The organism is Psychromonas sp. Urea-02u-13 (assembly GCF_002835995.1).
Taxonomy (GTDB): domain Bacteria; phylum Pseudomonadota; class Gammaproteobacteria; order Enterobacterales; family Psychromonadaceae; genus Psychromonas.
On the sequence record NZ_PJBZ01000071.1, the window covers coordinates 1 to 40,746 of the forward strand.

30 protein-coding genes are annotated in these 40,746 nt (G+C 37.6%); 6 read left to right on the forward strand and 24 right to left on the reverse strand.

Translation table 11 applies throughout. From position 1 onward, the window contains the following. Positions 1 to 248 precede the first annotated feature (248 nt). From CXF74_RS14125 to CXF74_RS21985, 4 genes are all read right to left on the reverse strand, one after another. Positions 249 to 1,619, reverse strand: coding sequence for an McrC family protein (locus CXF74_RS14125; protein WP_232772529.1), 1,371 nt, complete (start codon positions 1,617 to 1,619; stop codon positions 249 to 251). Further along, a complete protein-coding gene (locus CXF74_RS22570) occupies positions 1,603 to 3,732 on the reverse strand; it encodes an AAA family ATPase (RefSeq protein WP_101083179.1) in 2,130 nt (709 codons plus the stop codon). Before CXF74_RS22570 ends, CXF74_RS14125 begins: the two co-directional genes overlap by 17 nt. A gap of 251 nt (positions 3,733 to 3,983) precedes the next feature. Next, positions 3,984 to 6,101, reverse strand: a complete 2,118-nt coding sequence (locus tag CXF74_RS14135; RefSeq protein ID WP_101083180.1) for an McrB family protein — start codon at positions 6,099 to 6,101, stop codon at positions 3,984 to 3,986. A 216-nt stretch (positions 6,102 to 6,317) separates the two neighbouring features. Continuing rightward, positions 6,318 to 6,464, reverse strand: coding sequence for a hypothetical protein (locus tag CXF74_RS21985; protein WP_157822409.1), 147 nt, complete (start codon positions 6,462 to 6,464; stop codon positions 6,318 to 6,320). Positions 6,465 to 6,609: 145 nt separating this feature from the next. Here CXF74_RS21985 and CXF74_RS14140 point away from each other — a divergent pair, with 145 nt between their 5' ends. Continuing rightward, complete coding sequence (locus CXF74_RS14140) at positions 6,610 to 7,599, forward strand: helix-turn-helix transcriptional regulator (RefSeq protein ID WP_101083181.1); 990 nt, start codon at positions 6,610 to 6,612, stop codon at positions 7,597 to 7,599. A 1-nt stretch (position 7,600) separates the two neighbouring features. Here CXF74_RS14140 and CXF74_RS14145 read toward each other — a convergent pair whose 3' ends face one another. Both CXF74_RS14145 and CXF74_RS14150 read right to left on the reverse strand, forming a co-directional pair. Continuing rightward, positions 7,601 to 8,299, reverse strand: a complete 699-nt coding sequence (locus tag CXF74_RS14145; protein ID WP_101083182.1) for a tetratricopeptide repeat protein — start codon at positions 8,297 to 8,299, stop codon at positions 7,601 to 7,603. A 483-nt stretch (positions 8,300 to 8,782) separates the two neighbouring features. Beyond that, the gene (locus tag CXF74_RS14150) at positions 8,783 to 10,381 is read right to left on the reverse strand and encodes a DUF4145 domain-containing protein (RefSeq protein WP_101083183.1); all 1,599 of its coding nucleotides are present in this window, start codon (positions 10,379 to 10,381) and stop codon (positions 8,783 to 8,785) included. Positions 10,382 to 10,578: 197 nt separating this feature from the next. Here CXF74_RS14150 and CXF74_RS23120 point away from each other — a divergent pair, with 197 nt between their 5' ends. Beyond that, positions 10,579 to 10,710: a hypothetical protein gene (locus CXF74_RS23120; protein WP_442965954.1), complete on the forward strand. Its 132-nt coding sequence runs from the start codon at positions 10,579 to 10,581 to the stop codon at positions 10,708 to 10,710. A gap of 59 nt (positions 10,711 to 10,769) precedes the next feature. Here CXF74_RS23120 and CXF74_RS14155 read toward each other — a convergent pair whose 3' ends face one another. From CXF74_RS14155 to CXF74_RS14190, 8 genes are all read right to left on the reverse strand, one after another. Beyond that, positions 10,770 to 11,084, reverse strand: a complete 315-nt coding sequence (locus tag CXF74_RS14155) for a hypothetical protein (RefSeq protein ID WP_101083184.1) — start codon at positions 11,082 to 11,084, stop codon at positions 10,770 to 10,772. A gap of 4 nt (positions 11,085 to 11,088) precedes the next feature. Then, positions 11,089 to 12,261 (reverse strand): hypothetical protein, encoded by a 1,173-nt coding sequence (locus CXF74_RS14160; protein ID WP_101083185.1) that lies wholly within the window; start codon positions 12,259 to 12,261, stop codon positions 11,089 to 11,091. Between the two features lie 26 nt (positions 12,262 to 12,287). Then, complete coding sequence (locus CXF74_RS14165; protein ID WP_101083186.1) at positions 12,288 to 13,502, reverse strand: hypothetical protein; 1,215 nt, start codon at positions 13,500 to 13,502, stop codon at positions 12,288 to 12,290. Continuing rightward, a complete protein-coding gene (locus CXF74_RS14170) occupies positions 13,495 to 15,840 on the reverse strand; it encodes a dynamin family protein (RefSeq protein WP_101083187.1) in 2,346 nt (781 codons plus the stop codon). The genes CXF74_RS14165 and CXF74_RS14170 overlap by 8 nt, the downstream gene beginning before the upstream one ends. Further along, a complete protein-coding gene (locus CXF74_RS14175) occupies positions 15,840 to 18,206 on the reverse strand; it encodes a dynamin family protein (RefSeq protein WP_101083188.1) in 2,367 nt (788 codons plus the stop codon). Before CXF74_RS14175 ends, CXF74_RS14170 begins: the two co-directional genes overlap by 1 nt. After that, a complete protein-coding gene (locus CXF74_RS14180; RefSeq protein ID WP_157822411.1) occupies positions 18,196 to 20,565 on the reverse strand; it encodes a dynamin family protein in 2,370 nt (789 codons plus the stop codon). The genes CXF74_RS14175 and CXF74_RS14180 overlap by 11 nt, the downstream gene beginning before the upstream one ends. Before the next feature lie 159 nt (positions 20,566 to 20,724). After that, positions 20,725 to 21,573, reverse strand: coding sequence for a DUF726 domain-containing protein (locus CXF74_RS14185; RefSeq protein ID WP_101083190.1), 849 nt, complete (start codon positions 21,571 to 21,573; stop codon positions 20,725 to 20,727). A gap of 79 nt (positions 21,574 to 21,652) precedes the next feature. Then, positions 21,653 to 22,132 carry a TetR family transcriptional regulator gene (locus tag CXF74_RS14190; RefSeq protein ID WP_101083191.1) on the reverse strand — a complete coding sequence of 160 codons (480 nt, stop codon included), beginning with the start codon at positions 22,130 to 22,132 and terminating at the stop codon, positions 21,653 to 21,655. Between the two features lie 381 nt (positions 22,133 to 22,513). Between CXF74_RS14190 and CXF74_RS23125 the strand changes: the two genes are divergently transcribed. Next, entirely contained in the window at positions 22,514 to 22,795 is a 282-nt protein-coding gene (locus CXF74_RS23125; RefSeq protein ID WP_232772530.1) for a hypothetical protein, read from the forward strand. A 372-nt stretch (positions 22,796 to 23,167) separates the two neighbouring features. Here the strand turns inward: CXF74_RS23125 and CXF74_RS14200 are convergent, their stop codons facing one another. After that, positions 23,168 to 23,698, reverse strand: coding sequence for a GNAT family N-acetyltransferase (locus CXF74_RS14200; protein ID WP_101083192.1), 531 nt, complete (start codon positions 23,696 to 23,698; stop codon positions 23,168 to 23,170). Then, positions 23,695 to 23,964, reverse strand: a complete 270-nt coding sequence (locus tag CXF74_RS14205; protein WP_101083193.1) for a type II toxin-antitoxin system TacA family antitoxin — start codon at positions 23,962 to 23,964, stop codon at positions 23,695 to 23,697. Before CXF74_RS14205 ends, CXF74_RS14200 begins: the two co-directional genes overlap by 4 nt. Before the next feature lie 484 nt (positions 23,965 to 24,448). Between CXF74_RS14205 and CXF74_RS14210 the strand changes: the two genes are divergently transcribed. Beyond that, positions 24,449 to 24,916 (forward strand): CYTH domain-containing protein, encoded by a 468-nt coding sequence (locus CXF74_RS14210; RefSeq protein WP_101083194.1) that lies wholly within the window; start codon positions 24,449 to 24,451, stop codon positions 24,914 to 24,916. A gap of 657 nt (positions 24,917 to 25,573) precedes the next feature. Here CXF74_RS14210 and CXF74_RS14215 read toward each other — a convergent pair. From CXF74_RS14215 to leuC, 8 genes are all read right to left on the reverse strand, one after another. Beyond that, the gene (locus CXF74_RS14215; RefSeq protein WP_101083195.1) at positions 25,574 to 27,190 is read right to left on the reverse strand and encodes a GTPase family protein; all 1,617 of its coding nucleotides are present in this window, start codon (positions 27,188 to 27,190) and stop codon (positions 25,574 to 25,576) included. After that, a complete protein-coding gene (locus tag CXF74_RS14220; protein ID WP_101083196.1) occupies positions 27,177 to 28,274 on the reverse strand; it encodes a YcjF family protein in 1,098 nt (365 codons plus the stop codon). Before CXF74_RS14220 ends, CXF74_RS14215 begins: the two co-directional genes overlap by 14 nt. Positions 28,275 to 28,396: 122 nt before the next feature. After that, positions 28,397 to 29,497, reverse strand: coding sequence for a Fic family protein (locus CXF74_RS14225; RefSeq protein ID WP_101083197.1), 1,101 nt, complete (start codon positions 29,495 to 29,497; stop codon positions 28,397 to 28,399). Between the two features lie 424 nt (positions 29,498 to 29,921). Continuing rightward, positions 29,922 to 32,009 (reverse strand): MFS transporter, encoded by a 2,088-nt coding sequence (locus tag CXF74_RS14230; RefSeq protein ID WP_101083198.1) that lies wholly within the window; start codon positions 32,007 to 32,009, stop codon positions 29,922 to 29,924. A 1,272-nt stretch (positions 32,010 to 33,281) separates the two neighbouring features. Next, positions 33,282 to 33,713 carry a DUF3010 family protein gene (locus tag CXF74_RS14240; RefSeq protein ID WP_101083199.1) on the reverse strand — a complete coding sequence of 144 codons (432 nt, stop codon included), beginning with the start codon at positions 33,711 to 33,713 and terminating at the stop codon, positions 33,282 to 33,284. A 14-nt stretch (positions 33,714 to 33,727) separates the two neighbouring features. Beyond that, the gene (locus CXF74_RS14245) at positions 33,728 to 35,257 is read right to left on the reverse strand and encodes an alpha-isopropylmalate synthase regulatory domain-containing protein (protein ID WP_101083200.1); all 1,530 of its coding nucleotides are present in this window, start codon (positions 35,255 to 35,257) and stop codon (positions 33,728 to 33,730) included. A 270-nt stretch (positions 35,258 to 35,527) separates the two neighbouring features. Beyond that, the gene (gene leuD / locus CXF74_RS14250) at positions 35,528 to 36,148 is read right to left on the reverse strand and encodes a 3-isopropylmalate dehydratase small subunit (RefSeq protein WP_101083201.1); all 621 of its coding nucleotides are present in this window, start codon (positions 36,146 to 36,148) and stop codon (positions 35,528 to 35,530) included. 10 nt (positions 36,149 to 36,158) lie between these two features. Beyond that, positions 36,159 to 37,556: a 3-isopropylmalate dehydratase large subunit gene (gene leuC, locus CXF74_RS14255; RefSeq protein ID WP_101083202.1), complete on the reverse strand. Its 1,398-nt coding sequence runs from the start codon at positions 37,554 to 37,556 to the stop codon at positions 36,159 to 36,161. 330 nt (positions 37,557 to 37,886) lie between these two features. Between leuC and rnd the strand changes: the two genes are divergently transcribed. Next, complete coding sequence (gene rnd, locus CXF74_RS14260; protein WP_101083203.1) at positions 37,887 to 38,996, forward strand: ribonuclease D; 1,110 nt, start codon at positions 37,887 to 37,889, stop codon at positions 38,994 to 38,996. A gap of 79 nt (positions 38,997 to 39,075) precedes the next feature. Further along, positions 39,076 to 40,440, forward strand: coding sequence for an AmpG family muropeptide MFS transporter (locus CXF74_RS14265; protein WP_198552863.1), 1,365 nt, complete (start codon positions 39,076 to 39,078; stop codon positions 40,438 to 40,440). Positions 40,441 to 40,746: the final 306 nt, after the last annotated feature.

Genomic DNA, 40,746 nt, shown 5'->3' on the forward strand with positions numbered 1-40,746 from the left:
GATACATCTCTGCTAACTGTTCGGCATTGTTATTGTAGAAATTGGCGGACATAGTTACCTTGGCGTGATGACTTCAGAGCATTATATATACATTAAAATGATGCGAACAATACTATCACTTTATAGTTAGATTTGATTGTTAACAATCTGATTTTTAGACAAAGAACATATTTTAAACAAACCTAATTATGCCCAGGGTTCTCTTAAATATTCAGGGAATAATTAGGTTTTTAAGTGAGTTAAATTTATTAGAGAGCTTTACATTTTTTGTTATAGGCTAAATGTAGAGAGGGAGATTCATCAGGCCACTGAATACGTTCTTCATCCTTTACGCCTACGGATAAGTCTACCGGCACAATCCACAAATTCAGTTTCTCTTCGGCTTCTGGATTAAAGCAGAAACTCGATTGTATCGCTTGTGTGAAGTCTTCTGATTGCGGATAAAGTAAGAACATATCCCCTTTTCCTGATAAGTATTTATGGCCATAAGCAAACATCTGGTAGAAGTCAGATTGTGAAAGACCATATTTAGCCGTGCCATTATCTTTCGATTGTTCGAGTAGTTTCCACTTTGTATCTAACACTACTTTTGTTTCATTATCTTTTTCAATAATCAAATCGGGCTTTAATCTAAACCAATGCTGTTCAGCATGTTTTACAAGCGATTTAGACTGTACTTGCTCTTTTAGCTGGTAACCATTAGCAACCTGTTTGCGTAGGATGTTAGCAACATAAGATTCGAAGACCGCTTCCATTGGGAATAACAAAGATGGCGCATGATTTTTGCCCTTCATGCTTTGTGGTGAAAAACCCTCTAAAATCAACTGAGCCCAGTTAAGTGGTCGCTTATAGTAGTCCATCCCCCGGTCTAACTTCATGCGGGTAAAATCGAGTTTATAATCTTTACTGACGGGTACATCTGTAAAAACAAACTTTAGCTCTTGTAATAGCTTTTGATTATTAGCTGATCGGGTATATTTATTGATGCAAACAAGTGCGCTATGCAATAATCGATTCGCCGGTCTGTCCTGCAAAAACTCATCATATTCAACATAGAACTTATGTTTGTTAATGAAGTTATGACGAACTTGTTTACCTATATTCAACTTGCCTTTTAAGTAAGCTAGATTATCCTCTCGCGCAACATAATCACTGCGTAAACCTCGCTTTATCAAGGTATTTACCGTTTCTAAAAACTGTGTGATAAACACTTCTAATAATGGCATTTTCTGGCTAGCGATACTGGCAGCTTGTGTTTCTATATGGCGAAAACCTTTTAAGCTTTTCAACATCATTAACAGCGCGCTTCGGGCCTCCTGCTTGTTCTTATTGCTATCGCCCCCCTGCTTGCCTACTTTAGGTAACACTTCAATTTGAGTATTATCCGGGGTAAAAATCACCCCGGCGTAGTTTTGCACCTGTAATACTTCTAGCCCATTAAAGCGACACGGCTTCAATAAACGACTTTCCTCATCCATCTGTAAACTTAATTGCTTTAGATAGTGAAAAGCCACATCGCTGACAACTTTAATATTTTCAGCTGCATTTTGAGTTCCTTGCTTTTCATTCACAAGGTACTCAAATTCAAACAAGCTAATGGTATTATTCATTTTGGTCATCAGCTTTGGTCACATTTTTAGGAGCATAAATAGCTTGGTAAGCCTTTTTATTTGACCAAACAGGCGCCGTAAATTCAGCTAAAGCATATTGCTTTTCAGGTTGACCAAATTCCTCCGATTGATATTCTTTACCAAATAATTTGGTATAGGTAATCAACTCTTCTTTAACAAACTGTAAACTTGAATGTTTACTTTTTTGATTATCACCGAGCACCAAACTTATTTTATTCCAATCATCGTAAAAATACTCTTCAAGCAAAGGAATGATTTTATTTTGGAAAGCTGACTGTAGTTCAATAAATGCCTCATTTTCATTACCCGCTACCATGGCGTTATACGCAGGAAAGAAGAATGCATGACCTAAGGTATGTTCGCGATCATGAAGCACTTCAATGCGCTTATTTAACTTGGTGAGTAGCTCTGTTAGGTTAATGCCCTTTATCACACCACACTCATCATCAAACAAGGCAGGTTTTGGCATCATCTCTTTAAAGTCAAAACGGCGACGTAATGCAGTGTCCATCATTGCTAATGAACGGTCAGCGGTATTCATTGTGCCGATGATATGCAGGTTATTGGGCACAGAGAATGGTTTGCTAGAATTTGGCAATACTACTTCTATTGCTTCATCATTTCCGGCACGTTTAGAGGGCTCGATTAACGTGATCAATTCACCAAATATTTTAGAAATGTTACCGCGATTTATTTCATCGATAACAAGTACATAATTTACTAATTCAACATTGACTTCAGGCTTAGCAATACTTACGCCTGACTCAGCCAAATGCTTAACGACACTAGGCACTGATAAACGAGATAGCGGGGTACAGGTTTTTAAGTCAAAAGCAGTATCACCATTCAATGATTTAAAATCAACGTTAACCCCTTCTGCTAACCAAGTTACCTTTCGATGATGGCAATAATCATTTCGTGATGGTAAGCCTTTCTCTATGAATTCATAATCGCCAGCAACAACACCGATTGCCTCCACAGAGGTTTTGCTATTGATACATAAAACAAGATCACCTTCTGTCATTACATCAGAGAAGTACTCTAATGTTTTAAGATCGTTTTTCCCTAGCGTATTGTAATAATCGTTTTTATATTCCGCGCCGAGATCTCCAGTGTCACCCCAACCAATTGCGGCAATATTATTCTCTAAACAGAACGTTTTTGCAGGGTTAGTCTGTGCGCTCTCAATAGATAATTTCCATACTCGCCCGCTAGTATTAATATTTTTATCAACATCCAGTTCTGGAGAAGAAGCAGATTCACAAATTGATTTGAAAATGCCATCTTTCACTTTATATGAGATCTGGTTGTCTTCGTTGGTTTCAGCTTTTAAGCCTTCTACGAACTCTTCATAACCATAACTTTGGTGGAAAGTGACAAATCGAATGTGTCCTGATTTACTTAGCTTATTGTATTTAGCTGTTAACTCTTTTCGCTGCGTCGGGGTTGTCCCCGCTTTCGCGTCAATGTTTAACGATGCGTAAAACTGTGGCTCAGCGGCTTTCACTGCGGCTTCAATCGTATGGTAGGTTTTCCCTGTACCTGGAGGGCCGAACAGAATTTGATTTAGCGGTGCGATACTATTTAATTTAGTCACTTCACTACCTTCTATAACTTCACTTGCATTATCAGAAAAGAACTTTTCGATATTTAATAAATCTGTTTGGCAAAATGTTTCAAATTTATCTTTAATTATTCTTAATAATGTAGTTATTTCTGTTTCTAGGGTAGATGTATGATTTATTAATCTAGTGCCATAAAGAACGCTCCATTCACTAGATAGAGTCGCCTGCCTTTTATTAAATAAATCATTTTCAGCAGTTAAATTGTAAATACGTATTCTGGATGATTCTTCAGCAGGTCGAATATGTAGATTTACATCTAAATAGTTTTCTCTGTTATCAAATTGAAACACGAGTAATCTTTTAGATGGATCTCTTCCATCATCAGTTTGATTGATGAGGTCATCAAGCTTTGTTGATACAAAGCGAGTGGTGGTCACTCCATCACCAACACCAACAAGTTCGAGCCCCTCATTTTCACCTATCAATTTCTTGATGTATTCTTTAATTTCTCTTATCAATGTTTCTCTGTTTATCATTTATTTACTCTCTAATACTATTTAAAAAAAACACTCTGTACTTTATAAATTGCGTCTTAATATTTCTTCGTAATGAAGAATGAAACTTTAATTTCATTCTTCATTAATTTTGGAAGTTTTGAATAAAAGAATCAGCATGATGAAATTGTTGCTCAATTTGGTCATTTGTTAAAATCATCTAGTTTTCCTTTAATCAATAACTTTGCGCAACAATACTTCATTTTTATCTTTGCCTTTTATTAGTCATCCCCTTACTTATCAGCAGTAGCATAGATAGCTTGGTAAGCTTGATTATTTGACCAAACAGAATCACTAAATTCAGCTAAAGCATATTGCTTTTCAGGTTGACCAAATTCATCCGATTGATAGTCACCACCAAATAGGTCGTTATATTCAATTTTTTGCTCTTGAACAAACTTCAAATCAGACGGTTTTATTCTTTGGTTATCACCAAGCACCAAGCTTATTTTGTTCCAATCATCGTAAAAGTATTCTTCAAGCAGAGGGATAATTTTATTTTGAAAAGCAGACTGTAATTCAATAAATGCCTCATTTTCATTACCCGCTACCATGGCGTTATACGCAGGAAATAAGAATGCATGGCCTAAGGTATGTTCGCGATCATGAAGTACTTCAATACGCTTATTTAGCGTAGTCAGTAACTCTGTTAGGTTAATGCCCTTTATCACACCACACTCATCATCAAACAAGGCTGGTTTTGGCATCATCTCTTTAAAGTCAAAACGGCGACGTAAAGCAGTGTCCATCATTGCTAATGAACGGTCAGCGGTATTCATTGTGCCGATGATATGCAGGTTATTGGGCACAGAGAATGGCTTGCTAGAATTGGGCAATACTACTTCTATTGCTTCATCATTTCCGGCACGTTTAGAGGGCTCGATTAACGTGATCAATTCACCAAATATTTTAGAAATGTTACCGCGATTTATTTCATCGATAATGAGGACATATTTTTTAGGCTTACCTGTTTCATCTAAATCTGCATTTCTTGCATCTTCACAGATTTTTTTAAAAATTCCAGATTCAACGTCATAAGAGATTTCACCGTCTGTTGAATTAGCTTTTAATCCCTCAACAAACTCTTCGTAACCATAACTTTGGTGAAAAGTAACAAATTGAATCTGTTTTTCTGCAATAAGTTGCTGATATTTATCTGTTAATAATTGACGAAAAACACTACAGCACCCTCTGATTGTATTACCTTCATTTTGCACAGCTTCTTTAGTTACACCGTCAAACACTGCGTAACTTTCAGGCTCAGCAGCTTTGACTGCGGCTTCAATCGTATGGTAGGTTTTACCCGTCCCAGGAGGACCAAAAAGAATTTCGTTAAGTGGGGATTTTGAAGTAACTTTATATTTATTTTCAGGTGACGCTGGCATATTTTGTTCCGATGTTTTTTGTCTGTTTTTATCAAACCAATGTTCAAGAAGCTTGATTATTAGAGGTAAGTTTTCATCGTTGATATTTACCTTAAACCAGCTTCCCTCTTGTAAAAACGTCAAACCTTCTGACTTTGCTAACTCAGAAATATTCCCGTAAAAATCAATACGTTTCACAAGCACTGCAATTAAATTAAACTCGATTGTCATTGCATCTTTTATTATTTTAAAACCACCAAGATTTTGATTATCTGCCTTAAATAACATTTGGTTTGATTGATTTGAGCCACAACTTACACTGCTTATATCATTTGCCTCTAGCTTTAGCTGTTTCATTAAATTAAGAAACATTCTCTTTAACTTAATAAAAGACTCAAGGTTTTCTTTTGCCGTAAATATTTCATCTAATTTGGTCCAGAAATCGAGAGAAACTTTTTCAGGAATAGCTTCCTTAGCTAGAATATCAACCCAACACTTAGATAAAGTATTGAACTGAATATTGCAGATGCTATTTTTAAAGTCACTTATAAAGTCTTGGTTATCAATTTGATCAAATTTATAACGTAGTAAATCTTTTTCTTGGATTAACTCACTATGCTTACCAGCCAGATTATTAAGCTCTGAAAATATATTTATTGCGCCTCTTTTCAAGGAAACCCTGATACCCACTTCTCGAGTTAACTGGATCTCAAATAACCACACTTCATCAACGTATATCTTTAATTTTTTATCTTCAGAACCGATATACACATTTGAAAAGCGTATTACTAATTCTTCGATAATTGGTAATACCTGGTTTTTAATAACTTCTTTGGCAGTATTGTTTTTGAATAAATTCAGCTTGAAATTTTCAGTTAAAGCAGTGTTCTTCCATAACGAAACACCTAATTTTTCAATATCACTTAAGATATCTGTTGTTTGATATAGTTGATCAGAGCCTTCATCGAAACCGTTTATTTCTGTCATGTTATTCCTATAGATTAAAAGCAATTATTTACATGTCTAATTTAAAGCTTGTGACTTACCACATAGGGATCTGAAAGTGCCTAATACAAAACCAAGATAAGTTTCCCTGAATGCTATTGGGAGTAAATAGAAGTGTATCGCCACAAAAATACACTGAACTTTATAAGCCGTGAATTATACACAAAATCACAATAATCGCTTAACTTTCAAATGGACCTACTTAATCTCTTTCGTTTGACGCCAAGCCATCACAACATGCTCTTCTTTGATGCGTTTTTTAGCATCTCCAGAATCGCGAGCGAATACACGTACGCGACAGCTACGGCCTTTTTCTCCAGTAAAATCGACGATGTACTCTTTCATATTTATTCCTCATTATTCTTTAAAGGGTTAGCGCTTAATTAGAAAAAATAAGATACCAAACAAAGACGACAACCGGTGACGCAACATGATAAAGTACCGTGTAATTTATTAATTTTAATCACTCACATTCAATAACGAGATATAGATGCAAGTAGCTCAGCGCCATAAACATATTCTGCACTTCATACCTGAAGCGCCTAAATCTATTTCAGCCAAAGCGTTACGAGTGAAATACCAAGAAGATGCAGGGGATATAACCCTGAGAATGTTGCAGAGAGATTTGAATGAGTTATACGATACAGAAAGTAATATGATTAAAGAGAAAGTTGGGCAAGGTCTTTTTTGGTCATTTGAACCCGGCACTAAAACCTCACAATTAATGACACCTAGTTTGGCACTCGCCTTTAATATGTTTGCTGAATACGCACAGCATCTCTTGCCCTCCTCTGTTAATAAACAATTACAGGGGCAATTTAATCAAGCTCAGCGTGCTTTAACCGATCCAAAATTAGCATTATGGCAATCAAAAATAGCAACGGCACCACCAGGGTTTCAATTACATAAAGCAGAGATAGATGAAGCAATATTAAATACCATTGAGCAGGCCATTATCGACCAGGCACAATTAAAAATTGTATATCGAAACCGTCCCAAAAATTTTGTGCATCATGCAGCAAAAGAACGATTAATAAACCCGTTAGGTTTGGTGATCAGAGGTAATGTTTATTACCTGATTGCGCATACACCAGAAAACCAGGAAAGAGCTTTTGTGGTGCATAGAATGAGCAGTGCAGAAAGGAGTTATAACGAGGTGGTGTTTCCTACAGACTTTAATCTTCAAGCCTTTATGAAAAAGGGAGGCGGTGTATTTCCAACAGATGAATACGTTGATCTTGAACTAAAAGTGGACCGAAACCGCGGCCATCATTTATTAGAAACACCACTTTGTCCCAATCAAACTGTCAGTGAGTTTGATGAACAATACTTCATTATTAAAGCGAACTTACCTGTAAACCATGAATTGCATTGGTGGCTCATGTCGATGGCTGATTTTACTGAAGTTATCGCCCCGCAATCTGTAAAAAAGAAAGTCATCGAGCACCTAAAAGATGCGATGAGTATGTATCATTTATAATTTACTCGGCATTCATGTCGGCATTAGCGCTACAGTGATGAAAAGAGGCTTCTACCACCAGCCAAGTCACATCAAGCGTCTCATCGTATGGTTCGTTTAATATGGAATGCTCGATAGCTAAAGACTGATATAACAGCTGCACATAGTTAAATGCATTTTCGTATTGGTCCGAATTTTCATAAAATAGCGCCAACTTGTGTCTCGCATCTGCACGGCTTTGTTCTAACCGTTGAATTAAATGTTTGTCTGTCGATGCATCGTTCACTAATTCTGATTCAAGATTCTCATACATGTACGCAAGCACGAGGTTAGAAATAACATCACCTGCTTCAGCACTTTCTCGATAAAGCGTGAGTGCTAATTGCGCGTCATCGTTCACACTCTTAACTTTCTGGTACTCCGCTCCCTGTATGCCTCGAATATTTTCATCATACGCCTTGGCAGACTGATACATTACGTTAGCTACCTGCTTGTCAAATTGCATCAGCCCATTACCGTTTTGATAGATAACGGTCAGTCTTGCTAGTGCTTTCTTTTCTCCACATTGAGCCGCTTTCACATAAGCATCCATCGCATTAACAGGGTTCTGTTTAACACCACGGCCACCTTCATAAAGTAAACCAAGATGATACAAAGCTACACTATTGCCTTGCTCTGATTTCAGCTTACATTTAATAAATACATTTTCTAACCAATTCACGCGGTACCTCTTTTTACTGTTAAATATTAATCATTGGATGATGATTGCCACAACCACATTAATGCATCGTGTACCGTATTGGTAATCACCTAAATAGCATCACGATCCAATCATATTAATGATTGGATCGTTGATGCTGTTATACCCATGCTACTTCAACATGCAAAGTCAGCAAGGAAAATTGTGCCGAGATATCAGGCATAAGATTGAAGCCTAGTCATTCTAAGTCGAAATTTTATAACGCCATAGTTTGGTACAAGTTGCCTTGCCCTACAGGGCGTAAGCTCGAAAACCAACTCGGCGTTACAACAATCGAAAAGTGAATAACAATAAGGGATTAACGTCTTTTTTTAATCCCTTATTGTTAGAAGGTTCACGTAATTAACGTTCGATAGGTTACCTCACGTTGTACCTGGAGCTGGTTATCGAGCTTATGCCTGACAAAGCATCTTGAGGTAACATGGGTATAGAGGTAAATAAAAACTATCGTTTAGCTTTTCTTGCTTTCTTTTTAGCTTGTTTTAGTTTTTTTCTATCGGCTGTTTTTTTGCAAATGGTATGGCTCACTAAGCTATTGTCACGCAAAAAAGCTTTGCCTTTAGGTGACTTGATATACTGCTGTGCGTCAAAGCAACCATTTTTAGCAGACTCTCTTACCAATGCTTTTATTGAACGTGGCGACTCCACCTTTACTTTGTTCTCTGTATAAAGTTTTTTCAACAGCAACATCGAAAAATCAAACTGCATTTGCGGTTTCATTTCATCACTACAACAAATAAGTGCATTTGTTGATACCTCTAAAGCAAGGTCTTCATATTCACTATGAGCAGCTGCTAAATTGAAGAGTTTATGTTCATAACGCATAAACACAGGTAACTGCTGATGGCTTTCTGCCATGACTTTAAGGCCTAATTCAGGTTGTGGTGTTTTTCCCCAATAACCAAAATAATCACAATAACCTTTGAAGTATTTCGCACCTTCAGACTGATAAGATTGTGCGCTAATAAGGGCGCTCTTTGCTTGCTTCTTCAGTAACTCATTGTCTTTATCATTTTCCCAAGCCTCTAATTTATAAGCGAGATCAAGCGTAAATGATTGCTTCACTTTTGCATCAATACCCTTAGCAACCCAGTTTAGATATTGCTTAGGTTCTTTTTCATAATAATGAATTTGTAGGTATTGAATTGCTTTATGGTTTTCGAGTTCTGCCGCTTGAAGCGTAAATTTCAGGCTACGTTTATGTTGCGCATTGTCTCGCAGGTAGCTAGCGTATTGGTAGGCAGCTTCACCCTCTTTATCTATCTTTAAGGCTTCTTTAAAACAGTTTTCAACGGTTGTTTTTTCAGGTAATTGCAACAACTTATTTTTATAAACCTCTGCATACAATAACCAACTTTCAGCATGGCCTTGCTTATGCGCACGGTCTAACCAATAAGTTAAGTCATGTTGTATCAATTGCAATTGCGCTTTGTTTTCACTACCCGGCGTTTTCTTGGGTATCGTAGCGATATACATTTTGAGAACAAAGTGTTTTGCAAGAGATAGTGTCGCCTCTTTATTACCAGACAGCGACGCTAAAATGTCCTCTTGTAAGGCCAATTTAGTGGGTGCTTGCCATTCATTTTGCTCTGTATCACTCTGAAGATTAAGCTTATAAGCGAGGTATTGTGTTATCTCTAATAAGCTTTTCATTAAGTTATCTAATTTGTATTTAGTTAACGTGTATTCACAGCTCCATGAGCCATCATAAGCTTGCGTCATGTGAGCACTTCGATTACCTTCAACACGCAACGTGTTTAGTATATCTACAATGTAATCAGGCACTTTTTGGCTACTAGCGACCTGTTTGATTTTATTGACTAAATCGCCCGACACTGGCGGTCGTAACTTCAGTTTTTCTCCTACCTCATGGCACCATAGCTCCACAAAGAGTCGCGTTTTAAGCAAACAGCATGAATGGTCCATTGCATAATATTTTTCAATCTCTTGGCTCAAGCTGTAAAGCGCCGGAAAAGAGTGTTCAATAAATTGGTAGTTATGAGTAACCGTAGTGGTCGTTGGTAAGTAAGCGAGTTCGCCCATGATAATCTCCTCAGTGATGTGAGGTAGCTATTATCCACAGGAAGGCGTCAAGCTATGACGTGTTGGTTTTACTTTTTAGAATATTTGTACGGCAGGTGCGAAATAAGGTTTTATGCATGAGGGATAGTACAGACGGTTATTGTAAAAATACTATTTACGAAATGCTTAAGCCAGCTAATAACAGCGTCACTTTACTCATGACTTGCAGGGCTAATGATGTTAGCCCTTATTACTATTTCCAGTATCTGTTTACACAGTCTCCACTATGCCAATCGTTTGAATATCTCACGGACTTAACGCCTTGTCATATTGTTTACAGTGAAAACTAGTCAGGCTTTACTGAGCCCTTACCGTTATACACCTAAGTCATTTATGATTTTTTGGCCCCTCAGTGTTTAGCGATAACTTTTTGTAATTTTTCACTTATCTTAGAACAAAATTTCTGCAAGCAAGTTATTTCAACTAATGCGTGCCGATAATATTGGTTACCGATGCTCAATTGAATATTATCGATAAATTCATTAATCAATTGTATTTCCGCATACAATTTTTGAGAGTTTTTATCAGACAATGTTGATAGGTATGCAATTTTTTTCTGATTGTCTTCGCGATAAAAGAAATCATCACAAATTTTATCCAATAACTTAGTTTGCATAGCAGACACAATCAGTTTATTTATCAATAAAGGTGATTTCATATTCATAATATTAACTTCTTAGTAATTTTTCCATCAAGGCTATATCTTTGGTTGTTATAGCAGAAAACTCTTCTCTATTAGCGATAAGCTCATTTTTGACAGCTTTTGACATGTCCTTAATTTCACTTACTAATTTAGTTTGCTGTTGCTGAATTAAGTCATTGGTTGTAATGCTTAACTCTTGATGTTTACTATTATTTTCAGTAAGTTTCTTCGCTAATGAACTTACCATCGAATCTAAATTCTCTTCAAGTAGATCTATTGATTCGCTCATTTTTTCTAATAACTGTTCTTGATATTTACTGAACTTATTAGCTGATTCATTGATTACTAACTCTGTAATCTCAATTAGTTTTTCTTGCCCTTGATGTACTTCGGCTCGATCTAAATTTATCTTTTCAATTAACATCACAACCATTTTTTCTATTGTTGCACTGTGTTTATCTTGTGCTTCTACCGTTGCTACAAACTGTTTCTCAATAGCCGTTAACGGAATAGACAGCCCTGCTTCAAGCGCTTCAATTTGTGCTAAATGCCTTTGAGTAGATTCTACTTGGGTAGTATTTACCTGTTTTATTAAGTCATTGAAGTCTTTGTTTGAGGTTTCATTTTGAATATTTTGCATTTCGATTGCTGCTGTAAATTGTTTTTCCATTACACCTAGTGGCTTCGATAAACTTTCCTCTAATCTTTTCATTTGGCTTAATTGCGCTTGGTGATGGTTTATTTGCGTATCAGAAGACTGCAAAACTAGCGCTGTTGCATGTTCATTGAAACTCAACATAAAGCGGTCAAAAGCCGACAACGATTGTTGTATCTGATCTTTAGTGTCGCGAATACTATTGTATTCTTCGCTTAAACGCTTATTAAATAAATCACAGAGAGAGTTCACAAAGGTTTTTAATTGTTCAGCATTTTCAGTCATATGTTGTTGCTGCAAAACAAAGTTTTCGTTTTGTTTATCAAAACCATTTTGTAATTCTTGTATTTCTGTTTTGTTGTTAGTTAAAGCAGTAATCACTTTATTGCTAAGCGCAATAAGCGTAATAGTAATACTAGAGCCGATTAATAATATTCCTACTAGAAGTGTAATCTGAGCAGGTGATTGATTTGTAGTAATTGCATAATACATAAGCGCGATAAATATTAATGCGGCCAGTAAAGGGGTAACTATTTTTTTCATTTTAAATTCCTGATGAGTGTTTATTTTTATTTACAGGCAACTAACAAAGGTTGCCAAATTGAGTGTTTCCGTTCGATAAAGATTTTTAGCTCATTGAAAAAAAAGTGTCTAAAAAAATATTCAATTTCATGTTTAGCTTCAGCCCGAAGTGCCGTTTGGCTATCAATGCGGTTCAAAGATTTTTTATAGTCGATACTTCTCAGCATGTCCTTGATTAATTTAGTGGTAAATAATTGCCAATGATGGTTAAAAAACAGTGAAAAATTTATTTTAATATTGTCTAGATCTATTGATGATTGGATAAAATTATCAACTACAAACGACTCAATTAACGGGTGAATATTCTGCTCAACATATAATGAGATGGACTTCACTCCCGACTGACAAAAGGGTTTAGCCAATTTAGCGTCAAATGGAGTAGGAAGTCTTAATGTTTTTTCAAATACTGTTAAAAAATCGATTTCATCAAGCACATCAGCTTGATAATCATCAGAAAAATATTTGAAATTTAGAATGCTATTTTCCACCTCTCTCTTAACCCGATTTTTTACTCGCCCAATGTGTGATACTTGATAACTCAATACAACCTCTAAGTCATTAATTAGAGTTGCAGGAGCTAATCGATGGTAGCTAGCGCAAGGGGTAACTTTATCTTGATAGTGGCTCGTTGCTTGTGCAATTGCTTCATCTACCCCGTCGATATCTAATAATGTCGCTTTCATATTTTCATAAAAACAAATATGAAACTTGGTGTGTTGCCAAAACTGTTGATTATGTTGATATATCTGTTCTAAAAATCGAATTTCAGTCGCCTGTGCATAAGGAGACGAGTCGACCCATATTAATGACTCAACAGGCTTGCCTTCTAGCCATTTTTCTACGTTAAAGAAATAACTAACGCCATCTTTAGCTTGTAGGATAGTGGGAGCAGGTAAAACATACACTCTGTTTTGACAGCCCCGTAAGCGATTAATAGGAAAATAATAAGTACTGATATCATCATCTTTTATTGATTCAAGCAGTGGATTTATTTTCCCCTGCCTATTTTCATAATAAGCAACACTATGTTGGTCATGAAAAAAGACCACATTACGAGAGCCGAAATTATCCTGATGCTTACTATATAGGTTATGACAAGCATCTAAAATTAAGCCACTAAATATTCGTAAATGATCATTCTCATGCATACCTGCTACCACATTTATTTTATGGTTCTGTAAAATGATTTTTAAATTAAACACACATAAGATCCTGTTCAGAAAGTTGCTTGATAAAAACATTTATTTTATCAATTTCTGCTTTAGATTCAGTTGCTTTATGAGTATCGTTCGAAAACAGCTTTAATTCTGATTCAATTTTTGCAAGCTCCAGCATGATGTCTTTGGTAGAAGCATTCATAATATCGTTGTGGGTATTAGCTATGTGCTTATTAATGGCAGGTAGAATAACTTGAACAGGTGAAGCGAGTGACTGACAAAACAGTTCTACACATTGCTGTTTGTATTTTTGACAACATGCTTGTTCTGACTTTTGTTGTAAGACATTAAGTTCTTGCTGTTTATCGTGTTGCTTTTTTTGCACCAACTCAAGGCGCATATTCTCTTTTTGCTGTTGACTAGTAAAGTTTTCAATTTCATGACGCAGAGTAAGTTCTTTTTCAATTTGAGTCTGATGTAGAGCACTAACTCTTGATTTTTCTTGCTGTAAATTGGCTTGATGCTCTAAATCTAATATTTTTATTGGTGGAGTATCAAACTTGCGACCTACTTTTTCAAACCAATATTCAAGACTTAACAAATCAAATAAGCCTGTTTTTTCCATACCTTGCCCAATTGGGGTTCTCTGTAATCCATTCACTCCTTGCTTGCACTTTGCTGCAATTTGCACGCCTTGGTTTACATAATCCATCGCTTTTTTAGCTTTATTAGCACCTTGAATTACTTTACCTGCTTTCGCAACCCCTGCAACGGCTTCGACAGCAACAACAGGCGTAAACAATAATGCTATATCAGCAAGCGCACCAATTTGTTTTCCTATGGCTGAAATATTATTATCTCCCGGTATTTCCATATACTGTGGTTGATAATCACCTAAAATAGCTTGATCGTGAACTATTTGTGCAACAACTTCTTTTAAGTGGCTTTGCGTAGCCAGTAAATCCTGGTTGTTAATATTGAGTTGTCTTAACTCACTTTCGCTTTTTTCCTGTAATTCCATTAAGTGACCTAAGTCATCGAGTACATTTTGATAATGTGCTTTATCAACTGAGTGTGAACCAAGTTCATTAACAGGAATAATAAATTCAAGTTGAGTCAAATTTTTCAATTCATCACTAAGTGCAATAACTTCTTGTTCATAGCCCGCCTGGATTTCGTTCACCCATCGATTGATTTCTTGCTGTGACTGTATTGTGATCCCTTCAACAAAGTCGTCTATTTGTTGTTGTGCAATGTCAGGACAATCTTTCTCAATTTTAGCGAGGGTCGTATAATGTTGCATTTTTGCTAAAAAGGAGGCTATTGCTGCTTTTTTACTACGATTAATAATTGATTCAACATTAAGTTGAACCTGCTGTGTTGCGCTATTAATTTTCTCTTCTATTGTTCTACATTTCCGCAGAAAACTACGCTCACTGTTTTTTACAATTTTTAGCTTGTTGTTAACTTCATCAGCGGAGCTGTTAACTAATTCAGATGCTCTGCATAATTGTTGTGATAATAACTGTTGATACTTTTCACTGAGTTGATTCAGTTTAATTTCGATACCCGTTTCCATCAAACTTTTGGCTTGGAAAGCTATGTCGTATAAAATATGATCATATAAAGTATTCATTCGATCTTGCCAACCATCACTAACATCATTTGATACCGCAAAGTATGCTAATTTTTCCTTGCTTAAATATTTTTCTAAAATATTTTGATCAGCTTGCTCGCAGGATTCAATACTTTCACTTTGAGTATTTATTTGATCTAGGTAAGTACGTACGAAAGTCGTATTTATACCGTATTGTTGAATCTTTTCTAAAAGACTCATATCAACCGCTGAAGGTGCGGTATTAAATACATACACTAGCGCAAGCGTTTCAGGCAAAATGTTTTGGGTAAACATTTCATGCTCATTAACGATGGTATTAACGCCAGGTGTATCAACAATCACAACGCCAGACTTTAATAGTTCATGCTCTATAGTTATATTTAATCTTACTATTTTATCACTTTCTCCATCATTGCTTTGCGTAACAACAGCGTCATTTTCAATTTTTTTATGATCTAACACTTGTATTTCAGCTAACGTCATTTCAATGGTTTTTCCTGAAGAGAAAACAGCATTGGCTTGTGGTTTCCCATATGAAATGAAGGTTAACACCGCAGTGGTTTCCCTTAATTTAGTAGGTAAAAGTTTTTGACCTAAAAGGTTATTAATTAAATGAGACTTACCCGCAGAGAACTGCCCTACGATGGGTAAGTAAAAGCGTTGATCGCAGATCTGTTTACTAAACACTTCCAAATTTATAATATCTTTACTTTCATTTAGAAATTTAGCAATACACAGGTTATTTTCTATTTTTGTTTTCAACATTATGCGGTTACCTGCTCAATTGTATCGATTGCCATACTTTCTAACTCAACTTTTATTTCAACGTAACTATTCTTTAGTATTTCATTAATATCAGCAAGTTGAGTGGTTAATTCAATTTTCTTTCTTGCTTTATCTTCTTCAGATGAATCTAACAATCGCTCCTTTAATTCAATTTCTTTTTTATGCTTTTCTATTAGCTGATTAAAATTTTCTAAAACAATATTATCAATCATCTTACTAACATTATTACGAGACTTTGTGATTCTTTCTTTAAAAGTTCGCTCTACTTGATCTTCAAAATTTTCTAAATAAATATTATATTGCCCCTCAAACGCAAACATTTTTTTCTTATTTTCAATTGCACTCTTTTCACCTAATTGCAGCATTTCGTCAGTTAGCTGTGATCTTATTGCTTCTATTGCTACTTCTTTGCGTTTTTGCATTAATTCAAGTTTATCTTCACACAATAATGTATTAACAGTGTCAGTTTGTTGAGCCACCTTACCGACAATATCTTTTTTTTCTTTTTCGTTATTTTCTTCACTTTTTAATTTATCATTATCAAATGCATCTCGAGCATCGGTATTTGAAGTCTGAATCTGATCAATGATTTTTTTCTTCCCTATAGCCCAAGTCGCAACTTTCCCTAAAACTCCACCTCTAGATTTATACTCTGTAATCGTTTTATCTTCATAACTAATAACTGGGCGATGGTTAGCAGAAAACTGCATCATTCGCTCTTCATTTCGTTGGCTGGTAAGCCGCAGGTCATTTTCTAATTTATCCAGCTGCATTTTGGCCTGACGTGCCTCTATGCTCTTATCTTCATAGGTTTCGATTGATTGACGTAATTCCTTAATTTCTATCTCTTTTTCTTTTTTAAATTGTTGGTACTGATCTAACCCGACATCAACACTAAATGATTCAGCATTTAATTCAGGGGTGTTTACAATTTTTATTTCGCTATTTTCATTCCACTTCTCAATTTCTTCATCAAGTTGAGTTATGTAGTGTAAAAAATTTTCTTGAGCTAATTCACTAATGTAGTCACTAAAATCATTAAGCAATTGATTTGCTAGTTTTTCATAATCTTGTTGTATTTTCCCGTTCAATTTAGGCCCAATATGCAGCACGACATCATCAATGGTATCTAATGCCGAAAGTTCACTTTGGTATCTTTTTTTAAGATTTAATAAATTAGTTCCCATTTTTTCTTTAAGGTCCCGGCACAGACTTTTTAGCTCGATGCTAACACTTCCCTTTTGTAATAGTTTATCGGCTTCAACTTTGTCTATTTCTTGCCTTAATTCATTTAGCTGTAACGTTAATTCATCGCTATCGTGGGTTTTAAGCAAAATGTCAATGTTTAATTCAAGGTTAGCTTTATGGCTATTAAGCAATGCGTGTACTTTATTTACAGGTGCTAGTAACTCTTGTTTTGCTTTTTCACCTTGAGTTATAAAACGCAATAACCTTTCTTCAAAGTCATGAATACGTGAGGTTATTAAATATTGCTTTTTTTCATCAGCGTTATGGCTTAGTTGGTTACGATACTCAACATCTTGACTACTTCTTGCTGCAAGTGCAGGTAAAGCCGCAATTGGCCATATTTCGGGCATAGGTCTATCTGGGTATAATTTATGGAAATTATTTTTAATGCTGTCTACAACCTCTTCAACACTCTGCTCATTGAGTTTAATGTCATCAATACGATTTAAAACATAAAAAATGGTATCTACTTTTTCTTGTAACTCGCCGATAAGTTCAAACTCACTTTTTGAACCTGGTCTTGTTGCATTAAACATCATAATAGAAGCATGTGAGGTTTCTATTTGCTTCTCTGTTATTTCTTGGTGGCCACTAGCAAGCCCGTTTAAACCAGGGCTATCAACTAAAGTTACACCATCATTTAAAAACTTCGAATCCAGAAATAAGTTAACTTGCTTAATTTCTTCAGCAACATCTAAAGTACTTTTCGTGGTGACAAAAGACTCTATGGTTTTTTTATCTGCTGTTTCATAATATAAAGGTGACTGTTCATTGTTGTTATAAAGTACCTCAACTTCATTATTATTAGGAGAAAGTGCTTTGCTTTTTAAGAAATTGACTGTTGCGGTCGTTTCTGTTGAAAGTGCAGGAAGATGTTCCTCCCCCATTAAAGCATTTAAAAAGGTAGACTTTCCGGCGCTAAATTCACCAACAACGACTATAGAGAAAGTACCTTCTTTTACTTGAGTAAATAGCTTATTAAATGAATCTGCTTTTTCAGGTAAATTATTATTAGTAAAAAAATCAGATGATGCACTCAACAAATTTAGTACTTTGTTTTTCCGTTGTTGATAGCTTTGTAGCGTATTATCTTGCATTACTATTCGCTCCGTTAATATTTTTAACTTGTATTTTTTGGATCTTATTAGCTAAAATCGTTAGCTTTTTCGTTTTTTGTTCTGTCTCAGCAAAACCGAGTTTATTTTTCCGTTTATTGCTTAACGTAAGAAGATTTTGTTTAAACTGCTTATGTAAATATTCAAGATATTTTGTAACTTCTTTACTAATTAACAGACAGTTTTTTTCTAAGTCTTTATTCAACTCAGCTTGATAATTTAGATAAATATCACTTTCGGGTATGGCTATTTGCTTGGCGATTTTATTAACTAATTTCATTTTTGCATTTTTTAATGCTTCACGTTTATTTTTACTATAAATCTCATCAAATACTTTTTGTTCAAATTCGAGATCATTCTCCAGCCCTTTGATTTTTCTTGATAAATTTTCTATTTTTGTATCATTAATACTTTGTTTGTTTTGCTCGTCAACATATCGACCTTTTAATTGATTTATGCGCCTTTCAGACTCTATTTTCTGTTCCGTAAACTGCTTGCTAAGGGCAAGTTTATTTTTATTCCAAGCATCTCTATTACTTGAATCTTTTACAACCCTTGTCCGGGTAACTTCCTTTTCACCTATCATAAAATCTAAAAATCCTGTCCCCCCTCGTGATTCTGTTGTTTGGTATTCTATTCTCTTATTTTGAACCGCCGGCTCAATACCTAAACGTTTAACCTCAGAATCTTGGTTGATTTTGTTTTTTTTCAACACCATTTGAGCATGGTTAATCTCAGACTTAAGTACTTTTGACTCAGTGAGACTGTGATTTGCTTTTAGCTCTATTTGTTGCTGTTGAATTGTATGAATTTTACTGTGTATTTTATTTTTTGATGCAGTTAAATTAACCGGCGAGAAATCAGTATTGATATGGTGTTCTATTTTTATTATGCGTTTATTACTAATACTTATACGTGGCACAAAACTTTCTGTGCGTTCGGTCGCTTCTTGATATGTTGCTTTTAAAGCTGTAGTTAAACTCTTTTTATATACTATTTTTAAGTCAGCTAACTGATGGGCTAAGGCATTACCATAATCATTGTTATTTAAGTTCTGATAAAAATTATCGAAATCTGTTTCGCTATCAACTCTTTTAGTTAATTCAATAATAATATTCTGAAAGCCTAAAGTGATTTCATATTTAAAGTCTTTAATTAATTCTCGTTGGCGATTAGCAATAAAATTTTGTATTTTTTCACTATTTTTACCTTTTTGTAGATCTATTTTCTCTAGTTGAGAGTCTATTTTTAGTAAGTCTTCATCTATAACATCTACCGTTAATATCGCTATTTCGGCGGTAATTTCTTGTAATAGTGCCGAAAGAACAATATCAAAGCGCTCACATATCGATCGTTTTAGTAATTGTTCTTTTTGTTTTTCAATTACGTCATGCCAAAGATAATTTTGAAATGAAGAAAAACGCGATGTTTGCCACATTGTTTGACGTTGTTCACCTGTAATATTTGCTTTATCTGTCTCGTATATTTTTTTAATGGAATGATCATTAGCCACTAAAGCGAGCAAAGACGACAAACCAAAAATAGAGGATTTTGGAATATTAATATTAATTGGATCGCCAATGCTTTCTTGTAATTTCTGATGAAAAAATTGAATTTGTTCATCGTAACTACGGTCTTCTCGTTCATTTAATTCATCAATACGGTTCATTACAAAGATGGTGTTATTTTGATATTTACACACTAACTCTAAAAACTCTTTCTCGCTCTCAGTTACGCCTCTAAGCTGAAAAAGACAGATACTAGCATGGGCTTTTTGAATTTCATTAATGGTGACTTCCCTATGCCCTTCTGCGACTCCATTTAAGCCGGGAGTATCAATAAAAACAACATTGTCTTCAATACCTTCAATATTGAGATAGAAATGAACTCCCTCTATTTCTGATACAACATCTACGGTATTTGAAAAGGTAGTTGTGTACTGCTTTAGCAAATCCTTATCTTTATCTAAATCTAAAATGACCGGTTGTTTGCTTGGCTCAGTAAAATGAACCTCTATTTGGTTGATTTTAGAATTATCTTTTTTTACACAATGAACATAGGTAACAGTTGCAGTTGTCTCTGAAAGTCCATGCAGTAAAATATCTTGACCAATAAGCGCATTAATAAAGGTTGATTTACCTGAACTGAACTCACCTACAACGGTGATTCTAAACTCTTGATTATCGAGTTGTGACTTTAACTCTTTAGCAGTGTCTAGATAATGAGTGTAATGTTCTTCTAACTCTTTAATTTTGAAAAAATCATTAAATAAATTTACTGTTATTTTTGTATTATCGCTAACAATTTCAATTGCCTTTTTTATCTTTGTTGTAGCTACCAAGTGAACCTCTATTTGTAATTTATTATTTTAATTATTTACTTAAGCAACGCTTAATCTCAAAGCATTCATCTAAATTTGGTTATAAAATTATTTTTATATGTACTACCCAATACTGAAGTAGCGTAGAAAACTTAGCCACATAGCCCTCGGACACCCTTGTTACACTAGGCTCAAAGATCGCTCTTCAATCTTGGATTGATCTAACTTCACAAGTTCTTTTTTTAAGTATTGTCCGATCTTTTTCTGTTTAAAATCAGAATGGCCATCTGCATATTCAGTGACATCAAGATTGAGTAGATTAATACAATTTTCTTCGCATAACGGGGTTAAACCTGCAGGCTCATGGTCAAATAAACAGCCCATTGGATATGCGTTTTTTAATACTAAATCGTTCTGGCTCATACAATTAATAAATTTTGTCTCAGGATGTTTTTTGAATATTTCCAACCATTCACCTTGCTCCGATGACACTGCACCCGCCAATAAATACGCAACACTAACAACTGGTTTATCAAGCTCAGCGAGGGTATGGCGAACTACCCTTGCACCTAGTGAATGTCCCATCAATATCGCACCATGTAACGATTCGTTACCCTCTAGCTCTGCAGCAAGTTCAACACCAACCTGATTACTTTCATGGAATGCATTTTTCCATTGGCCAGTTGCTGTACTTAGCGCGTCGAAAACACTCATTTGAATTGACTTAGTGGCTAGCATTTCCGTACGCTCAGGTACTAAGCCGCTGTCTGTCGCTATACTAGTAAGATCACCCGCATTCCACCTTGCGTGTAGCACCTCATTATGAGGGTACAATTCATCAACAACCTCTAACCAATCAGAGACATCCTCACTCTTCTTAGATAAAAAACCATTGATGATAATGATTGATGGCTTTATGCCTTTTCTTACTTCAACTAATTTCAAAGCAGGCTCTGAGCGTGTTGCTCGATCGGTCTGATTATCCTTTGCTAAAAAGGACTTTAATGACTCTAAGTGTTTACTGAACAAAACTTCTCTCTTAATTAATGATGATTGCCACACTCATCTCTGATAAATTTTCTAACGTTTTAATATTTACAGTCATCCGCTAACTAGCATGACCCGCTTTAGCCAATTCCATCACGCTCAAACCTAATACTTGATAAATTGCGTGTTGCGCTTTTTCTTCGCTTCCCCACTCTTTCGCTATCATGCCTTTTAGCTTGGTAATACCTGCAATCGTCATGGCACTCGTTGCTTGGCTTGTGGCATTAGCAACGAGAAGATGAACCACCATTGCGAAGATTTTTCTCTCTGCTAATGCAGTTCCCCAGCTATTAATAAACGTTTCTGGTGAGGTGAAATCGAGTTTATTAAGCATGATCGGGAATACTTTGTCTTTTAGCGTTAAACCAAAATCCATTTTTGTGGGGTAATAGGCCTGTACGCTACTTTTACTGAGACCGAGCTCTTTTGCGATGTTATTTAAGGTGATGTAATCCCAGCCTTTATCAAAAAAGCAGTTCACGACTATCGCATCATATTTTTCTTTATTTTGAGCGCGCTGTACCGCGGTTATCTTCGCCATTATTCCTCCGGATCTTTTAAAACATTTTTCCCACAACACATGCATATTGGATCTATGTCGGGTGGCATGACGATAATAAAGTCACAATGAGGGCACAAATCACCTTGGTTTACAGACATAGTTAATCCATTTAATAAATAAGAGAAAGTAAAGTATACGTCCCGATAACGCAAAGTAAAGTGTATTCTATGGGTTTTGTTAATGCTGCGTTTAAATAGGCCTTAGGAAGCGGTATAAAAATAGCTTCTCCGAGTTCGATGTGCAGGTTGTTTTTCATGACGCAAATAATAAACTGGCGAATAAAACATCCTCACACCGCAATATAATCAGCTCGCTCAGGGGTAATCGTCGAGGGCTTTTTGCTATCAGCTCATTGAGATTATGGCGCTCTGGGAAGGTCGACTTATTACCAATCACCTGTGTGGCGCTTTTGGCATTGGACGACAACAAGCCTCCAAGGATATTAATGCTTATATTTTGTTGCATCCCGCTAATTTAGAATACGATAAAAGCGCCAAAGGTTATGTTCCTAGTAAAGCGTTCTGCCCTGCCTTTATGAAGGTACTGCTAATGAATATTTACGTCTACTTACGCCTTGAATTAAGCCATTTTTCTACGCAAAATTTAGCTCACATACTTAATGGAATTGGTATTACTCACTGATGCAATATGTATTAGATAAGTTAATGATCACTGTCGATCCCGTAACGGGTGAACCGACCTCACAATTGATGTTACAAAATAGATCTGAACTGAAAAATCATATTAAGTAAGGTGACGGGGAAAATTAAAGGGATTGGATTAAGTGTAAGAAAAGATACTTAAGCAGATTCCAAAACATGCCACTAAAATGCTTTCGGAAGTGAGCTTTCAGACTTGTATTTGTTGCGAACGATCCGCCTGCAGGACTGAAGTCCCACTTCCAAAAATGCGGTCCATACTCCCTTGGAAGTGAGCCTTTAAGCTTGCATTTTTGCGACATCACAAAGCAAGCAGGCTACGACAAACAATTTTTGTAGTCTGCTTTACCCATTCCTATGAAAATAGTTGCTCAACTGTTTTCATAGGAATAAACATTCTTACACGTCCATTGAGTTCACATAAAACTTCAAAGCCAAACTTAGCGTAAAATGACTCTGCATTTTTTGTTAAGCAATCAACAACAATGGCATAAGCTCTCATATGAGCATTAATTTCCCAAAGGTATTCTAGTGCTTTAATTAAGCTCACTTTTCCTAACCCACTTCCGTGGAACTCTTTATGAACAGCAAGTTGTGCTAAAAGGAAAACTGGAATTGGATAACGTGGCAATTTTTTAGCCATTGATTTTGGTAAAGCTTCATGGCTAATCGAACTCGGTGCAATACTATAAAAAGAACAAATTGGATGTTTTTGATTTGGCAACGGCATTGAACCAGGCAAAACCATAGTACGGCTGATACCAGCTTGCATATGCTTAGCTGCTCGAGTTTGAATAAAATCATTTAGCTCTTTTTCACCGCAGTCAAATGACGACCGATCATGCTCCAACTTATCTAATTCTTTAAAGGTCTTGGAATAACTCACTTAAAACCACCCTTTTTAGCAAATTCAGCAGCTTCAAGTAGTGCTTTATTTGGTGATTTAGCCTCATTACAGGCAAGCATGAATTGGTCAAATACATTTGCTTGAACTGTAATACCTTCATGTTCAGAAATTACTTGAGTTGCATCATCATCCATTAACCGGACAACATATTCAGTTAAGCTTTTTAAACCCAGTAACGCGGATGCTTTCTCAGCTTTAGCTTTAATTTCTTCATCTAAACGAATATCAAGTCTTGCTGTAGCCATAACGTCCTCTCATTTGTACGGACATATTCCGCAATTAATTAAGAGTATAAATTTTAAACATAAAAAAATCAACATGTACGGAACTAATACGGATTATATCCTGTGCTATCCAAGCATAAAAAATATACTGGTACTGTGCGTTTCCAAAACATAAAGAGATCTCGTCACTAGGAGGGAGCGATAAACGCATCAACTTTAGCCAACAAAATTACAAAAGAGCCTTTGTTCGCAAAAATAGCTTGTAAGTCTACGTACTCAAGCGATTAAGGGCCGATCCGATTTAAGTGCCTAAATTTATATTTGTTATTGCAAATAGGACTAGAAGTAATAACTTACATCTCTTAATATACTCATAACTCATTTAAAATGCGTATTTAAGGTGTGTGTTCTCCCTGTTCAACATAGAAATACAAAACACAAATAAAGCACATTATGCCAACAGTAAACTGATGCCAGTACGCACTTAACTAACCCTGGATAAACTATGCAAGAAATTGAACGTAAGTTTTTAATTAAAAATGACAGCTTTAAAAACGAGGTTGCGAGTGAAACTCGTATTGTCCAAGGTTACTTGAACTCAGCTCCTGAACGCACGGTGCGAGTTCGACTCAATGGTGAACAAGGCTTTTTAACTGTTAAGGGCATTAGCAGTGAAAGTGGTACCTCGCGCTTTGAATGGGAGAAAAAGATTCCCAAAGAAGAAGCGTTAGCATTGCTCGCAATATGTGAAGCCGGTGTTATCGACAAAACGCGTTATTTAGTCCCCTGCGGTCAGCATACTTTTGAAGTCGATGAGTTTTATGGTGACAACCAAGGGTTAATCGTCGCTGAAGTTGAATTATCAAGTGAAGATGAAGCCTTCTCAATACCTACATGGTTAGGCGAACAAGTGACGGGTCAGGCTAAATATTACAACTCGATGCTAGTTAAAAATCCCTATAAAAATTGGTAAGTGATTCGTGGCGAGGAAGTTAATAGTGGACTAACGAAGGTGGGCTATATTAACGATGCACTAATGAATATCAATGACAGAATTCCAACGCTTATTTACAAGTATTGAACACACAGAAAGCCGTAAGTAAGCCACCTCAATCAAAACTTTAGAGCAGCCCCCATTTCCGATGCTGTCGATGAGGCAAATAGAAACCTTATTCGACTCATAAAATGAGGCGAATAAGGTGGTTAATTGCCTCATTTTATGAAAATTGATGAAAATACAAACACATATAATACTTAACGTGTAATTATTGTTCTATAAAATCAAAACATTAAAAGCAGTCTTAATTAACACCACCGATAGCCAACCACAACCACAACCAATCAAAATTGACCTTTTCAGGTTTAATTTTAAAGAAAAAGTCCATAATTGACACAAACCTTGTTTAAACCTCCATTTATGAGCTGTAGTTAGCGATAAAACACATGCCCCGCACTTCAAAAAATTTACCAATTGGAAAATATGACCACGAAGCCACTTCGTTACACAGAGAACACGAAGAAACCAATAACAAAAAATATAATTTTATCTTTAGCCTTCTTTTTCATCGTGCCTTCGTGGTTAATTTCTTTTGAATTTACAAACTAGTATTACCTAGCACCTAATATGAGGCTACTTAACCACTTTCTTAATGGCCATTTTAATCAGTGAAGGCGTTGCCATTTTTAATGCGCTTGGTGCGATTCTCTTACTGCTCTTGAAGGCGCGTCCTAGCTGTTTTTTGATACCGACACCTTTCTCGGCAACTTCCATACGTTGTCGATTTCTTTGCACATTATTGGCATTGGCAATTTCATGACGAATCGTTTGTTTAAGCTCGTCAACACCAAAGCTGTTTTGTTGCGGTGCAATCGACAAGGCTAATATACTATCTGGCATCAATAGCTTTTGATTATACGCCAACGCCTGATTGATGATTTTTCCTTTCGCCGTGGTTGGTTCATCAAGGTTGTAAGGTGGCGTCCATTCGTTAATCGGTTTTAGCTTATCAACTTGGTTAACAACACAGATGACGGCGGGTTTCTTACGCGAAATGTTACTGCCGTTTTGGTAATAGTCATTGAACTTAGCATTCAGTGTTTTATCGAGCTCTCGTGCTGATTGATTTGCTTTTAGAACCCACACAATTAAATCTGCCTGTGTCATTTCTGACAGCATGCTTTGTTCTGTTTTTTGATTGCCGTCTAAACCTTGCAAATCAACCACTCGAATATCCATGTCATCGAGTTGAGCGTTATAAACCGTGGTTCCGTCTGTTGAGGGTAATACATCCACCTCTGCCACCAGATCTTCTTTTAATACGTTGATAATGGAAGACTTACCGGCACTTGTTTGGCCCACCATCACGATGCGTATCGGCTCTAATTCAGGTGCGATTCTTTGTTCGTCTTTTTCGGCCACGCTCGATTCTGTTACTTCGCTTTCTTCAAAGCTAAAACGGCCACTGTATAAATCAATCGCTACCGAAACGATTTCATCAAGTAACGCTTGTTTTGCGTTGAGTTGCATCTCGTCAACAAAACCTTTGGTCATGCCTGAGGTGGATTGCTGATTGACTAAATCAATCGCTAACTTGGCAGGGTTCATATAAGCGTTTTTGGCATGATTCGCCCAAACAGCTGCTTTAATCAGTTTCTGCCCTAACTCGCCATACTTATCAAATGCATCGTAACCCGCTTTTAAGTGGGAGATTTTCAAGATATCGACAATAGGAATGTATTCTTTGACAACCAGTTTATAACGTCGGCTTATCTCTTCAAAAAGCTGTAATCCCTCTGGAATTGAAAAGTCTAAGGCCTTTTTGTCAAACTCTGTCGCGACAAATTCCATCATCGCTAAACCAACTTCATTAATTTGATTCCATTCGCTTTTATCAATTATTAATGTGCGTGAATGTGTTTTTGATTTTTCCCAAATCAGCATTTCATTTTGTGACCAGTCAGTTGACGCTTTAACCAATCCATCTTCAATGATCTCACTTGGGGCTGATGTAATTTTTGGCTTATTAGACTTTGAAGCTCGCCCTAATAAATACAATGGCACGCTGATAATAAGCGTACTGGCAGCAATTAAAATAGAAAGCTCTAACACATACCCGTACTTAATCGCCAGAAATACACCAAAGCCCATCATGATCATGATAGGAAATAATGCAGAGATAACGGCGATTGCCCAACGACCGCCAGATAGCTCCGATAACAGTAAAAATAGATTTTTAATTTTTTTCATAACCCGAAGCCGCCTTACCTTTTTTAAGGGAGTTTTTGTATAATTCTTGCATTGCTTGATCCGATACGGCTTCACCTTTGCTCTTATGGTAAAAGTAATAACAAGCTGTTCGCCCTAAGCCGTAGGTAGTGCCAAAACTCATTGCTGCAGCCGTAACCGCACCCACGGTTTGACCGTAAACAGGGATCAGTTTGATAAGTTGTCTTGCCCCTAGTTTGACTGAATATTGCAATGCAAAACCGCTGCCTAGCGTGCCAATTAACTCGCTGAACGTTCGTTTATTCCACTCTACGCCATATTGATTGGCTAGCCCATGTAGCATTTTTGCTTGAATAGCAGGAACAGAAACTAGGCCAACACCGGGAATAAGATCACTTGCAGAAGCACTGCCCGCATACCAGAGCACTTCGTTTTGCATTTTATCGAAGTTCTCACTTTCGACTGTTGCGTGTTCTTTGTCTTCCACCAGCAAATTAATCACAGGGAGAATATTGGTTAACTCGCTGAGTAATAGATCGTAGTTATAAACCCTGCCATCGTCTTGTTCAAAATCGACACTCACAGATTGAAGGTCTTTACCCCACACTTCATATACTTGGTTTTCATTAAAAGCGACTTGGCGTGCTCGCTCATTCACCTCAGAAAGCAGCACGGCACTATGAATAAGTAACAGGTGTTTAATCTGCTTGTTCTTTTTGATCTGTTTTAAGGCCTTTAATACGGCGCTCTGCTCAGGTTCATCCGCTTTCATGACAACCACAATGGCATTGCCCGATTCACCAATCTCTTTGAGGTCTTGCGCCGGATTGTAATCCGCTTCACCTAATCCCCGTGTATCTAAAAAACGCATCACAGGTTTGTCTTGAGGAAATTCATAAGCTTGCGCTGTCATTGTGCATGGCTCAAAACCATTACCCACTTCAACCGATGAAAGCCCTGTCACCGCCTGAATGAAAGATGACTTCCCTGCCCCCGTTTTACCCAATAACCATAACGTAGGTAAATGTTGTCGCTGAAACTCATGTGCTTGGGTTAAATCCGGATTTTTACTTGGATTGATGAATTCTTTTATTTGCTCAAACATAGATGATGATTCTCTTCTTTAATATAACGCTCGTACTATCAAAAATTAACTCAGTCACTTCAATCACTTGCTCATTAGGAAGGCAATCTTCGAAAACGATCATGACATTTTGAAATAGAACTTCACTTACAAATCACGTAGCGTGTACTTCGTCCGCCAGCAGCTGTTTTATCTAAGCAGCCACTTTCAACCAAGAATGCCAAATGACGTGTTGCTGTCGCACGACTTACTTTTGCTACTTTCTGATATTGGCTTGCATTTATACCGAGCTCAAAATCACCCTCTAGTAAGCGATTTAATACCTTTTTATGCTCTTCGGTTAACTTCACATCTCTATTAATATTCCAGAAACGCGTTTTCTTTATTGTTTGTTCCATTTCATCTAATACATCTGAAATCGTTATATTTAATGTATTTAAAAACCAAACAATGAACGCAGTAATATCTGTTGTCGCTTTTTGGCTTTGTTCCAATATTTCATAGTATGATTTTCGTTGCTTTAAAATACTCACTGACATCGCATACAAGCGAATGCTGTATTTTTCACCTTGAGCCAAAGCCAGATCGGTTAATGCACGTGTTATACGGCCATTGCCATCATCAAGTGGATGCAAAGTAACAAACCATAAATGACAAATTGCAGCCCTCACCAATGGATCCATTATCGAGTCATTTCTACTTTCATTAAACCAATCAATAAATTGCTTTAATTCATTCTCTAATATTTCTCGTGGTGGACCTTCAAAGTGAACTGTCGGCCTGTCTAATCGTCCAGAAACAACCTTCATAGGCTCATTACCTCGTAACATGCCGATACGAATGTTGTTATAGGTCGGCTCAGGTTTAGCAAATAACCAGTGATGCCACTGATATATTCTTTCAAGCGTTAACGGTGAATCTAAATCATGAATGGCATCAACCATCATGGTTGCAATGCCATCAGAACTGGCAGAAGTTGGATATTGATGTGACTCTGAAACCCCCAACTTATTTGCAAGTGATGAACGCACAGAAAAAGCATTCAGCTGCTCACCTTCAATCGCACTAGAGTTTAAAATGTTCGCCAGTAACGTATCTAGTTCAATGCTTTTAGGATCAGTCTCTGCCGTCTCCATTTTGCCAAGGAGTCTGCCTTGGTTTAATTGCACCTTTCTAAGCAATGGATTTATTAGCTCGCTTTGCCAAGTAAAGTTTGGCCAATTTGCTTCATTCCAAATCCACATAATAGTCTCCGATTCTCAAGGGCAGATAGATAAAAATTGCCGATGAGGCAAATAGAAACCTTATTCTACTCAACAAATGAGGCGAATAGGAGGGTTAATCGCCTCATTTATTAAGTATTGAGTAAAATTCAATCACATATAGCATTTAATGATGCTTTTATATAAATTAAAAGCGACCAACGACTCAGGTATGATGGAAAATAAAAGATAAAGAGTCACTTCGATTTTTAACGATTTCTTCATGTTTTCAATGTAAAGAGTGACTTTGTGAGGGTGATTTTTTGGGGTTCTGTTCTCTTGTTTAATCACATTTTCTACTCTCGACTCTGCTTTAAAGTAGATTATGATTATTCAGTTCGCTTGATCAAGCTACATGATTTCATCCATCCCCTCATGCGACTTCCCCCCATTTTATCTAGCAACTTTATTGTGGTTTATCATCAATAGAGACACTTAAGTCATCGACTTTCACTGCGTCTGAATCCTGTAATAATTCCACCATGTCGGATGCGACATCGGGTACAAAATCAACAATAGTACTGGCGATATCAACGGCGTATTCAGGAATGTTTTCTACCACCTGAGAGATGTAATCATTGACTGCATTTTCAATATTCTCTACGGCGTCAGCAGTACAATCTTGATTATGTTCATTTTCCACTAAGTTCTGTAGGTAAGCTTCTGCAATCACATTAGAAGACTCTGGTAAGGCTTCGGAAACGGTTAATGCTAATTCAGCAGAGTGTTCAGGTGAAACGTTGCTTAGGCGGTTATATAACTCGGTGGCCGTTTGCTCTGATTCAGCGGCATTACGATCCACTGGACGCATTTCCTCTAACGCGTCAGAAAAATCAGTCATATATTGTTCTGTCATTTCTAATAGGCCTTCTGAACAGTCAGAGTCTTCGGACATGTTTTCAGCGGCGACTTCCATCATTCGTATACCGTTGTCTGGCATGGAGTTGGCGATAGCGACGATGATATCGGTGGATTTATCGGGGTCTTCTGCGGTTATCCAACCCACTAACTCTTCCGCTTGCTCTGGTGATGCGTTGGTTAGTGCTTCTGCAATATCGATGGTCATTTCTGGGGCTACCGCGGTAATTGCTGAATACAATTGACCTATATTTATTTCATCTATGGTACTTAATGCAGCGGCTAAATTTGATGCGTTTGTTGGGTCTTCCTGGGCTAATGCACTGGCCATATTAACCGCTGCAGAAGGGTTTTTAGTCGCCAAACTAATTGCGACTTCAATTTCTGCTGTTGGTTGGAATGCGGGCTCGGTGTAATCGGTACGTGGATCTAGCTCAGAAACCACACCTGATGGGGTTTGCATCACAAAGTTTTCTTGCTCATCGTAAGGTAGCGCATCACTTTGTTGCATACGAATAATAATGAAGATAAACAAGGTACTGGCAGTGATCATTATAAATGTAAATAACGCGCTACTGCCAAAGTGGCTCATCACCACTGAGGCAACATAAGGCCCCAAAATACTGCCTAATGCATAGATAACTAATAGCGACGACATGGCCGATAAAATTTGTTCTCTTAATACATGATCAAAGGTTTCAGACATGCTCATAGGATAAAGACAGGCGGCCATTCCTGTGATGATAGCGATAGCAAACAGCGTTAAATTAAACATTTCGAGGCTGATAAGCATGGGAATAAACAGCGAGACTAAAATGATGGTTGATATCATGACTAACATGATTTTACGGCGATCAAAATTATCTGAGAGATAAGCAATGGGGAACTGTAAGACTATCGCACCAAAAATGGCGGAACCCATAAAGATCGATAAATCCAGATCTTTGATGCCATTGTCATTAGCAAAAAGTGGCAGCATATTCAATAAACCGGTATACAGCAGGCCACAATAAAAACAGCTTACCACCCCCAGTGGCGATAACTTTACGATAGCGAATAGTGACATCGCTTGGCTATCTTCAATTTGTGGCGCTTGATGTTTACCGATAACAATCGGCGTGATCGCTAGGCTAAAGAGAATGCCCGATAAGACAAAGAGGGTAATGCCTTCCACGGGCGCAACACTGAATAGAAACTGTCCGCAAAATAACGCGCTCATCAATACCATCTGGTTAATAGACAGTATTCTTCCTCTATTTTTTTCAGTGGCGCTATAACTTAACCAGCTATCAAGCGTTGCATTTGCGCAGGCCATGCAAAACCCGGTAATGATTCTCATGATGCCAAGCACGATAGGATCAGGATAAAGACCAGACAATAAGATAGCGACGGAGGTTAAACTGCCACACATCGCAAATATTCTGATATGGCCAACGCCTTGTAATAACTTACGGCTATAGATTGCACCGATCAGAAATCCCACTGATAACAGTGATAACACTAGACCGATATTATCGATGCTAACGCCATCATTTTGCATGCGCACCGGCAATAAAATATTGCTCAATCCATACCCTGTCATTAACAAGAAACAGCTGATTAATAATAGTAAGAAAGGTCTGATAGCAAGTATCACAGTGATATCCTCTACTCTTTGCAAGGTTTATCTATACGAAAAATGGCTAACGCTCTGCTCTTTCAAGATAGAGGAAATGGATCATGAATTGAATCTAGAATTATTCTACGAGTGAAAATAACTACCGACTTATTCTATCACTCAGATAAACCTTTCATTACAACGCGTTTCATTGAGATTAAAATCTGTGATCTCAATGTCTGTAATATGTTTGGTTAATGAATAAACGTAGCTTAGATACGAGAAAAAGAAACACCAAACCTGCCAGCGTGGCTTTAATAACATGCGTTGTGTGACGCTGTAATCAGGAATGGACGTGAATGATCGTTAACAATTAGCGCTTGTAAAATTGAAGTCAATTGCTGTGCATTCGCAGGGCAAACGGGTCTAAATAATACAGGTGAAGTCCCGTCTATTTATATAAATGAAGAAACGCAGGACTGAAGTCCCACCTCCGAAAACACGCAGGACTGAAGTCCCACATCCGAAAACATACAGGACTGAAGTCCCACCTCCGAAACCATGCAGGACTGAAGTCCCACCTCCGAAACCATGCAGGACTGAAGTCCCACCTCCGAAACCATGCAGGACTGAAGTCCCACCTCCGAAAACAAGCAGGACTGAAGTCCTACCTCCGAAACCATGCAGGACTGAAGTCCTACCTCCGAAACCATGCAGGACTAAAGTCCCACCTCCGAAAACATGCAGGACTGAAGTCCCACTTCCGGAACCATGCAGGACTGAAGTCCCACCTCCGAAAACATGCAGGACTGAAGTCCTACCTCCGAAAACATGCAGGACTGAAGTCCCACTTCCGGAACCATGCAGGACTGAAGTCCCACCTCCGAAAACATGCAGGACTGAAGTCCTACCTCCGAAAACACGCAGGACTGAAGTCCCACCTCCGAAAACACGCAGGACTGAAGTCCCACTTCCGAAAACACGCAGGACTGAAGTCCTACTTCCGGAACCATGCAGGACTGAAGTCCTACCTCCGAAAACAAGCAGGACTGAAGTCCTACCTCCGAAACCATGCAGGACTGAAGTCCTACCTCCGAAACCATGCAGGACTGAAGTCCCACTTCCGAAACCATGCAGGACTGAAGTCCTACCTCCGAAAACAAGCAGGACTGAAGTCCTACCTCCGAAAACAAGCAGGACTGAAGTCCTACCTCCGAAACCACGCAGGGTTAGCAAAAAAAGATTAAAAAAAAGGGCTTTCAATTGAAAGCCCTTTTTATATTCATCACCTAAGCAGGCGATAAAATAATCTTACGAAGATTGTTGTTCTAAATAACCAAATGCAGTCAACATTGCTTGCTCTTGGAATTTTTTAAGACCTAATTCAACTGCAGAAGGTGTGTTTTGCGCTTTAGACAACCCTTCTTTGATGTATGCAGATGAAATTACATGTACTTCAAGATCGTTTAATAATTGTAGCGCGCCTTCTATTTTAAAACTTAGTGGGCTAGCTGCAAATTTACCTTTCATTTCGCGTTGTTTAATCACAACAGTTTCAACTTTGTAATCTGTCATTAACTGTTTAAAGTCAGACTGAAATTTCTTCAGTGGAACTGTATTGATTGCATCCACTAAGCTGAATTTATTTGCGCGTACTACTGGCACATCATATAAACCATCTTTTAACTGCATAATTGCGATAACGGCTTCATTACCAATTAGTTCTACGCCACATACTCTCATTTTATTACCCTTTTCTATTTCGTGTGCATTTTTAAATTAATCATGCGGATGGTTGCACCAATACCCGCTAATACTTGGTTTGCATTAACACCACGTGTTGTGATTTGCTCATTGTTATCAAGCCATGTCACGATACACTCGGTTAATGCGTTTGTTTTACCACCTGGTGGTATACGTAATTGATAGTCGATAAGTTCAGGAAAAATAAACTGCTCTTTATCTAATACTTTTTTCATCGCACCGATAAAGGCGTCAAAACCACCATTACCGCTGCCACTGGTTTTATAAATCGTATCGTTAATACGGACACGAATACTGACCGTTGATTCTAACTCTAAACCTGAATTAATCGAGCAGTTTAACAGCTCTACGTAGTTATATTCATTGCGCTCTAACAGGTCTGCAATAATAAACGGCAGATCATCGGCACTAATTGTCGCCTTTTGATCACCTAAACGCACGATACGTTGTAATAATTTTTTCTGTTGCTCGGCATCAAGGTCGATATCCATCGCTTCTAGATTTTTAGCCAGTGATGCTTTACCGCTCATTTTACCTAGTGCATAACTACGTAAACGCGCAAAACGTTCAGGTGTTAATGCGGAGATGTATAACCCACCTTTCTTATCACCATCGGCATGAATACCACTGGTTTGGGTAAATACATCGGCGCCAACAATGGGTGTATTGTCTGCACAACGTTTACCTGAAAAACTTTCCACTAATTGACTTAATGTATGAATTTCTTTTTCGTCGATATTTACGGCAACATTTAATTTATCTTGTAACACCACTGCCACTTCCGCTAATGATGCGTTACCAGCACGTTCACCTAAACAGTTAATTGTACAATGAATAGACGATACGCCTGCTTTAACAGCATACATTGCATTCGCAGTGGCAAGACCATAGTCATTATGACCGTGGAAATCGAATTTTAACCCAGGAAAACGTTTAATCATATCACTTAAACTATCAAATACTTCCTGTGGCGACATTACACCTAGCGTATCTGGCAACATGAAGTGATTAATGCCTGAATCTAGTAGTTTAGTGACCATGTCGTAAACGTACTCTGGGCTGTCTTTGTAACCATTAGACCAATCTTCAAGGTAGATATTGACACTTAAACCTTGTGCTTGTGCATAGTTGATTGTCTGTTTTACTTCAACAAGATGCTCATCTAATGTTTTTTTAAGCTGTTCGCTACAATGTTTTAAGCTGCCTTTAGTGAGTAGGTTTAATACTTTACCACCGGCTTCAACAATCCAATCCACACTACGTTTATGATCCACAAAACCTAATACTTCAATGCGATCAACTAAGCCTTCTTTGGTTGCCCAGGCATTGAGTTGCCCAACTGCGACTTTTTCGCCATCGGAAACACGTGCTGACGCCACTTCAATACGATCGACTTTTAATTTTTGTAATAATGCTTTAGCAATACTGACTTTTTCTGCAGGAGAAAATGAAACACCTTGAGTTTGTTCACCGTCACGTAGCGTTGTATCCATTAATTCAACAGTTAATTGTTGATCGCTCATTGTCTTTCTCCATTCATTTCGGACTAAAAGTGGTTTGCTAAAAACCTATTGCGCTGTTTATTTTGACGCCTTAAAACTCGGTTTCCAATAATAAAAACAGTGCAATAAATTCTATTGATAAAAAAGGCGCAAAAAATGCGCCTTTCTCGTTAGCCTTTTAGGGCTAAGTCATTTTGATTAAGGTCAAGGCGAAAGCGCGCAGTTTAGTATTTTAAACGAGCACTTTCAACGTAGACATTGGTCGAAATGACAACGACCTAACAGGTTAACTTAAGCGTTAGGCCATAACCAAGGCAATTTCTTCTTGTTAGCTTCTTCGTATGCTGTGATTTTATCTACGTGCTTTAATGTCCACGCGATATCATCAAGACCGTCAATTAATGATTCTTTACGGAATGCATCAACATCAAAGTTAATTACGATGCCACCTGGCGTTGTTACTTTTTGCTCAGGTAAATCAATCGTAAATTCAACACCTTCATTAGCAGCAATTTCAGCCATTAATGACGCAAGCTGTTCAGCAGTCACTACAATCGGTAAGATTGAGTTTTTGAAACAGTTACTGTGGAAGATATCAGCAAAGCTAGTTGAAATAATGGTATTGAAACCGTAATCAGCAATTGCCCATGGCGCATGCTCACGTGATGAACCACAACCAAAGTTTTCGCCAGCAACTAAAATTTTAGCGCCTTGGAAAGCCGGTTTGTTTAATTCAAACGCTGGATTAGGTGTGATGTTATCCGCAAGGAAACGCCAGTTATGGAATAAGTTAATACCAAAACCAGTACGTTCAACTTTTTTCATAAAGTTTTTAGGAATGATTTGGTCAGTATCAACGTTACTACGGTCCATTAGGGCCGCGATACTTGTATGTTTAATATATGGTTGCATTATCTAGTTCCTATTTCCAATCACGGATATCAACGAAGTGGCCTGCAATTGAAGCAGCACCGGCCATAGCAGGAGAAACAAGATGAGTACGCCCACCTTTACCTTGACGACCTTCGAAGTTACGGTTTGAAGTAGATGCACTACGTTGACCGTCTTTTAATTCATCGCCGTTCATTGCTAGACACATTGAACAACCTGGATCACGCCATTCCCAACCCGCATCAAGGAAGATTTTATCTAATCCTTCTTTTTCTGCTTGTACTTTAACTGGGAAAGAACCCGGTACAGCAATCGCTTGAACACCTTCAGCTACTTTTTTGCCTTTGATGATGTCAGCCGTTGCGCGGAAATCTTCGATACGACCATTTGTACAAGAACCAACAAATACGATATCGATATGGATATCAGTAATTTTTTGGCCTGCTTTAATGTCCATGTATTTAAGCGCATTAGTACATGCTTGTGCTTTCACTTCGTTAGTGAAATCAGATGGCGCTGGAACAGTACCTGTTACTGAGATAACTTGTTCTGGAGATGTACCCCAAGAAACCTGTGGAGCGATGTCTTCAGCACGTAGTGTGATTGTTTCATCAAACACTGCGCCTTCATCAGACTTCATTGATTCCCAGTAAGTAATCGCTTGTGCCCAGTGATCGCCTTTTGGAGAGAACTCACGTCCTTCAAGGTAATCGTAAGTCACTTGGTCAGGTGCAACAAGACCTGCACGTGCGCCTGCTTCGATTGCCATGTTACAAAGCGTCATACGTGCTTCCATAGACAAATCAGTAATCGCGCTACCTGCAAATTCCATTACGAAACCTGTACCACCCGCAGTACCGGTTACACCGATGATTGCTAATGCGATATCTTTTGCTGTTGAGTATTCAGGTAATTTACCTTCAACTTTAACCAGCATTGTTTTTGCTTTTTTCTGTTGTAACGTCTGAGTTGCCATGATGTGTTCAACTTCAGAAGTACCGATACCAAACGCTAATGCACCAAATGCACCGTGTGTTGCTGTATGGCTATCACCACAACAAACAACCATACCCGGATGAACAAAACCATGCTCAGGTACGATGATATGGATAACACCGTTTTGGTCGCTGTCCATACCAAAAAGGTTAATGTCGTTTTCGTCACAGTTAGACGTCATTGTTTCAACTTGTTTTTTTGCAATAGCATCAACAATATTGTGACGATCTTTGGTAGGAACACAGTGATCAATAGTACCTAGAATGCTGTGTACGTTACGCACTTTACGATTTTCAAGGCGTAAACCTTCAAAAGCTTGTGGGCTTGTTACTTCGTGCATTAGGTGTCTGTCAACAAACAGAAGAGGTGATCCTGATTCTGGCTCGTGAACTAAGTTCGCATCCCAGATTTTTTCATACATAGTTTTAGTCATTGTTTTCCTTACCATGCTATATGCATTTAACTTATTGCTAGACAATCCATTGAATATAATAGAAACTAAGTGATAATCACTATCAAACAGGCTTGTTTAGAGGCTACAAAAAGAGATATTCTAATTGAAAGGCGACAATCTCACAAGATAGCGGCTCAAAAATCCCCCTGTATTCACCCATATTTCCCTATAACTCCTTGCTATAAGTTATTCTTTGAACGATTTGTTGGTTATTTACACTGACCTGATGATAAAAGCATAATAAAAATGGATGATTTTTTAATAATTCCGTAATATTAAACTTTATTTATCTTTTTCCTTGGAGCAGTAATGCAATTCGAGATGATTACCACACAAGTACAACTTAATGATTTTCTTGCATCGCTCGATAATACGCCCATCTGCCTTGATACTGAGTTTGTCCGTACGCGCACTTTTGTTGCAAAATTGGGGCTTTTACAGCTTTCTCAAAATGGCAAGATAACGCTTATTGATCCAATTTCGGTGCCTGACTTATCCGACTTTTGGCGTGCTCTCGATAATAAAGACTTAATTCTGCATGCCAGCAGTGAAGACCTAGAAATTATCCGCCAGCATAAACGTGATCTTAACTTCACGCTTTTCGATACTCAAATCGCCTGTGCATTTCTCAATTTAGGTGCGTCACTGGGTTATGCCAAGATGGTAGAAACACTTGAAGGTGTTGTCGTTGATAAAGGTGAATCTCGCACGGACTGGTGCAAACGCCCGCTAAGTGAAAAACAAGTTAATTACGCGGCCGCTGATGTATTACATTTAACGCCCTGTTTAGAAAAGCTAACTGAACAGTTAGTTGAGAAAAAGATGTTTGATTTTTTCCAAGTTGAATGTCAAACCACGTTAGATCTTAAAATGAAAAAACAAGATCCTAACAACGCTTACAAATCACTGAACAATCTATTTAAACTTGATAGACAAGGTGTTGCTGTTATTCAAAAACTTGCTAAATGGCGATTACACACAGCAAAAACGCGTGATTTGGCATTAAATTTTGTGGTACACGCTGACAATATTTGGCTATTAGCGCATTACCGTCCAAGCACAAAAGAAGACCTACGCCGTTTAAACCTGCCTGCTAATGAAATACGTATTCATGGGCCGGCGATTTTAGCGATTATAGAGGCGGTAGAAAAACAAGATCCAGAAACCTACCCTGCGCTTATTTCTCGTTTAGTTGATTTTCCGGCTTATAAGAAAACATTAAAATCCATGCGTGAAGTGATTCAAGCCTGTGCTGACAAATATGAATTACCGATTGAGCTTATCGCGTCAAAGCGTGTTATCAATGAGTATTTAAGTTGGTTATGGAAGTTAAACGATGAACAACGTGAAACCGCTGATAAACCAAAACTGTTAACCGGATGGCGTTTCGAGTTAGTGGGTCACCAATTTAAACATTAACGTCAGGTAAAGGCAGAGCAAGCTCTCTGCCTTTATACTCACCCCGCATTTATTTCCTTCCGATAAAGAGCCAATACCGATGCCACAAACTCAATCTTGGTTACAAAGCTGTAAAATCTATCTCGAAAAACGTGTCGCTATTCTATTTTTTCTTGGTTTTTCTGCAGGTTTACCTATTCTGCTCGTTTTTTCTACTCTGTCTTTCTGGTTACGTGAAGCGGGAGTAAGTCGAGCAAGCATCGGATTTTTTAGTTGGATAGCACTGGCCTATGCCTTTAAGTGGATTTGGGCCCCTTTTGTTGACCGGTTATCAATTCCTTTATTGACCAAATGGTTAGGTCGACGCCGTAGTTGGTTATTGCTCTCACAAATTGCGATTGTATTATCTTTGATTGGCATGGCAATGAGTGATCCACAGGTTAATCTCACGCTCTTTGCGGTCTGCGCATTGATTGTGGCCTATAGCTCGGCAACGCAAGATATCGTTATTGATGCTTATCGTATTGAGTCAGCACCCGAGAAGTTTCAAGCGGCTATGGCTGCCGCTTATATGACAGGTTATCGCCTTGCGATGATCATGGCTGGTGCAGGTTCATTAGCTATTGCGGCTTGGGCAAGCCCCAGTGATGCTTATCAATTAAGCGCTTGGTCAATCTCTTATTTTGTAATGGCGGCTTGCATGGGAGTGGGTATTTTAACCACGTTCATTTGTCATGAGCCTGAATACCAAGATAAACAACGTGAAAAACAAAACCAGATTGAAAATAACCTTAAACATCAGCACCTACCTCGATTTGTAGCGCGCTTTCTCGCTTGGCTTGATATCGCAGTTGTGGCGCCCTTTAGTGACTTCTTCCAACGCTATGGTAAACATGCCCTACTGATATTATTGTTAATAGCTACTTACCGTATTTCTGATATTGTCATGGGCATTATGGCGAACCCTTTCTATGTTGATATGGGTTATACCAAAGGCGAAGTAGCTGCTATTTCAAAAGTGTTTGGCGTGATAATGACACTGTTAGGTGCTGGATTAGGCGGTATTTTATTAACCCGTTATAGCACTTATTCTATTCTGTTTTTAGGCGCGTTTTTGGTTGTGATCACTAACCTAATTTTTGCCGTACTGGCCTTTGTTGGTAAAGATCTAATGTTACTGACCGTCATCATTTCAATGGATAATATCAGTGCGGGTATTGCCACCACTGCGTTTATTACTTACATCTCAAAATTAACCAATATCGAATTTTCAGCAACACAATATGCATTGTTTAGTTCGATGATGTTGTTATTTCCTAAGTTTATCGCCGGATTTTCTGGCGTTTACGTAGACAGTTTTGGTTATGTTAACTTTTTTGTTGGTTCAGCCTTAATCGGTGTTCCCGTACTGGCATTAATTATGGTGTTGAAAAAAGTAATAGAAGCCGAAAAGATAGAAAAATAACCATAGGCATGTGGCGCGTTGTTCGGAGGTAGGACTTCAGTCCTGCTTGGTTTGTGCAGTTAGTAACAGATGCAAGCCTGAAGGCTTACCCCCAAGGAATGTGACCTGTTATTTAGTCAGCCCTACTTGTTTTCTTAGACGTAGCATCACAAAGCAGATCCTCGATAAAACACTTCGAGGATGACGGCTCAGCGTTATACCCCCAAGGAATGTGACCTATTATTCGGATGTAGGACTTCAGTCCTGCTTGTTTTCTTAGACGTAGCATCACAAAGCAGATCCTCGATAAAACACTTCGAGGATGAC

Excerpts from the sequence above, each read along its gene's own strand:
- CXF74_RS14125 (WP_232772529.1), bottom strand. The coding sequence starts at position 1,619 with ATGACCAAAATGAATAATACCATTAGCTTGTTTGAATTTGAGTACCTT.
- CXF74_RS22570 (WP_101083179.1), bottom strand. The coding sequence starts at position 3,732 with ATGATAAACAGAGAAACATTGATAAGAGAAATTAAAGAATACATCAAG.
- CXF74_RS14135 (WP_101083180.1), bottom strand. The coding sequence starts at position 6,101 with ATGACAGAAATAAACGGTTTCGATGAAGGCTCTGATCAACTATATCAA.
- CXF74_RS21985 (WP_157822409.1), bottom strand. The coding sequence starts at position 6,464 with ATGAAAGAGTACATCGTCGATTTTACTGGAGAAAAAGGCCGTAGCTGT.
- CXF74_RS14140 (WP_101083181.1), top strand. The coding sequence starts at position 6,610 with ATGCAAGTAGCTCAGCGCCATAAACATATTCTGCACTTCATACCTGAA.
- CXF74_RS14150 (WP_101083183.1), bottom strand. The coding sequence starts at position 10,381 with ATGGGCGAACTCGCTTACTTACCAACGACCACTACGGTTACTCATAAC.
- CXF74_RS23120 (WP_442965954.1), top strand. The coding sequence starts at position 10,579 with ATGACTTGCAGGGCTAATGATGTTAGCCCTTATTACTATTTCCAGTAT.
- CXF74_RS14155 (WP_101083184.1), bottom strand. The coding sequence starts at position 11,084 with ATGAATATGAAATCACCTTTATTGATAAATAAACTGATTGTGTCTGCT.
- CXF74_RS14160 (WP_101083185.1), bottom strand. The coding sequence starts at position 12,261 with ATGAAAAAAATAGTTACCCCTTTACTGGCCGCATTAATATTTATCGCG.
- CXF74_RS14170 (WP_101083187.1), bottom strand. The coding sequence starts at position 15,840 with ATGTTGAAAACAAAAATAGAAAATAACCTGTGTATTGCTAAATTTCTA.
- CXF74_RS14175 (WP_101083188.1), bottom strand. The coding sequence starts at position 18,206 with ATGCAAGATAATACGCTACAAAGCTATCAACAACGGAAAAACAAAGTA.
- CXF74_RS14190 (WP_101083191.1), bottom strand. The coding sequence starts at position 22,132 with ATGGCGAAGATAACCGCGGTACAGCGCGCTCAAAATAAAGAAAAATAT.
- CXF74_RS23125 (WP_232772530.1), top strand. The coding sequence starts at position 22,514 with ATGGCGCTCTGGGAAGGTCGACTTATTACCAATCACCTGTGTGGCGCT.
- CXF74_RS14205 (WP_101083193.1), bottom strand. The coding sequence starts at position 23,964 with ATGGCTACAGCAAGACTTGATATTCGTTTAGATGAAGAAATTAAAGCT.
- CXF74_RS14210 (WP_101083194.1), top strand. The coding sequence starts at position 24,449 with ATGCAAGAAATTGAACGTAAGTTTTTAATTAAAAATGACAGCTTTAAA.
- CXF74_RS14215 (WP_101083195.1), bottom strand. The coding sequence starts at position 27,190 with ATGAAAAAAATTAAAAATCTATTTTTACTGTTATCGGAGCTATCTGGC.
- CXF74_RS14220 (WP_101083196.1), bottom strand. The coding sequence starts at position 28,274 with ATGTTTGAGCAAATAAAAGAATTCATCAATCCAAGTAAAAATCCGGAT.
- CXF74_RS14225 (WP_101083197.1), bottom strand. The coding sequence starts at position 29,497 with ATGTGGATTTGGAATGAAGCAAATTGGCCAAACTTTACTTGGCAAAGC.
- CXF74_RS14240 (WP_101083199.1), bottom strand. The coding sequence starts at position 33,713 with ATGAGAGTATGTGGCGTAGAACTAATTGGTAATGAAGCCGTTATCGCA.
- CXF74_RS14245 (WP_101083200.1), bottom strand. The coding sequence starts at position 35,257 with ATGAGCGATCAACAATTAACTGTTGAATTAATGGATACAACGCTACGT.
- leuD (WP_101083201.1), bottom strand. The coding sequence starts at position 36,148 with ATGCAACCATATATTAAACATACAAGTATCGCGGCCCTAATGGACCGT.
- leuC (WP_101083202.1), bottom strand. The coding sequence starts at position 37,556 with ATGACTAAAACTATGTATGAAAAAATCTGGGATGCGAACTTAGTTCAC.
- rnd (WP_101083203.1), top strand. The coding sequence starts at position 37,887 with ATGCAATTCGAGATGATTACCACACAAGTACAACTTAATGATTTTCTT.
- CXF74_RS14265 (WP_198552863.1), top strand. The coding sequence starts at position 39,076 with ATGCCACAAACTCAATCTTGGTTACAAAGCTGTAAAATCTATCTCGAA.